The sequence below is a fragment of the Rhodococcus sp. 3258 genome, assembly GCF_031456475.1.
GTDB classification, from domain to species: Bacteria; Actinomycetota; Actinomycetes; order Mycobacteriales; family Mycobacteriaceae; genus Rhodococcoides; species Rhodococcoides fascians.
The window spans coordinates 800,609-857,640 of record NZ_JAVDUT010000001.1 but is presented as its reverse complement, the minus strand read 5'-3'; the positions used below and the strand labels follow the sequence as shown (position 1 = coordinate 857,640).

55 protein-coding genes (2 of these 55 running past the window's edge) are annotated in these 57,032 nt (G+C 65.3%); 39 read left to right on the top strand and 16 right to left on the bottom strand.

Annotated features, from left to right (window positions below):
- The 6 genes from panD to J2X62_RS03965 all read left to right on the top strand — a co-directional run.
- Positions 1–234: the 3' portion of an aspartate 1-decarboxylase gene (gene panD / locus J2X62_RS03990; RefSeq protein ID WP_032374025.1), read on the top strand. The gene continues 183 nt to the left of window position 1, outside the view; only the last 234 of its 417 coding nucleotides appear in the window; the start codon falls outside the window, past its left edge; the stop codon is at positions 232–234.
- Entirely contained in the window at positions 231–1,526 is a 1,296-nt protein-coding gene (locus J2X62_RS03985; RefSeq protein ID WP_310177707.1) for a SidA/IucD/PvdA family monooxygenase, read from the top strand. Before panD ends, J2X62_RS03985 begins: the two co-directional genes overlap by 4 nt.
- An 11-nt stretch (positions 1,527–1,537) precedes the next feature.
- Positions 1,538–2,596, top strand: a complete 1,059-nt coding sequence (locus J2X62_RS03980) for an iron chelate uptake ABC transporter family permease subunit (RefSeq protein WP_310179323.1) — start codon at positions 1,538–1,540, stop codon at positions 2,594–2,596.
- Entirely contained in the window at positions 2,593–3,654 is a 1,062-nt protein-coding gene (locus tag J2X62_RS03975; protein WP_371829095.1) for a FecCD family ABC transporter permease, read from the top strand. The genes J2X62_RS03980 and J2X62_RS03975 overlap by 4 nt, the downstream gene beginning before the upstream one ends.
- A complete protein-coding gene (locus J2X62_RS03970) occupies positions 3,651–4,460 on the top strand; it encodes an ABC transporter ATP-binding protein (protein ID WP_027495821.1) in 810 nt (269 codons plus the stop codon). Before J2X62_RS03975 ends, J2X62_RS03970 begins: the two co-directional genes overlap by 4 nt.
- A 79-nt stretch (positions 4,461–4,539) precedes the next feature.
- Positions 4,540–5,433 carry a siderophore-interacting protein gene (locus J2X62_RS03965; RefSeq protein ID WP_032367547.1) on the top strand — a complete coding sequence of 298 codons (894 nt, stop codon included), beginning with the start codon at positions 4,540–4,542 and terminating at the stop codon, positions 5,431–5,433.
- Here the strand turns inward: J2X62_RS03965 and J2X62_RS03960 are convergent.
- Positions 5,430–6,623 carry an FAD-dependent monooxygenase gene (locus J2X62_RS03960; RefSeq protein WP_094644430.1) on the bottom strand — a complete coding sequence of 398 codons (1,194 nt, stop codon included), beginning with the start codon at positions 6,621–6,623 and terminating at the stop codon, positions 5,430–5,432. The genes J2X62_RS03965 and J2X62_RS03960 overlap by 4 nt on opposite strands.
- A gap of 115 nt (positions 6,624–6,738) precedes the next feature.
- Between J2X62_RS03960 and J2X62_RS03955 the strand changes: the two genes are divergently transcribed.
- Genes J2X62_RS03955 through J2X62_RS03945 form a run of 3 tightly spaced genes read left to right on the top strand, consistent with a single transcriptional unit; the run spans position 6,739 to position 10,403 of the window.
- Positions 6,739–7,779 carry an iron ABC transporter substrate-binding protein gene (locus J2X62_RS03955; RefSeq protein ID WP_310177703.1) on the top strand — a complete coding sequence of 347 codons (1,041 nt, stop codon included), beginning with the start codon at positions 6,739–6,741 and terminating at the stop codon, positions 7,777–7,779.
- Between the two features lie 9 nt (positions 7,780–7,788).
- On the top strand, positions 7,789–9,351 hold the full coding sequence (locus J2X62_RS03950; protein WP_283548487.1) for an iron ABC transporter permease: 1,563 nt from the start codon (positions 7,789–7,791) through the stop codon (positions 9,349–9,351).
- A gap of 2 nt (positions 9,352–9,353) precedes the next feature.
- Positions 9,354–10,403, top strand: a complete 1,050-nt coding sequence (locus J2X62_RS03945) for an ABC transporter ATP-binding protein (protein ID WP_256983390.1) — start codon at positions 9,354–9,356, stop codon at positions 10,401–10,403.
- Positions 10,404–10,454: 51 nt separating this feature from the next.
- Here the strand turns inward: J2X62_RS03945 and J2X62_RS03940 are convergent, their stop codons facing one another.
- A complete protein-coding gene (locus J2X62_RS03940) occupies positions 10,455–11,858 on the bottom strand; it encodes an MDR family MFS transporter (RefSeq protein WP_310177699.1) in 1,404 nt (467 codons plus the stop codon).
- A gap of 63 nt (positions 11,859–11,921) precedes the next feature.
- Between J2X62_RS03940 and J2X62_RS03935 the strand changes: the two genes are divergently transcribed.
- Entirely contained in the window at positions 11,922–12,806 is an 885-nt protein-coding gene (locus J2X62_RS03935) for a phosphoribosylaminoimidazolesuccinocarboxamide synthase (protein WP_094621728.1), read from the top strand.
- Positions 12,803–14,932 (top strand): S9 family peptidase, encoded by a 2,130-nt coding sequence (locus J2X62_RS03930; RefSeq protein ID WP_032367550.1) that lies wholly within the window; start codon positions 12,803–12,805, stop codon positions 14,930–14,932. Before J2X62_RS03935 ends, J2X62_RS03930 begins: the two co-directional genes overlap by 4 nt.
- Before the next feature lie 40 nt (positions 14,933–14,972).
- On the opposite strand, the gene J2X62_RS03925 is transcribed toward J2X62_RS03930, so the two are convergent.
- Both J2X62_RS03925 and J2X62_RS03920 read right to left on the bottom strand, forming a co-directional pair.
- On the bottom strand, positions 14,973–15,647 hold the full coding sequence (locus J2X62_RS03925) for a response regulator (protein WP_032374017.1): 675 nt from the start codon (positions 15,645–15,647) through the stop codon (positions 14,973–14,975).
- On the bottom strand, positions 15,644–17,137 hold the full coding sequence (locus tag J2X62_RS03920; RefSeq protein WP_310179320.1) for a sensor histidine kinase: 1,494 nt from the start codon (positions 17,135–17,137) through the stop codon (positions 15,644–15,646). The genes J2X62_RS03925 and J2X62_RS03920 overlap by 4 nt, the downstream gene beginning before the upstream one ends.
- Positions 17,138–17,370: 233 nt before the next feature.
- Here J2X62_RS03920 and J2X62_RS03915 point away from each other — a divergent pair, with 233 nt between their 5' ends.
- The 5 genes from J2X62_RS03915 (at position 17,371) to J2X62_RS03895 (ending at position 21,964) form a co-directional block, all read left to right on the top strand.
- On the top strand, positions 17,371–18,771 hold the full coding sequence (locus J2X62_RS03915; RefSeq protein WP_032367551.1) for a cation:dicarboxylate symporter family transporter: 1,401 nt from the start codon (positions 17,371–17,373) through the stop codon (positions 18,769–18,771).
- Positions 18,772–18,902: 131 nt separating this feature from the next.
- Positions 18,903–19,412 (top strand): glutathione peroxidase, encoded by a 510-nt coding sequence (locus J2X62_RS03910; RefSeq protein WP_027495833.1) that lies wholly within the window; start codon positions 18,903–18,905, stop codon positions 19,410–19,412.
- 55 nt (positions 19,413–19,467) lie between these two features.
- Positions 19,468–20,169 carry a DUF2334 domain-containing protein gene (locus J2X62_RS03905; protein WP_032367942.1) on the top strand — a complete coding sequence of 234 codons (702 nt, stop codon included), beginning with the start codon at positions 19,468–19,470 and terminating at the stop codon, positions 20,167–20,169.
- 182 nt (positions 20,170–20,351) lie between these two features.
- The gene (gene thiM / locus J2X62_RS03900; RefSeq protein WP_310177685.1) at positions 20,352–21,155 is read left to right on the top strand and encodes a hydroxyethylthiazole kinase; all 804 of its coding nucleotides are present in this window, start codon (positions 20,352–20,354) and stop codon (positions 21,153–21,155) included.
- A 182-nt stretch (positions 21,156–21,337) separates the two neighbouring features.
- Positions 21,338–21,964 (top strand): LppP/LprE family lipoprotein, encoded by a 627-nt coding sequence (locus tag J2X62_RS03895; RefSeq protein ID WP_032371341.1) that lies wholly within the window; start codon positions 21,338–21,340, stop codon positions 21,962–21,964.
- Here J2X62_RS03895 and J2X62_RS03890 read toward each other — a convergent pair.
- Positions 21,961–22,599, bottom strand: coding sequence for an MBL fold metallo-hydrolase (locus J2X62_RS03890; RefSeq protein WP_032367483.1), 639 nt, complete (start codon positions 22,597–22,599; stop codon positions 21,961–21,963). The genes J2X62_RS03895 and J2X62_RS03890 overlap by 4 nt on opposite strands.
- Before the next feature lie 100 nt (positions 22,600–22,699).
- Between J2X62_RS03890 and purS the strand changes: the two genes are divergently transcribed.
- From purS to J2X62_RS03865, 5 genes are read left to right on the top strand one after another with little or no spacing between them, the layout of a single operon-like run.
- Positions 22,700–22,936, top strand: coding sequence for a phosphoribosylformylglycinamidine synthase subunit PurS (gene purS, locus J2X62_RS03885; RefSeq protein ID WP_032371340.1), 237 nt, complete (start codon positions 22,700–22,702; stop codon positions 22,934–22,936).
- Entirely contained in the window at positions 22,933–23,610 is a 678-nt protein-coding gene (purQ, locus tag J2X62_RS03880) for a phosphoribosylformylglycinamidine synthase subunit PurQ (RefSeq protein ID WP_027495839.1), read from the top strand. The genes purS and purQ overlap by 4 nt, the downstream gene beginning before the upstream one ends.
- A gap of 34 nt (positions 23,611–23,644) precedes the next feature.
- Entirely contained in the window at positions 23,645–23,995 is a 351-nt protein-coding gene (locus J2X62_RS03875; protein WP_032371339.1) for a VOC family protein, read from the top strand.
- Between the two features lie 7 nt (positions 23,996–24,002).
- Entirely contained in the window at positions 24,003–24,167 is a 165-nt protein-coding gene (locus J2X62_RS03870) for a hypothetical protein (protein ID WP_196250494.1), read from the top strand.
- 27 nt (positions 24,168–24,194) lie between these two features.
- Positions 24,195–24,356 (top strand): hypothetical protein, encoded by a 162-nt coding sequence (locus J2X62_RS03865; protein ID WP_155289028.1) that lies wholly within the window; start codon positions 24,195–24,197, stop codon positions 24,354–24,356.
- Between the two features lie 25 nt (positions 24,357–24,381).
- Here the strand turns inward: J2X62_RS03865 and J2X62_RS03860 are convergent, their stop codons facing one another.
- A complete protein-coding gene (locus J2X62_RS03860) occupies positions 24,382–25,272 on the bottom strand; it encodes a hypothetical protein (protein ID WP_179274332.1) in 891 nt (296 codons plus the stop codon).
- Positions 25,273–25,327: 55 nt separating this feature from the next.
- Between J2X62_RS03860 and J2X62_RS03855 the strand changes: the two genes are divergently transcribed.
- Positions 25,328–26,602: a M18 family aminopeptidase gene (locus J2X62_RS03855; RefSeq protein WP_032367507.1), complete on the top strand. Its 1,275-nt coding sequence runs from the start codon at positions 25,328–25,330 to the stop codon at positions 26,600–26,602.
- A gap of 164 nt (positions 26,603–26,766) precedes the next feature.
- Here J2X62_RS03855 and J2X62_RS03850 read toward each other — a convergent pair whose 3' ends face one another.
- Complete coding sequence (locus tag J2X62_RS03850) at positions 26,767–27,531, bottom strand: nucleoside phosphorylase (RefSeq protein WP_230073663.1); 765 nt, start codon at positions 27,529–27,531, stop codon at positions 26,767–26,769.
- Positions 27,532–27,634: 103 nt separating this feature from the next.
- Between J2X62_RS03850 and purL the strand changes: the two genes are divergently transcribed.
- From purL to purM, 10 genes are all read left to right on the top strand, one after another.
- Positions 27,635–29,926 carry a phosphoribosylformylglycinamidine synthase subunit PurL gene (gene purL / locus J2X62_RS03845; protein ID WP_032367486.1) on the top strand — a complete coding sequence of 764 codons (2,292 nt, stop codon included), beginning with the start codon at positions 27,635–27,637 and terminating at the stop codon, positions 29,924–29,926.
- A 131-nt stretch (positions 29,927–30,057) separates the two neighbouring features.
- Positions 30,058–31,734 (top strand): alpha/beta-hydrolase family protein, encoded by a 1,677-nt coding sequence (locus J2X62_RS03840; RefSeq protein ID WP_230073742.1) that lies wholly within the window; start codon positions 30,058–30,060, stop codon positions 31,732–31,734.
- Between the two features lie 41 nt (positions 31,735–31,775).
- A complete protein-coding gene (locus tag J2X62_RS03835) occupies positions 31,776–32,357 on the top strand; it encodes a CPBP family intramembrane glutamic endopeptidase (protein ID WP_371832703.1) in 582 nt (193 codons plus the stop codon).
- 6 nt (positions 32,358–32,363) lie between these two features.
- The gene (locus J2X62_RS03830; protein WP_027495845.1) at positions 32,364–32,750 is read left to right on the top strand and encodes a sterol carrier family protein; all 387 of its coding nucleotides are present in this window, start codon (positions 32,364–32,366) and stop codon (positions 32,748–32,750) included.
- A gap of 124 nt (positions 32,751–32,874) precedes the next feature.
- Entirely contained in the window at positions 32,875–34,437 is a 1,563-nt protein-coding gene (gene purF / locus J2X62_RS03825; protein WP_032367510.1) for an amidophosphoribosyltransferase, read from the top strand.
- Positions 34,438–34,576: 139 nt separating this feature from the next.
- Positions 34,577–36,220, top strand: a complete 1,644-nt coding sequence (locus J2X62_RS03820) for an ABC transporter substrate-binding protein (protein ID WP_045842145.1) — start codon at positions 34,577–34,579, stop codon at positions 36,218–36,220.
- Positions 36,221–36,316: 96 nt separating this feature from the next.
- A complete protein-coding gene (locus tag J2X62_RS03815) occupies positions 36,317–37,312 on the top strand; it encodes an ABC transporter permease (protein ID WP_310179312.1) in 996 nt (331 codons plus the stop codon).
- Positions 37,312–38,280, top strand: coding sequence for an ABC transporter permease (locus J2X62_RS03810; protein WP_032367489.1), 969 nt, complete (start codon positions 37,312–37,314; stop codon positions 38,278–38,280). The genes J2X62_RS03815 and J2X62_RS03810 overlap by 1 nt, the downstream gene beginning before the upstream one ends.
- A complete protein-coding gene (locus J2X62_RS03805; protein WP_310177662.1) occupies positions 38,277–39,914 on the top strand; it encodes an ABC transporter ATP-binding protein in 1,638 nt (545 codons plus the stop codon). Before J2X62_RS03810 ends, J2X62_RS03805 begins: the two co-directional genes overlap by 4 nt.
- A gap of 92 nt (positions 39,915–40,006) precedes the next feature.
- Positions 40,007–41,107 carry a phosphoribosylformylglycinamidine cyclo-ligase gene (gene purM, locus J2X62_RS03800; protein ID WP_027495851.1) on the top strand — a complete coding sequence of 367 codons (1,101 nt, stop codon included), beginning with the start codon at positions 40,007–40,009 and terminating at the stop codon, positions 41,105–41,107.
- A gap of 74 nt (positions 41,108–41,181) precedes the next feature.
- Here the strand turns inward: purM and J2X62_RS03795 are convergent, their stop codons facing one another.
- The 3 genes from J2X62_RS03795 to J2X62_RS03785 form a co-directional block, all read right to left on the bottom strand.
- Positions 41,182–41,379 carry a DUF3073 domain-containing protein gene (locus J2X62_RS03795; RefSeq protein ID WP_072692062.1) on the bottom strand — a complete coding sequence of 66 codons (198 nt, stop codon included), beginning with the start codon at positions 41,377–41,379 and terminating at the stop codon, positions 41,182–41,184.
- A 248-nt stretch (positions 41,380–41,627) separates the two neighbouring features.
- Positions 41,628–42,266 carry an MOSC domain-containing protein gene (locus J2X62_RS03790; RefSeq protein ID WP_310177660.1) on the bottom strand — a complete coding sequence of 213 codons (639 nt, stop codon included), beginning with the start codon at positions 42,264–42,266 and terminating at the stop codon, positions 41,628–41,630.
- Entirely contained in the window at positions 42,263–43,384 is a 1,122-nt protein-coding gene (locus J2X62_RS03785; protein ID WP_310177658.1) for a folate-binding protein YgfZ, read from the bottom strand. Before J2X62_RS03785 ends, J2X62_RS03790 begins: the two co-directional genes overlap by 4 nt.
- Positions 43,385–43,429: 45 nt before the next feature.
- Here J2X62_RS03785 and J2X62_RS03780 point away from each other — a divergent pair, with 45 nt between their 5' ends.
- From J2X62_RS03780 to J2X62_RS03760, 5 genes are all read left to right on the top strand, one after another.
- The gene (locus tag J2X62_RS03780) at positions 43,430–44,296 is read left to right on the top strand and encodes an aminodeoxychorismate lyase (protein ID WP_222080787.1); all 867 of its coding nucleotides are present in this window, start codon (positions 43,430–43,432) and stop codon (positions 44,294–44,296) included.
- Positions 44,297–44,427: 131 nt separating this feature from the next.
- On the top strand, positions 44,428–45,912 hold the full coding sequence (locus J2X62_RS03775) for a cytochrome ubiquinol oxidase subunit I (protein ID WP_310177655.1): 1,485 nt from the start codon (positions 44,428–44,430) through the stop codon (positions 45,910–45,912).
- 9 nt (positions 45,913–45,921) lie between these two features.
- Positions 45,922–46,959, top strand: a complete 1,038-nt coding sequence (gene cydB, locus J2X62_RS03770) for a cytochrome d ubiquinol oxidase subunit II (RefSeq protein WP_048320528.1) — start codon at positions 45,922–45,924, stop codon at positions 46,957–46,959.
- Positions 46,956–48,656, top strand: a complete 1,701-nt coding sequence (gene cydD, locus J2X62_RS03765; protein ID WP_310177652.1) for a thiol reductant ABC exporter subunit CydD — start codon at positions 46,956–46,958, stop codon at positions 48,654–48,656. The genes cydB and cydD overlap by 4 nt, the downstream gene beginning before the upstream one ends.
- Positions 48,649–50,250 carry an ATP-binding cassette domain-containing protein gene (locus J2X62_RS03760; protein WP_310177650.1) on the top strand — a complete coding sequence of 534 codons (1,602 nt, stop codon included), beginning with the start codon at positions 48,649–48,651 and terminating at the stop codon, positions 50,248–50,250. Before cydD ends, J2X62_RS03760 begins: the two co-directional genes overlap by 8 nt.
- 193 nt (positions 50,251–50,443) lie before the next feature.
- On the opposite strand, the gene J2X62_RS03755 is transcribed toward J2X62_RS03760, so the two are convergent.
- Positions 50,444–51,109, bottom strand: coding sequence for an FABP family protein (locus J2X62_RS03755; RefSeq protein ID WP_027495859.1), 666 nt, complete (start codon positions 51,107–51,109; stop codon positions 50,444–50,446).
- A 376-nt stretch (positions 51,110–51,485) separates the two neighbouring features.
- Between J2X62_RS03755 and J2X62_RS03750 the strand changes: the two genes are divergently transcribed.
- Complete coding sequence (locus J2X62_RS03750; RefSeq protein WP_222057284.1) at positions 51,486–53,030, top strand: cutinase family protein; 1,545 nt, start codon at positions 51,486–51,488, stop codon at positions 53,028–53,030.
- 67 nt (positions 53,031–53,097) lie between these two features.
- Here the strand turns inward: J2X62_RS03750 and J2X62_RS03745 are convergent, their stop codons facing one another.
- The 5 genes from J2X62_RS03745 to J2X62_RS03725 all read right to left on the bottom strand — a co-directional run bounded on the left by J2X62_RS03745 (position 53,098) and on the right by J2X62_RS03725 (position 56,204).
- Positions 53,098–53,403: a DUF1416 domain-containing protein gene (locus J2X62_RS03745; protein ID WP_008719402.1), complete on the bottom strand. Its 306-nt coding sequence runs from the start codon at positions 53,401–53,403 to the stop codon at positions 53,098–53,100.
- A gap of 1 nt (position 53,404) precedes the next feature.
- A complete protein-coding gene (locus J2X62_RS03740) occupies positions 53,405–54,241 on the bottom strand; it encodes a sulfurtransferase (protein WP_094718465.1) in 837 nt (278 codons plus the stop codon).
- Between the two features lie 42 nt (positions 54,242–54,283).
- Positions 54,284–54,760 (bottom strand): DUF4395 domain-containing protein, encoded by a 477-nt coding sequence (locus tag J2X62_RS03735; RefSeq protein ID WP_057473683.1) that lies wholly within the window; start codon positions 54,758–54,760, stop codon positions 54,284–54,286.
- Between the two features lie 254 nt (positions 54,761–55,014).
- Positions 55,015–55,428: a thioredoxin family protein gene (locus tag J2X62_RS03730; protein ID WP_032388884.1), complete on the bottom strand. Its 414-nt coding sequence runs from the start codon at positions 55,426–55,428 to the stop codon at positions 55,015–55,017.
- Positions 55,425–56,204 (bottom strand): LmeA family phospholipid-binding protein, encoded by a 780-nt coding sequence (locus J2X62_RS03725; protein ID WP_027495865.1) that lies wholly within the window; start codon positions 56,202–56,204, stop codon positions 55,425–55,427. The genes J2X62_RS03730 and J2X62_RS03725 overlap by 4 nt, the downstream gene beginning before the upstream one ends.
- 130 nt (positions 56,205–56,334) lie before the next feature.
- Between J2X62_RS03725 and J2X62_RS03720 the strand changes: the two genes are divergently transcribed.
- Positions 56,335–57,032 carry the 5' portion of a response regulator transcription factor gene (locus J2X62_RS03720; protein WP_027495866.1) on the top strand. Its footprint extends 61 nt past the window's final position, so only the first 698 of its 759 coding nucleotides appear in the window; it begins with the start codon at positions 56,335–56,337; its stop codon lies off the right edge, out of view.

Below are 57,032 nucleotides of genomic sequence, written 5' to 3'. Positions count from 1 at the left end.
GGCCATCCGGGATCCGGCGTGATCGGAATCAACGGTGCCGCGGCCCATCTGGTGTCTCCGGGTGATCTGGTGATCATCATGTCGTTCCGTCAGGTCGAGAACGCCGAGCTGTCCACACACAGTCCCTCTGTGGTGCACGTCGACTCGGACAACAGCATCGTTGCCCTCGGAGTGGACCCTGCCGAACCGGTCCCCGGTGCGCTCGATCAGATGTCGGGGGCGAGCATCCGATGAGCCCGAGCGACGACTACAGCGGCGACCTCGACGGCGAATACGACATCGTCGGGGTCGGCTTCGGGCCCTCCAACCTCGGCTTGGCCATCGCGATCGAGGAACACAATCGACAGTGCGCGCCGGCCGAGCGACTGACGTCGTGCTTCCTCGAGTCGAAGGACGAGTTCGCCTGGCACCCCGGAATGTTGCTGCCGGGAACCACGATGCAGATCTCCTTCCTCAAAGACCTTGCCACCCAGCGCAATGCGAGCAGCGAGTACACGTTTCTGTCGTATCTCGCCGAACGGGGCCGGCTCAACCACTTCATCAATCTGCAGACGTTCTTCCCCAGCCGGCTCGAGTTCCACGACTACCTGTCCTGGGCTGCAGGCAAAGTCGACGCCGCGGTGCACTACGGCACGCGGGCGTCCGCGGTCGTCGACACCGGTGACGGTTACGGCGTCCGCACCGAGGGGCGACGCACCGGGACCGTCCGCGGCCGCAACATCGTGCTCGCCGGCGGCCTGACCGCGGCCCTGCCGGACGGAGTCAGCGCGTCGGCGCGGCAATTCCACAATCACGACCTGCTCGGCCACCTCGACCGGCTGCCGTCGCGCACTCACCGCACGTTCGTCGTCGTCGGTGCCGGGCAGAGCGCAGCCGAAGTGGTCGACTACCTGCATTCGACCTATCCGGACGCGTCCGTGCATGCGGTACTGCGCAAGTACGGGTACAGCCCGGCCGACGATAGCCCCTACGCCAACCGCATCTTCGATCCGACCGCCGTCGACGACTTCTACTCGTCCTCGCATTCCCTGCGCGATCAGCTGCTGCACTATCACCGCGGAACCAACTACTCCGCCGTCGACCTGCCCCTGATCGAGGAGCTGTACGCGCGCGAGTACGCCGAGCGGGTCAGCGGACAGCGCCGGCTGTTCGTGCACGGAGCCTCCCGACTGGCCGATGTCACGGAGGAGGCGTCGGGCGTGCGGGCATCGGTGGAACACGGGCCGACAGGACTGGCCGAGGACGTGCTGTGCGACGCTGTCGTCTATGCCACCGGCTTCACGTCACTCGATCTGCCCGACATCCTCGGGCCGTTGTTCGACGCCGTCGAATTCGATGCGCACGGTCCGCGCGTGACGCGGGACTACCGGCTCGTCACGCGTGGATCGACAGTGGGTTCGATCTACCTGCAGGGCGGCACCGAGCACACCCACGGTTTGACGTCCTCTCTGCTGTCCAACATCGCTGTGCGCAGCGGTGAGATCGTCAAGTCCGCGGTGGGTGCGAGGGTGCGTTCGGTGGTGTGAAACGGCGGGGTATCACTGCGGGCGACGAGCCGGAACAGAGCGATGTTCCGGCTCTCGTCGGTGGTCTGGCCCGAACCGATGCCGGCAGGACCGCCGGTCTGATTCTCGTCGTCGCCGTCCTCGCGATTCTGTGCCTGGTGAGTATCGCTGTGGGAGCCGAGAACATCGCTGTCGGTGACGTCTGGCACGCACTGTGGTCTTCGAACGGTTCCACCGACGCCGTGATCGTCCGTGAGCTCCGAGTTCCGCGGACCGTGCTCGGTGTGCTCGTCGGTACCGCGCTCGGCGTCGCGGGCGCGCTGATCCAGGCGATGACGCGCAACCCGTTGGCCGACCCGGGCATTCTGGGCGTCAATGCCGGAGCGGCACTCTTCGTCGCCTTCGCAGTCGGGGTGTTGGGCGTGACCGACGTTCGCTTCTATGTGTGGTTCGCGTTCGTCGGTGCCGTTCTCGCCACCGTCGCGGTGTACGCGCTGGGTTCGGTGGGACGAGCGGGTGCCACTCCGATTCGCTTGACGCTCTCCGGTATTGCCCTCGGTGCGGTGCTCGGCGGCGTCACCTCCGGGATGCTGCTGCTGGACCCGGACGCCTTCGCCAGGATGCGGTTCTGGGGCGCAGGCTCGTTGGCGGGTCGAGGCCTCGACATCGCGGCGGCGACCGGCCCGTTCGTCGTACTCGGACTGTGTCTTGCGGCGCTCGTCGCGCGTCCGCTCAATGCGATCGCACTGGGCGACGAGCTGGCCCGGTCGTTGGGAGCCAATGCGCTTCGGACGCGGACCGTCGGGGTCGTTGCGGTGACCCTGTTGGCCGGAGCAGCGACTGCGGCGGCGGGACCGGTCGGGTTCGTGGGGCTGATGGTGCCGCACATGGTGCGCTGGTTCGTCGGGCCGGACCAGCGTTGGATTCTGATCCACACCGTGTTCGCGGCACCGGCGCTGCTGTTGTTCGCCGACGTCGTCGGCCGAATCGTCATCGAGCCGGGGGAGTTGCAGGTCGGTATCGTCACCGCCTTCGTCGGGGCTCCCGTTCTGATCCTGTTGGTCCGCCGGAAGAGGGCGAGCGGGCTGTGATCCGGGCACCGCGCGCCGGGAACATCGACTTCGGCAGAAGGGTGTGGATCGTTCGCACAGTGCTGGGCGCACGAATCGACGTTCGTACGGTCCTCGTCTGCGCGGCCCTGCTGTTGCTGACAGCGGTTGTCGCCGTCCTCGCGATCGGCACCGGCGATTACCACGTTCCACCGGGCCAGGTGCTCGCGGCGGTGTTCGGCGACGCCCCGCGCATCACCGAGATCGTCGTCATGCAGTCGCGGTTCCCCCGGGTTGCCCTGGCATTCCTGTTCGGAGCTGCCCTGGGGGTGTCGGGTGCGATCTTTCAGTCGTTGACGCGAAATCCGTTGGGCAGCCCGGACATCATCGGCTTCTCGACCGGCGCGTACACCGGCGCTCTCGTCGTCATCCTGACGCTCGGCGGCGGTTACTATCGGACCGGAGCGGGCGCGCTCGTCGGGGGACTGGTGGCCGCCGCCGTGGTGTACGTGCTCGCCTACAAGCGCGGCGTGCAGGGCTTTCGATTGATCATCGTCGGTATCGCGGTCAGTGCCGTCCTGGCGTCCGTCAATACCTGGCTCGTGGTGAAAGCCGATGTCTCCGAGGCAATCGCAGCCGCCGTCTGGGGCGCGGGCACACTCAACGGGTTGGGGTGGCCGCAGGTGGTTCCCGTTCTCGTGGCCCTGGCTGTCGTCACCCCCGTGGCGGCGGCGCTGTCGACACGGCTACCGGTACTCGAGATGGGTGACGACGCGGCGAGAGCGCTCGGAATCCGCGTCGAGCCGACGCGTCTGATGCTGGTGATTCTCGGGGTCGCCCTCACGGCACTGGTCACGGCCGCAGCGGGGCCCATTTCGTTCGTTGCGCTCGCGGCACCGCAGTTGGCTCGGCGACTCACCGGTACCTCGTCGGTGGCGATGGTGCCGGCGGCGTGCATGGGCGCTCTGCTCCTGATCGTCAGTGACGTTGCAGCGCAACGAGTGTTCGCACCCACTCAGCTTCCGGTCGGCGTGGTGACGGTCTGTGTGGGCGGCGCGTACTTCGTCTGGTTGTTGGCACGAGAAGGGCGGAAGCAATGACGACGAGGCCACGCCTGTACGCGGACGGCATCACCGTTGGATACGACAAACGAATCATCAGCGAGAAGTTGACCGTCGACATTCCCGACGGCAAGTTCACCGTGATCGTCGGGCCGAACGCCTGCGGTAAATCGACACTGTTGCGCGCGTTGTCGCGGCTGCTGAAGCCGACCGGCGGCACGGTATTGCTCGACGGCAAGTCCATCTCGTCGTACCCGGCGAAGGAGGTCGCCCGCCGACTCGGGCTCCTGCCGCAAACCTCCATCGCGCCGGACGGCATCTCGGTGGCCGATCTCGTTGCGCGAGGCCGCTATCCGCATCAGAAGTTGATTCGGCAATGGTCCGTCGCGGACGAGGCCGCGGTGGTGGAGGCCATGACTGCGACCGGAGTGACGTCGCTGTCGGCCCGTCCGGTCGACGAGCTGTCCGGTGGACAGCGGCAAAGAGTTTGGGTGGCAATGGTTCTCGCGCAACAGACACCGCTGTTGCTCTTGGACGAGCCGACGACCTTTCTCGACATCGCGCACCAGATCGAACTTCTCGACCTGCTGGCCACGTTGAATCGGGACAACGGCAACACCCTCGTCGCGGTGTTGCACGATCTCAACCACGCATGTCGATACGCCGACCACATCATCGCGATGAAGGACGGCGCGGTGGTCACCGAGGGCCCACCGGCGGAGATCGTCACCGCCGACTTGGTGGAGGCGGTGTTCGGACTGCAGTGCCGCATCATCGACGATCCCGAATCGCACACTCCGTTGGTGATACCCAAGGTGGCCGCTGGCAGGCTAGGCAAGGCTTAGTTTAGAATCGAACAGAATTGCCGCCGAGTTAGCCTGAGGGTTCTCGCACAGTCGGACGAGAGATGTATCGAGGACGAAGATGACCGATCAGCAGCGTGGTTTCCACTACGCCGACGTCGTTGCGGTGGAGCAGCTCACCGTGCACATGGTGCGCGTCACCTTCGGCGGCGAGCACGTCGCCGGTTACCGCACGCTCGGGGCACCCGACGAGTGCGTCGGGGTCTACTTTCCGCGTGAAGGCGAGTCGGCACCGCCGCCGATGACCGAGGTCGACGGCCTGTGGTGGTTCCACGGCCTCGAGAACGCGCCGGAGGGCCGGAACTACACGATCCGACGCGTCGATCCCGACCGCGGCCAGTTGACCATCGACTTCTTCGCACACGAGGGTGGCGTCGCGGCCACCTGGGCCCAGCAGGCCGCCCCCGGTCAGACGGTGCTCTTCACCCGTCCGCGGTCGTGGTACTCACCGCCCGCCGACGTCGATTGGCTGCTGCTGGTGGCCGATATGACCGGAGTTCCAGCACTGGGTCGACTGGTCGAACAGTTGCCCGCAGGCACCCGCGCACACGCGATTGTCGAGGTACTCGAACGCGGTGACATCCAGACGTTCGAGACAGCCGCCGACGTGACATTCGATTGGCGTATCGGATCCGGAAACGGAGACAGCGCCAGCGTGCTCGACGACGCGGTGCTCGCCTACCCGCTACCCGAGGGGCGCGGCTACGTGTGGTTCGCCGCAGAGGCGTCGTCCTCGCGTCGGGTACGCAAGTACTTCCGCAAGGACTTGGGTTACGACAACAAGTATTTCGACATCATCGGCTACTGGCGCGCTGACTCGGAGAAGTGGCTCGAAAAGTACAAGCAGTACCAGGAGGAGGCGCTCGCGGTGTACAACGGCGTCATCGAATCCGGCCGCACCGAGCAGGAAGCCAGCGAGGCGTTCGACGCGCTGCTCGAGCGGGTCGGGCTCTAACGCCGAAATTCGTAGTCGGGCAATTCCAGCGTCGCCGCGTCGGGACCGAGGAATCTGCTCGTGACCGCCTGGACCGGCTTCGATCCGGCCAGGCGCAGCACGGTGCGAAAAGCAGCTACTCCCACAGTCGTTTTCGGATGCGCGACGCGAGGCACGCCGGGCGGAAGCTTCTGAGCCTGATTCACGAACGGACGCATGCGCGCCTCGAAGGCCTCGAACCCGGTGCGATGATCGCGCGCTCGGGCGAGTTCCCCGGCGAGCACGTAGGCCCCGGTGACCGACAACGTGGTGCCCATCCCGCTCAATGGTGTTGCGCACCAGGCGGCGTCGCCGAGCATGCCGATTCTCCCGTTCGACCAGCGCGGAGCCTTCACCTGCGCGAGGTAGTCGACGTAGAGTTCCGAGTCCGGACCGAGCGAGTCGAGAATTCGGGGCACTTCCCAACCGGCGTCGGCGAACTTCGCTCGCAAGGCGGCAACCACCTGTTCGGTGGACGCGCCCTCGTACCCGCCATCGTCGGACACCCAGGACAGGCTGAAACGCGTCGTGCCGAGGTTGTCCGGGCGCAGATTGGCGACCCTGGATCCGGCGGCGTTGTACCACCGCCACCAGCCGTCGTCACTCGGTCTCTTCGGCAAAACCCCGTAGGCGGTGTACAGGCCGACCGGCGTGGTCTCCGCCTCGGCAGGAAACGCCAGTTCTCTGCTACTGGAACGGATTCCGTCGGCGAACAGGACGAGGTCGAACCTTTCCGCTGCGTTCGACGCGAACGTGACATCGACGCCGTCGGCATCCTGAGCCACGTCGACGACGCGATCGCCGTACCGGTACTCGGTTCGCGGACCGGCTGATTCGACGAGAATCCGCGCGAACTCGCCGCGCAGAATCTCCATCTCCGCCGTCGGCCCGTCGTGTGATCCGTCTCCGGCCGGAAAGGCCGCGATGGTGGCGTCGGAATCGTCGACGAATCTGGTGCCCTTCTCGGTGGTGCCGTTGGCCAGCAGGGTCTGCTCCAGGCCCATGCGCCGCAGCACCTCGCGTCCACTACCGCGGACGTCGATGTTCTGGCCGCCCAGACGCAGCTGCGGACTGCGCTCGACGACGACGACGTCGTATCCCGCTCTGTCGAGCCAGTAGGCGACGGTGGGGCCGGCGATGCTGGCACCGGTGACGAGCACGCGTTCGGTCATCGGGCGGGAATGCCCGGGCTGCCGGTCGTTCAATCCGGGGGGAAAGTAGCTGAGCCTCACCTTGGTGGTGTACTTTCTCGAATTGTCCGTTTGACCCGTTTTCGTCAGGAGAACCGTGTTCACCGTTCGCCGTCTGGCGCTGCTCTCGTGCAGTGCAACCCTTGCCCTCGGTTTGGTCGCCTGCAGCTCTTCGGACTCCGGTGACACCACCTCCACCTCAGAGTCCGCCACCGCAGAGTCCGCCCTGGTGGTGTACTCCGGCCGCGGCGAAGAACTCGTCGACCCCCTGATCGAACGCATCGGCGGCGGCATCGAGGTCGATTACTCGGGCAACACCAACGCCCAGGCCGCGAAGATCCTCGAAGAGGGCGACGCGACGCCGGCCGACGTCTTCTACGGCCAGGATGCAGGTGCACTGGGGGCCCTCGACGAAGCAGGGGCGCTCGCACCGCTGCCCGAGGACATCCTCGCGCTCGTCCCCGAGCAGTACCGCGGCACCGACGGCACCTGGGTCGCCACGTCCGCACGGGCCCGCGTGCTGGCCTACAACTCCGATTCGGTACAGGCAGCAGACCTGCCCACCGGTATCGACGGACTGCTCGACCCACGCTGGCGCGGACAGATCGGCTACGCACCGACCAACGCGTCGTTCCAGGCGTTCGTCACCGCGCTGCGCGTGCAGCGCGGCGAGGAGGGTGCTCGCACCTGGCTCGAAGGATTCGTCGCCAACGAGCCGGTCGCGTTCGAGGGCAACGGTCCGCTGCTGACCGCCGTCAACGACGGGCAGGTCGCCACGGGACTGCTCAACCACTACTACTGGTACCCGTTCAAGGACGAGAACGGTGCCGACGCTCCCGTCGAGCTGCACTACTTCGAGCCCGGCGACCCCGGCGCATTGATCAACGTCGCCGGTGCCGGTGTGCTGGCGGCGTCGGACAACCAGGAAGCGGCATTCGATTTCGTGCGTGAGCTGCTCTCGACCGAATCGCAGACTTACTTCGCGAACGAGACCGCCGAATACCCCGTCATCGACGGCGTCACGTCCGACTACGACCTGCCGCCGCTGTCGGACCTGGGTTCGACCGACCTCGACCTGGGCCGGCTCTCGGCCCTCGAAGCCACGCAAACCCTGCTCACCGACGTCGGAATCATCTAGTCGGTGTTCGTGTCCGCACTCCAGCCGCTTCGGCGGCGCCACTTCGGCGGTCGTCCCGTTCTCGGGACGACCGCGTTGTGCGTGGGAGCGCTGACGCTGACACCCTTGGTGTACCTGTTCGTTCGAGCGTTCGACGGCGGAACCGAGAAGGTACTGCGGCTGCTCCTGCGGCAACGCACCCTCGACCTCGTTGTCCGGACGGCCACGCTCGCGCTCACCGTGGTGGTCGCCTCCGTCGTGGTGGGCACGCTGCTCGCCTGGTTGACCGTCCGAACCGATCTACCGGGTCGACGCATCTTCTCGATGATCCTCGCGGCACCGCTGGCCATCCCGTCGTACGTGTCCGGGTATCTGTGGATCGCTGAATTTCCCTCCCTTGCAGGATTTTCCGGTGCTGCGCTGGTGCTCACGTTGTCGTGCTTCCCGCTGGTGATGTTGCCGGTGTCCGCGGCGTTCGCCACCGCGGACCCGTCGTTGGCCGAGGTCTCGCGAACCCTCGGTCGAGGCGCTGTACGCACCGCGCTGACCGTCGAGTGCCGTCGCGTCGTTCCGGCTGCGGCAGCAGGCGCGTTGTTGGTGGCGCTGTACACCATCAGTGACTTCGGGGCGGTGGCACTGATGCGGTACGACGCCTTCACTCTGGGCATCTACAGCGCCTACCGCGGCGGGCTCGATCGCACCGCGGCCGCTGTTCTCGGGTTGGTCCTCGTGGTGGGCGCGTTGGTGTTGACCCTCCTCGAACGGCGTGCTCGACGCGGGGCCACGGCGCGCGTGGGATCGGGTACCGACCGGATGGCCGAGCCTGTGGTTCTTGGCCGGTGGCGCGTGCCTGCTCTGGCCGTTATCGTTGCAGCCCTCGGTGTTTCGGTGCTGGTACCGATTCTGGCCCTGGCGCGATGGCTCAGTCGATCGCTGCGCTTCACCGTCGACTGGGCGGACGTGCTGGCTGTCAGCGCCAAGACAGTTCAGTACTCGGCGACTGCTGCTCTGGTGGTAGCCGTGCTTGCGTTGCCGGTGGCGTTGTTCGCGGCCCGGTCCACGTCCCGCAGTGCGCGCACCGCCGAGTTGTCCACGTACATTGCGCACGGTCTCCCGGGTATCACCGTGGGACTGGCGACGGTGTTTCTCGGAATCAGATTTCTGCCGTCGTTCTATCAGACCGCGGTGCTGCTGGTGCTGGCGTACGTGGTGCTGTTCCTGCCGTTGGCCGTCGGCAGCACCCGATCGGTCGTCGACGCCACTCCGGTTGTGCTCGAGGATGTTTCACGGACCCTCGGTGCCGGGCGAGTGCGCACCGACCTGCGGGTGACGATTCCTGTCGCCGCGCCCGGCATCGCGGCCGGAGCCGCCCTGGTGTTCCTGACCGTCGCCAAGGAATTACCGGCGACGTTGATGCTGCGTCCCCGCGGTGTGGACACGCTCGCGACCACGCTGTGGTCCACCACCGAGGCATTCCGCTACGGCGAGGCAGCCCCTTACGCCCTCGCGTTGATCCTGATCTCTGTGGTCCCGACGATCGTCCTGACTCGGGCGCTGCGGCGTACGACGCGAAAGCGAGTGACACTGTCATGAGCATGGTGATGTCCGATCTCGTTGCCTCGTACGGCAGTACGACGGTGCTGCACGGAATCGATCTCGACCTCGGCGACGGTGAGATGCTCGCCGTTCTCGGACCCTCAGGCTGCGGCAAGACGACTCTGCTGCGATCGATCGCAGGCCTGCACCGTATCGACGCGGGCCGCATCACCGCCGACGGGCGCGACCTCTCCGTCGCCGGGCGTGTTCAGGTGCCACCGGAGAAGCGGGGAGTAGGCCTGATGCCGCAGGAAGGTGGACTGTTTCCACATCTGACGGTGCGCCGAAACATCGAATTCGGTTTGCGCACAGGGTTCGTGCGGCCGTACCTGTCGGGCCGAGCCGAACGGGCCCGACGCGTCGACGAGATGCTCGAGCTCGTCGGACTGCCCGACGCCGGTGCGGTTCGACCCAGCGAACTCTCGGGCGGGCAGCAGCAGCGGATCGCGTTGGCGCGCGCGTTGGCCCCGGCTCCGTCGGTGGTGTTGATGGACGAGCCGTTCGCTGCTCTCGATGCAGGTCTGCGGACCTCGATTCGGCAGGACGTGCGAGAGTTGTTGCTCACCAGCAAGACCGCGTCGATTCTCGTCACCCACGATCGGGCCGAGGCTCTGGGCACCGCGGATCGGGTTGCGGTTCTGCTGGGCGGGCGCTGTGCGCAGGTCGATACGCCGCGTGCACTGTACGAGCGGCCCACCACGCCGGCTGTGGCGAGCTTCGTCGGCGACGCCTATTACGTCGACGCTGCCGCGCGCGACGGTTGGGTCGACACCGTTCTCGGTCGTCTCGAATCCACCACCAGGGCAACGGGTATGGGGCAGGTCTTGCTCCGGCCCGAACAGTTGGTGGTCTCGGAGCGCGAGGACGGCGAATTTCTCGTCGAACACGAAGTGTTCACCGGCCCCGAATGCTCGGTCACTGTGCGACACCGCGATACCGGGCTCCGGCTGCGCGTCGTCGCTCGGGCCTGCGACCGATTCGCTCCCGGTACAGCCGTGAAGGTCTCGGTGACCTCACCGGTGCACTGGTTTCCGCGTTCGGTGCGTTGATGCCGTGACGCAGGGTTCCGGTCGCGGTACGCGGCGGGACCAGTGGGCGAGTTATCGGGCCGTGCGCCTGGGCATGAACACCGCAGCGACAGTCATCAGGACGGCGGCGACCAGCACTCCGATGAAGACCAGATGGATGGCGTCGGACAGTTGTTCGGGTTCTGGATCTCCGGACACACGGGCGTTGACGATGGCACCGAACACCGCGACGCCGACGGCGCTACCGAGTGAACGGGCGAACATGTTGGTGGAGGTGACGACGCCGCGTTCGGGCCACTCGACGCTCGACTGTGCGGCGATCAAGGTGGGGCTCGCGATCAACCCCATGCCGAGGCCGATGACGAAGCACATCGCCGCGACGTGCCAGATCTGCGAATCGGCGTCGAGCAGAGTCGTCAGTGCCGTACCCACGATCCCGATCGAACCGCCGACCACTGCCGTCGTGCGGAAGCCGAAGCGCAGGTACACCCGCCCGGACTGGGATGCCGCGATCGGCCAGCCGAGGGTCAGCGTGGACAGCGAGAAGCCGGCGATGATGGCTCCGGTGCCGAACACGCCCTGTACGAAGGTCGGGACGTAGGACGTCAGTCCCAGGATCAATGCGCCGACGAGCAACGAGATGAAGCTGCTGACCACAAGCACCCGCCGGGTGAACACCCACAGCGGCAGGATCGGCTCCTCGGCGCGGGACTCGACCCATGCGAACACCGCCAGCAGTAGGAAGCCCACGACGAAGATCGCGATGCTGATCGGCGAACCCCAGGCCCAGGACTGGCCGCCTTCGAGCAGGCCGAGGAGCACCATCGTCGCGCCGACGGTGAGCAGAGCGGCACCGAGGTAATCGATCTTCGGCTTGGCGCGTTCGACAGCGCCTTCCTCGAACTTGCGCAGCAACATGAACGCCGCCACCGCGCACAGCGGAATGTTGATGAAAAAGATCCACCGCCACGACAGGTACTCGGAGAAGACGCCACCGAGGGCGGGGCCGAGCACCGAAGAGATCGCCCACACGCTGGCCAGGTAGCCCTGCACCTTGGCGCGCTCGGGCAGCGTGTAGATGTCGCCCGCGATGGTGATGGACATCGGCTGGACGGCACCCGCGCCGAGTCCCTGAATCGCGCGGAAAGCAATCAGAGCAGGCATGCTCCACGCCAGGCCGCACAGAATCGAGCCCAGGCAGAACACCGCGATGCCGAACACCATGATCTTCTTGCGCCCGAACAGATCGGACAATTTGCCGTAGAGCGGCACCGAGACAGCCTGTGCCAGCAGGTAGATCGAGAACAACCACGGGAACTGCGCAAACCCGCCGAGGTCGCCGACGATGGTGAGCACCGCAGTGGCGATGATCGTCGCGTCCAGCGCAACCAGCGACGAGCTGAGCATCAGCGCGATCAGGATGGGACCGCGTTCGGAGCGGAATCCGATGTCCGGGGTCGATTCGGTCGTTGCCATTGCTACTCATTGTGATCCCTGCCCGCCGACGTGGCGGCACCGGCCCAGATAGTGTTGAGCCTCGTGCGACCATCACTGAGTAGCTACGAGCATCTGGCCGGCGGCAAGGTCCGCGATCTGTACACGATCGACGACGCGCATCTGCTGCTCGTCGCGAGCGATCGAATCTCGGCCTACGACCACATCCTCGACACCCCGATCCCGGACAAGGGACGTGTGTTGACGGCGATGAGCGTGTTCTTCTTCGAGGAGCTCGGCGGCGTCAATCACCTGGCCGGTGATCCGCTCGACGAACGCATCCCCGCCGAACTGATCGGCCGCGCCCTGGTGGTGAAGAAGCTGAACATGGTGCCGATCGAGTGCGTTGCTCGCGGCTATCTCACCGGATCCGGGTTGGCGGATTACAACGCGACCGGTGCCGTGTGCGGCGTCGAACTGCCGCCCGGCCTGATCGAATCGAGCAAACTCGACGAGGTCATCTTCACTCCTGCCGCCAAGGCCGAACTGGGCGAGCACGACGAGAACATCACGTTCGACCAGGCCGTCGAACTGGTTGGTGCCGAGCTGGCCTTCAAACTCCGCGAAGACACCATCGAGATCTATTCGCGTGCAGCCAACTTCGCTCTGGAACGCGGAATCATTCTCGCGGACACCAAGTTCGAGTTCGGGACCGATGCCGACGGCAACCTCGTTCTCGCCGACGAGGTGCTCACCCCCGATTCCTCGCGCTACTGGCCTGCCGATTCGTACGAAGAGGGTCGCGTTCAGCCCAGTTTCGACAAGCAGTTCGTTCGCGACTGGCTGACCGGCGAATCCGGCTGGGACCGAGCGTCCGACACCCCACCGCCACCGTTGCCCGACGACGTCGTCGCCGCAACGCGCAGCCGCTACATCGAGGCCTACGAGCGCATCTCGGGCCTGAACTTCGACGATTGGGTCACGCCATGACGATCACCCCTCCCATTGCCAAGAAGGTGCCGCAGGGGCGCACCCATCACGGCGACACGTTCATCGACAACTACGAGTGGTTGCGCGCCAAGGAAGACCCCGAGGTGATCGCCTACCTCGAAGCCGAGAACGCGTACACCGAGCAGCAGACGGCCGGACTGGAAGCACTCCGCGGCAAGATCTTCGACGAGATCAAATCGCGCACCCAGGAGACCGACCTGTCCGTGCCGACGCGCATGGGCCAGTGGTGGTATTACTCGCGCACCGTCGAGGGTAAGTCGTACGGCCTCCAATGCCGTTGCCCCGTCGACTCTCCCGACGACTGGACACCGCCGACGCTGTCTTCCGACGTGGACGTGCCGGGGGAGCAGATCCTGCTCGACGCCAACGTCGAGGCGGAGGGTCACGACTTCTTCTCGCTCGGGGCATTCTCGATCAGCCTCGACGGCACGTTGCTGGCGTATTCCACCGACACCGAGGGCGACGAGCGGTACACGCTGCGTTTCAAGAACCTCGAGACCGGTGAACTGCTCGCCGACACCATCGAGAACGTCGCGCCGGGTGCCACCTGGACCGCCGACGCCACGCATGTCTTTTACCTGACGGTCGACGAGTCCTGGCGTCCCGACACCGTCTGGCGGCACACCCTCGGTAAGGCCGAGGACGTCAAGGTCTTCCACGAGCCCGACGAGAGCTACTGGGTCGGATTCGGTTCCACCCGTAGCGAGAAGTACCTGATGATCTGGGTCGGCTCGAAGATCACCTCCGAGTGCCTCGTCCTCGAATCCACCGATCCCGAGGGCGAATTCCGCGTCGTGCTGCCGCGCACGGACGGCATCGAGTACAGCATCGAACACGCCGTCGTGGCCGGTGAGGATCGCTTCCTGATCACCCACAACGGCTCGGTCAACGGCTGGGGCACCGAGGGGGAGAAGGCCGAGAACTTCCTGCTCGCCGAGGCCCCGGTCAGCGATCCACTCGATCAGCGCATTCTGGTTCCGCATCAGAGCGACGTCCGAGTCGAGGACATCGACGCCTTCGCCGGCCACCTGATCTTCACCTACCGCCGAGAAGCGTTGACCCGCATGGCAATCTGGCCGCTGACCGACGAGGGATACGGCGAATACCGCGAGCTCGAGTTCGACGAGGAGCTCTATTCGGTCGGAGCCGGCTCGAACCCGGAGTGGGACCAGCCCCTGCTGAGGATGGTCTACACCTCCTTCATCACGCCCGGTCAGGTCTACGACCTGGATATCGCGAGCGGGGAATTGCTGCTCCGCAAATCGCAGCCGGTTCTCGGTGAGTTCGACGCCGGCGACTATGTGCAGCACCGAGAGTGGGCGACCGCGCCGGACGGAACACAGATTCCGCTGTCGGTCATCGCTCGCAAGGACGTCCCCGAGGGGCCTGCTCCCACGCTGCTGTACGGCTACGGATCGTACGAGGCATCGATGGACCCGTCGTTCTCGGTAGCGCGTCTGTCCCTGCTCGACCGCGGCATCGTCTTCGTCGTCGCACACGTGCGCGGCGGCGGTGAGATGGGTAGGCACTGGTACGACCAGGGCAAGACACTGCAGAAGAAGAACACGTTCACCGACTTCATCGCTGCCGCACAGCATCTGATCGACACCGGCCGTACCTCACCGAAGCATCTGGTCGCCGACGGCGGCAGCGCAGGTGGTCTGCTGATGGGTGCGGTGGCCAACCTCGCACCCGAGCTGTTCAACGGCATCCTGGCCAACGTTCCGTTCGTCGACCCACTCACCTCCATCCTCGACCCGTCGCTGCCGTTGACGGTGATCGAATGGGACGAGTGGGGAAACCCGTTGGCGGACAAGGAGGTGTACGACTACATGAAGTCGTACAGCCCCTACGAGAACGTCGAGGCCAAGGACTACCCGTCGATCCTCGCGATCACGTCCATCAACGACACCCGCGTCCTGTACGTCGAACCGGCCAAATGGGTTGCGGCCCTGCGTGCCACGAAGACCGGGGACTCGGACCTGCTGCTCAAGACCGAAATGAGCGCCGGACACGGCGGAGTCAGCGGACGCTACGAGAAATGGAAAGAAGCGGCTTTCGAGTACGCGTGGATCGTGAGTGCGGCTGGCGCCGCAGTGGAGTGATCAAGCGCCCCAGGGGGCACTCAACCACACCACTGGCGCGTCAGCGCCACACATAGCGGACCTGCGGTCGCCCGGCTTTGCCGTATTCGGTGTGCCGGGTGACCAGGCCGTCGTCGGCCAGTCGTTCGAGGTAGCGCCAGGCCGTCACCCGGGATACGCCGACAACCTTGGCCGCCTCGGAGGCGTTGAGGCCGTCGACGGATTCCTTGACGCTGGCGGTGATGCCGTCCATCGTCTGTGGGGCAATGCCTTTGGGGGTGGAGACGCGTTCGTCGGCCGTGCGCAGGTGTGCCATCGCACGGTCGATGTCTCGCTGACTGGACGCGTTCTCGCCGGCGGGTAATGCATCGTGGAATTCGCGATAGCGCTCGAGCTTGTCTCGGAACGCAGCGAACGTGAACGGTTTGAGCAGATACAGCACGATGCCGTGCGCCACTGCCGAACGCACCACCGACAGATCACGTTCGGAGGTGATGGCAATGACGTCGGGGCTCGGACGCAGACCGCCGAGCGCCGCGGCGACGTCGATGCCACTGGCGTCGGGCAGGCCGATGTCCAGCAACACCAGATCGACGGGTTCGGTGCTGGCGAATCGCATGGCCGCAGCGCCGGTGTGCGCGACGCCGGCCACGTCGAAACCGGGCGTCCGCTCGACGTACGTCTTGTGGGCCTCGGCGATGAGCGGTTCGTCGTCGACGATCAGTACGCGGATCACGACGTCGCCCCCGGAATGGTCGCAACCAACACCGACCCGTACGTCACTTCCGAGGTCAACGTGCCACCGTGCCGCGTGATCACCTGCGTCACCAACGCGAGGCCGAGTCCGCGAGATCCGGATTTGGTCGAATATCCGCGCAGGAGAGCAGCTTTCAAGGTTTCCGGTGGCATGCCGGGACCACTGTCGGCCACCCGGACGACGAGTTCACCGTCGGCGTCGCGGACCGTCACTTCGACCCACGGCTGGTCGGATTCTTTCGAGGCATCGATCGCATTGTCTATCAGATTGCCGACCAGCGTCACCAATTCGCGAGCAGTCAGAACCCCTTCGTGTTCCATCGCCGTGTCGTCGGTGATCGTCAGCTCGACGCCCTGTTCGGCAGCCTGGCTGACCTTGCCGAGCAACAGCGCCGCGAGCGCAGGCTCGCCGACCGCGTTCATCAACCGGTCGATGAGCGTCTGGGAGAGTTCGAGATCGGCCGTCGCGAATTCGACGGCTTCTTCGGGCCGACCGAGCTCGACCATCGTGATGACCGTGTGCAATCGATTCGCCGCCTCGTGCGCCTGCGAGCGCAGTGACTCCGCGAAACTGCGCACCGAATCCAATTCGCCCATCAACGAACGCAACTCGGTCTGATCGCGAATCGTCAGGACGTTACCCAGGCGTTTGCCCTCCCACATGACCGGATCCTGGTTGACGACGAGTACACGATCTTTCGTCAGGTGCAGCTCACCGCGGACGATCCCGGTGTCCATCTGTTGCATCGACTCCGGCAACGACGTCAGCGACACCGGCCCGTCCGGTAGGTCGAGAAGGCGTCGGGCCTCGTCGTTGACCAACTCCGCCTCGTCGCTGCGTCCGAACACCAACAGGCCCTCGCCGATGGAATGCAGAACGGCGTCGTGATGCTCGTACATCGTCCGCAATTCGGCCGGAGCCATTCCCAATGTCTGACGCCGTAGCCGGCGGCTGAGCAGCGTCGAACCGGCCGCAGCGACGACGAAGGCCGCGAGCACGACGGCGAGGATCAACGGCAGGCCTTGCAGGAACTGATCGCTGATCTTCTGGCGGGTGACTCCAGCGGACACGAGACCGACGATCTCGCCGTCGGTATCGGTGACGGGTGTGACCGCCCTGATGGACGGGCCGAGAGAGCCCACGTACGTCTCGGTGAACGTCTCACCGAGCAGTGCGCGATCGATGTTGCCGCTGAACGGTTTACCGATCAGGTCGACGGTGGTGTGCGTGAAGCGGGTGCGATCGGGAGCCATGACGACGATGAAGTCGACCCCGGTGACCTGCCTGATCTTCTCCGTTTCCGGCTGCAGACGAGACGTCGGGTCTTCGGATTCGATGGCCAGCGGCGTCGACGGTTCGTTGGCGATACTCACCGCGATCGCCGTCACCTCACGTCGGGTGGCGTCGTCGCTGTTGGACCTCTCGTTGAGGATCGTCAGTATCCCGCCGGCGAGAACGACGACGGCCATGACGACCAGTTGCAGGACCAATACCTGCCCCGCCACGCTCAGCGGCCGCTTCGAGGACAACACATTCCTTTCAGACAAGAAACATCGATGTGAACAGAATGAACGTATAGGTGACTCCAGTCACTGGGTGCAGCAACATCATCTCTCAGCAGGGGTGACCCACCTCACTCCACTCCGGCGATCACGAAGCCACCAGCCACATTCACGCACCACCGGAACACTAAGGAACGTCCATGACTATCAGCACCGACGCTGAGCGGAACGACAATCCGTCGTCCGAGCCGAAGAAGAAGCGCGACAGAACGCACTGGCTCTACATCGCGGTGATCATCGCCGTCATCGCCGGCATCATCGTCGGGTTGGTGGCCAAGGATTTCGCGTCCGACCTGTCGATCCTCGGCACGCTCTTCGTCAGCCTGATCAAGATGATGATCAGCCCGGTCATCTTCTGCACCATCGTCCTCGGCATCGGGTCGGTACGCGCCGCAGCCAGCGTCGGCCGAGTCGGCGGCCTGGCGCTCGCTTACTTCATCGGCATGTCGACCATCGCCCTCGGTATCGGCATGGTTGTCGGCAACCTCATCAAGCCCGGTGACGGACTGAACATCACGCCGAACGACGCCGGACTCAAGCTCGCCGACACCGCCCACGAGGCCGGCGGGACGATGGACTTCATCGCAGGCATCATTCCGACATCGCTGCTTTCGTCGCTGACGGCCGGTTCTGTTCTGCAGACGCTGTTCGTCGCCATCCTCGTCGGTTTCGCACTGCAGGCCATGGGCAAGCAGGGTGAAGGCATCCTCAAGGGCATCGGCGCAGTACAGAAGCTCGTCTTCCGCATCCTGACGATGATCCTGTGGCTCGCCCCGATCGGTGCCTTCGGTGCCATCGCCGGTGTCGTCGGCAAGACCGGCTTCGACGCAGTGATTCAGCTCGGCACTCTGATGCTGGCCTTCTACATCACCTGCTTCATCTTCGTCTTCTTCTTCCTCGGCCTGATTCTCAAGTTCGTCTCCGGCTTCTCGATCTTCAAGCTGGTCAAGTACCTGGCCCGGGAGTACCTGCTCATCGTTGCCACGTCGTCCTCCGAATCGGCCCTGCCGCGTCTGATCGCCAAGATGGAGCACGTCGGAGTCGAGCGCACCACCGTCGGCATCGTCGTCCCCACCGGTTACTCGTTCAACCTCGACGGCACCGCGATCTACCTGACCATGGCCTCGATCTTCATCGCCGACGCCATGAACATGCCGCTCTCCATCGGGGAGCAGTTCTCGCTGCTGCTGTTCATGATCATCGCCTCCAAGGGCGCAGCCGGAGTGTCCGGAGCAGGCCTGGCGACTCTCGCCGGCGGCCTGTCGAGCCACCGCCCGGAACTGCTCGACGGTGTTCAGCTCATCGTCGGAATCGACCGCTTCATGTCCGAAGCCCGCGCCGTCACCAACTTCTCGGGTAACGCCGTTGCCACCTTGCTGGTCGGCACCTGGACCAAGACGATCGATAAGGATCGGGTCAACACGGTGCTCGACGGCAACCTGCCGTTCGACGAGGAGACCATGGTCGACGACCACCTCCCCGAGGACGAGCGACCCGCCGACAAGCAGGTCATCATCGAAAAGAACGCCGCCAAGGCATAAGAACCTGCCGGGCGACGCGCATCCCCCCGTCGCCCGGTTCGGAAGAACGCAAGTACGGCCCTGCCACCAGCGGGGTCGTACTTGCTTTTGTGCGTCGGTTCCATTCTGTCGGTACTCACAGGTAAGTTCGGGTGATGACTGAAGTTCAGAACATCGGCATCAACACGCTGGGTGGTGCGCCCACCTCGCTCGACGAGTACGCCGGACGGGCCGTCCTCGTGGTCAATGTCGCATCCAAGTGCGGACTGACCCCGCAGTACGAAAAGCTGGAGAAGCTCGCCAACGAGTACTCCGCCAGTGGCCTGTCGGTCGTCGGGGTGCCGTGTAACCAGTTCGGTGGCCAAGAGCCCGGCACCGCCGAAGAAATCGAAACTTTCTGCTCCACCACGTACGGCGTCACGTTCGCGATGACCGAGAAGGTCGACGTCAACGGTGACAACCGGCACCCCCTCTACGCCGAACTGACCAAGACCGAGGACGCCGACGGCACCGCCGGAGACGTTCAGTGGAACTTCGAGAAGTTCCTGATCTCCCCGGATGGCGTCGTCACCAACCGGTTCCGCCCGCGCACCGAGCCGGACGCACCCGAGGTGCTCGCCGCGATCGACAAGATCCTGCCGAAGGAAACGATCGCCGTTTAGCTTCTGTCTGCATCGACGTCGAGCCTCGTTCACGCTGGTGTGCGAGGCTCGAGTCATGTCTGGACGCCTGATCGTGTCGGTGAGCGGAATCAAGAACGACACCTACGAGCACGCCGCCGAGTTCGCGCGAGAACTCGACGGACGGGGCGTCCCGCTGTCGCTGCTCGTCGCACCGCGGCTGAAAGACAAATACCGGCTCGCAGCCGACGTGCCCACCCAGGAATGGCTGCGGACGCGACGCGACGGAGGCGACGCCATCGTTCTGCACGGCTACGACCAGGCCGCGACGAAGCGTCGACGCTCCGAATTCTCTGCACTGCCGCGTCACGAAGCTCGACTGCGCTTGATGGCCGCCGACCGCGTCATGGAACAGACCGGCCTGCGTACCCGAGTGTTCGCCGCTCCGCGCTGGATCGCCTCACCCGGAGCCATCGAGGCGCTCCCGGATGCAGGATTCCGAATGATCGCCTCACTCAACGGTATTCACGACCTCGACCGCGACGGCACCATCCGCGCCCGGGTCTGGGGAATCGGCGAAGGCTTCAAGGCCGAACCCTGGTGGTTCAAAGCACTCGTACTCGGGGCCGGTCGCACCGCCCGACGCGGGGGAGTGGTGCGCCTGGCCATCAGCGCCAAGCAACTCGGACGCCCCGCGCCGCGACAGGCAATCCTCGATGCCATCGACCTCTCCCTGCACCACAACGCCGCAGCCGGAGTCTACGAATGGATCCCGCGCACCAAAACTCGCGTGGCCTGACTCCTCGCTGCCTCACCCCGCCCCGCCCCAACCCCCGCCCCGCCCCCGGCTTGCTCTGTACCTCCAATTGGGATCAATGTGGCTTTCAGTCACTCAGATTGCAAGAATGGCGCATTGATCCGAAGGGGGTGGGGTGGTCCATTGACGCGAACGGGGTGGGAGCGGTCGTAGACTCGACAGCGATGAATGCCTCGAGTGTGACCCTGGACGACATCGTTGCCGCGCATCGACTGCTGCGTGATCGCAATCCGCTGGTGCAGTGTCTGACCAATACGGTGTCGGTGCAATTCGTCGCCAACGCCCTGCTCGCGGCAGGTGCGGCCCCGGCAATGGTCGACAACCCGGAGGAGGCGGCCGGCTTCGCCGAGATCGCCGACGCGGTGCTGATCAATCTCGGAACTCCGACGGCCGCGCAGGTGGAAAGTTCGCGTCTGGCATCGGCTGCCGCGCGAACAGCGGGGAAGCCGTGGGTACTCGATCCGGTGGGAGCGGGCGGGCTGCCGTGGCGAACCCAGGTCGCGGTGGAACTACTTGCCAATCGGCCCAACGTGATTCGCGCAAATGCTTCCGAGGTGATGGGACTCGCGGGCGCTGAGGGTGGATCGAGAGGCGTGGATTCGTCTGCGCACGTGGCGGACTCCGTCGACGCGGCGCGTTCTCTCCTCGACCGCGCCGAGGTCGTAGCGGCCTCGGGTGAGGTCGACCACATCTTCGCGCAAGGTTCGACGGTGAAGATCGGCGGCGGAAGCGCACTGCTGCAACGAGTTACGGCCACCGGATGCGCATTGGGTGCGCTGACGGCGGCGTACTGTTCCGTTTCTCCGTCTGCGTTGATCGGTGCCGCCGCCGCGCACGCGCACGTGGCGGTCGCGTCGGAGATTGCGGCTCGCTCGACGTCGCGTCCGGGTACCTTCGCTGCTGCATTCTTGGACGGACTCGACGCGGTGGACGAGTCGGCACTGCGGGAATTGGTTCGGCTCGACTGACGAGTGCAACTGGCGCTCCACTCTGTGGCGGCTTCCGCTGAAATACCGCGGACCGGGCGGGGAGTGGAGCAACAATCGCCTGCGCCGTGAATGTAACGACCCCTTGATCGAAATGTGATGTAACGGAACGCGTTTGCGAGTGGACATACCTGGCGTCGGGCAAATCGAACCAGGTGGTCTTCATGAAACGACTTCTGCTCCTCGCAGTCGGTGCAACAGCTCTCGTCGCGTGCGGCGGATCGGAGCAAGGAACGCCGTCGGCAGCACCGTCCTCGGCCGTTCCGACGACCACAGCGACGAGCTCGGTGACGGTGACACCCGACCCGGCCACCGTCACCGAGGGAGCGCAGCCGCAGCGAACGCCACCCGAGGAGGCCAGCGACCTGGTTCCCATGGGTCCGTCGGGAGCCGAGCCGCTGTGCCTGGATCTGACGTGGGGGCCGGTACCGCAGGCGGTGGACTCGCTGCCGCTCGTGTTCGCAGATTCACCGTGGGTCGCCACCGACATGGGCGATCCCTGTGCGTCGTTCACCTGGGTCGAAGCGCTCCCGTCCGGGGCAACGGTGAGCTCGCCGACACATCTGCTTTTCTTTCACGACGCCGAGTACCTCGGCACTGCGACGCTGGAGCCGTACGGGTTCACGTCGGTGGCGGCGCAATCCTCCGACACGATCACAGTGAACTACCGCTGGCCACTCGCCGATGACGCCAATGCGAACCCGACCGGCGGACCGGCGACGATCGACTACCAGTGGGACGGAACGCAAGTGACCATGATCGGCACCCTCCCGCCCGAGGTCACCGGCTAGATCGAGACGGACGATTCCTCGGGGAGTTCGCGGATTTCGGCGTCGGACATCTCCTTGAAGCGTCCGTAGTAGATGCCCCTCGCCTGTTCCGCGACGACGGCCTGGTGAATGGGGAACGCCATCCTCGGTGCCACCGCACGGAGGAATTCGACCGTCTCGGACAGCTTCGACCACGGCGCTGCCGCGGGCAATGCCAGTACCTCGACCTGTTGCTCGGGAACGAACAACGAGTCACCCGGATGGAACAGTTGCCCCGGGTTCTCCGGAGTACCGAGCAGATAACCGGTGTTGTCGATCTCCGGCAGTTCCGGATGGATGACGGCGTGCGTGCCGCCGACTCCGGTGACGGTGATGCCGCCCACGGAGAAGTCCTTGCCCGCCGGGGCCGCGATCCATTTTCCTCCGAGCTGGCCTGCCGTCATGGGATCGGCGTGCAGCTCGGCGCGGGGATTGGCGTCGAGAAGCGCGGGAAGTCGCTGCAGATCAACATGATCCGGGTGCTGGTGGGTGACCAGGATGGCGTCGAGTCCGGTGATGCCCTCGAATCCGTGAGAGAACGTGCCGGGATCGAACAGCACCGTGGTGCCATTGAGTTCGACCAGAACGCAGGAATGTCCGAAGTGTGTCAGCCGCATGCACCCCACAGTAAGCGCGGTTTCACTCCGCTGGCCAGGGCTGCGTAGACTCCCACCTGCCGGTAACTGTCTTGCTGTACGTATTTCAAGGAGCGCTTTCGTGGCCCGAGTCGTAGTCGATGTCATGCCCAAGGCCGAGATTCTCGATCCGCAGGGTCAGGCCATCGCAGGTGCGCTGGGCCGGCTGGGAATCTCCGGTGTGTCCGATGTGCGTCAGGGCAAGCGCTTCGAGCTGGAGATCGACGATTCCGTCGACGACGCCGAACTCGAGAAGATTGCCGAATCGCTGCTCGCCAACACGGTGATCGAGGACTGGAAAGTGACCCGCATCTCATGAGCGCCCGCGTAGGAGTCATCACGTTCCCCGGAACTCTCGACGACGTCGACGCATCCCGCGCCGTGACTCTCGCCGGCGGCGAAGCCGTCAGCCTGTGGCACGCCGACGCCGATCTGAAGAACGTCGACGCCATCGTCGTCCCCGGCGGATTCTCGTACGGCGACTATCTGCGAGCCGGTGCGATCGCCCGCTTCGCTCCCGTGATGGAGTCCGTCGTCAAGGCGGCAGAGGGCGGGATGCCGATCCTGGGTATCTGCAACGGTTTTCAGGTGTTGTGCGAGGTCGGACTGCTTCCCGGAGCGTTGACGCGCAACGAGGGCCTGCATTTCGTGTGCCGCGACCAGTGGTTGAAGGTCGAGAATGCCGGCACGGCATGGTCGTCGCGATATGAGCAGGATGCCGAGATCCTGATTCCGGTCAAGAACGCCGAGGGCCGATTCCAGGCATCGCAGAGCGTGCTCGACGAGCTCGAAGGTGAAGGCCGGGTCGTGTTCCGCTACAGCGGGAGCAACCCCAACGGGTCGCAGCGCGGTATTGCCGGAATCTCGTCGGCGAACGGTCGGATCGTCGGCCTGATGCCCCACCCCGAGCACGCCACCGAGCCGTTGACCGGCCCGAGCGACGACGGGCTCGGCATCTTCTACTCGGCACTGGACGCGATCGTCAACGCCTGATTTTCGTGTCGGTGGGTGGGTCTAATCTTCCGCCATGACACTGACCCTGGGCATGATCACGTTCGATTCCCCCGGCCCAGGCCCGCTCGCTCGCTGGTGGGCCTCACAGGTCGACGGATCGGTCGTCGAGGAGAACGACGGCTGGTTCTACGTCGTCGCACTCGCTTCGGCCCCGTATCGACTGGCCTTCCAGAAGGTCGACGACCCGACGCCGGGTAAGAATCGCGTCCACCTCGACATGACCGCCGAGAACCTCGACGACGAGGTCTCTCGGCTGGTCGAGTCGGGTGCGACCGAGATCCAGCAGCACACCATGGGTGACTTTCGCTGGGTGACGCTGAGCGATCCCGACGACAACGTGTTCTGCGTATCCGGGGCGCACTGAGCAGCGGATGCCCGCCCAATCGTGGGTCACCCTCGTCGTCGGCGTTCTGGCCGTCGTCGGGGTCGCTCTCATCGCCAGCACCGAACGCAAGGTGCTGCTTGCCGTTGCGGGCCGGTCTGCACGTCGCGCACTGGCGCAACCGCGCGAAACCGCGCGAAACCGAGGACACTGACGGCGAGAGCGAGCAGGAGGACCCGCGATGACCACCACCGACGAACGCAACATCAAAGCACCACGGCCAACGGTCGCCGCTGCCGCTGCCCGCGCGTACATCACCATGGCCGAACGCGATTATCAACCCGTACCCGACTGGATTCGCGACGCTGCAGCGGGACGACCGACCACTCCGCCGCCTGAATAGCGGGTCTGTCGGCACGTGTTCGCAGTCAGGCCGCGCGTGCGCGTAGTTCGGTCAACGCTGAGGTGAAGATACCCTTAGGCCCGTGCGTCACGTCGCAATACTCGCCGTCTCGCCAGAAGAACACCGAGCGCGACAGTGGGCTCGGTGTATCGCGAGAGAACACGTCGGCCAGCTCGGCGAGTGCGGTGGCTGCCGCGACTGCGTCGTCGGCGTCGCGGGGCCGATGAAAGGCGAATTCGTACGCGTTGGGGACGGCGAAGAGTACGCCGTACAGGCATTCGCCCAGATGCGACGAAATCAGCGTGGTCATATCGGCGATCTTCGACGCGAGATAGATCGAATCGCCGTCGAGCACCTCGATGCAGACCCCCTCGCGTTCGAGCAACTGCGCTCCCTCGAACTCGATCGCCGCAGTGTTCTTGCGACCCGCAGCCCACGCAGCGTCGATGTCGCGCCCCTCGAAGTGACTGTCGGACAACGTCAGAGCTCGATTCGGAGACGACAGATTCAACACCCGCCTCGGCGCATCGGGTGCCGCGAGCAGGGGAACCGAATAACTGTACGAACCCATCGATTCCAACACGCACGGCGCGACGACGCGTTCACGGAGTTTCGAATGGAACTCGTCGTCGGACAGGCCTGCGATGAACGCCGGAGCGGACTCGCGCATCGCCTCGATCATGACCTGGACATGGCCGCCGATGATGCTGTCCCACGCCGACCGGGGCGCACCCGAGCAGCGGGCGAACACGTTGTCGAGCGGGAAGCGTGCACCCGACTCCGCGCCGAGCGTGGTCGCATCCTCACGGTGCACCACCATTCCGCGGGTACGAAATGCTTCGATCGTTTTCATTCGTACGATGGCGAGTGTGGTTGCGTGAGCGACGTGTTGGTTCGGTGTCGGCTCGATCTTCATGTTTCTCCCCCGGTCGGTGTGTGCTCTCGGGGTGTTCGACGCGGCGGCTGACACAATGGTTCCCATGTCGTCCTCTGCCTCTGCTGCCGGTCTCTGCAACTTCGTCGACGTCTCGCCGTCCCCGTTCCATGTGTGTCGGACGGTGTCGGTGCAGCTCGAGGACGCCGGATTCGTGCGTCTGGACGAGACCGATGCCTGGCCGACGGAAGCGGGCCGCTACTACCTGATCCGCGGCGGCTCACTCGTTGCCTGGAGCACCGAGCGTGAGGGCCCCTTCCGCATCGTCGGCGGACACACCGACAGCCCCAATCTCCGGGTGAAACAGCATCCTGATCTGGAGTCGGCGGGTTGGCAGATGGTCGGGCTGGAGCCGTACGGCGGTGCCTGGCTCAACTCCTGGCTCGATCGCGACCTGGGTATCTCCGGCCGGCTCAGCGTGCGTGACGGCAACACCGCCCGCGAGGTACTCGTCAAGGTTGACGAGCCGATCCTCCGAGTTCCGCAGCTCGCGATTCACCTGTCCGAGGACCGCAAAGGTGTCACGCTCGATCCGCAGCGACACGTCAATGCCATTTGGGGAGTGGGTAATTCGCCACGGTCCTTCGTCTCCTACGTCGCCGAGCGAGAAGGCGTCGATCCCGGTTCGGTACTGGGCTGGGAACTGATGACACACGACCTGGCACCCAGCGCGGTGGTAGGAGTCGAATCCGAGTTGGTCAGTGCGCCGCGTCTGGACAATCAGGGCACCTGTTACGCCGGAACGCAGGCTTTGCTTGCGGCAGTGGAGAATCCGACCGACGTCACTCCCGTGTTGGCTTTGTTCGACCACGAGGAAGTCGGCAGTATGTCCGACCGTGGCGCGTTCTCGGACCTGCTCAACACCGTGCTCGAACGCATCGTGCTCGGGCGCGGCGGCGGTCGTGAGGAATTTTTGCGCACGATGGCCGGATCCATCTGTGCCTCGGGCGATATGGCGCACGCGACGCATCCGAACTACCCGGATCGTCACGAGCCTGCACATCGCATCGAACTCGGCGGCGGACCGGTACTCAAGGTCAACCAAAACCTGCGCTACGCAACCGATTCCGCCGGTGCCGGTGCATTCGCACTGGCCTGCGAGCAAGCCGACGTACCGTTGCAGCGCTACGTTCATCGCGCGGATCTACCGTGCGGATCGACCATCGGACCGATCACCGCGTCGCGCACCGGGTTGTCGACGGTCGACGTCGGCGCAGCGCAACTCGCCATGCACTCGTCCCGAGAGTTGATGGGAGCCGGCGACGTGAAGGCATACGCCGACGCGTTGGCGGCTTTCCTCGCCCCTGCCTGAGCCAGATCGGCGTCGCAAACGCGCGCGCAATTGTCAGGTGCGCGCGGATTCGTGCCCGATTCCGGGGCTGTTTCGCTCGCGTTCGGCAAACGCGCTCGCGTTTGCGAAATCCGGGGGGTGAACCAGCGACCCTGAAGCGAACCCCCGACCAGCGACCCGAGGACCTAGAGCGGATCGAGTTGCAGGCAGGCGTCGGCAGCGAGCCAGAACAACTGTTCGCGCACCGTTGTTGCCTTGGTCCAGCCGCGGTGATCCCAGTCGGCGGCCAGGGAGTCTCCCGCGTACAGCAGTTGCGCGAATCGGACTCCACGGAATCGGGCGACTGCGCAGAAGGCCGACGCTTCCATGTCGACCGTTCGGCAGCCTTCCTCGACGCGGCGCGAGACTCGGCCGCGGGTTTCGCGGTAGAGCGCGTCGGTGGTCCAGGAGCGGCCGGTGACGAAGTCGATGCCGGCGTCGGTCAGTACCGACTGCAGTACGGCGACACCTACGGGATCGGCGTCGACCACTCGACCGGGTGGCAGGTAGTGGAACGAGGTGCCCTCGTCGCGCAGGGCGCTGTCGACGACCATGACGTGTCCCATGCCCAGGTCGTCGGACAGCGCCCCGGCACCGCCGACGGCGACGAACTGCGTGCAGCCCATGGCGATGGCTTCTTCGAGGAACAGGGCGGCCAGTGGCGCGCCGACGCCGGGATGGAAGACGGCAAGTTTCTGTCCGTCTCGTTCGATCTCGTAGACGGGGTGTTCGCCGTGCTCGGAGCGCATGATCGACACCACTCGGGCGTCGCCTTTCGCGCAGATGCTCTCGATCACCTCGGCGAAGAAACAGACGACGGCTTTCGGCGGTACGTCGACTCCCTTGGCCACCATCGACGGGTCGATGACGCCCGTTTCGTCCAGATCGTCCTCGGTCAGTGCAATGTCCATCAGGTGATGTTCGCACGAGGCCGATACGTCCGATGCCGTACATGTCGGCGGCACCTTATAGACTCTCCCTGGCATTTCGCTCCATCGAAGGGACCTATTCCTCGTGTCCGCTAGCTCTGTACCCACAGACACTGTCTCGAACGCCGTCGCCACCCCCGACGTTGCGCAGCCGTACAAGGAACTCGGACTCAAGGACGACGAATACGTCCGCATCAAGGAAATCCTCGGTCGTCGGCCCACGGACGCCGAATTGGCGATGTACTCCGTCATGTGGAGCGAGCACTGCTCGTACAAGTCCTCGAAGGTGCATCTGAAGTACTTCGGCGAGACCACCACCGACGAGATGCGCAAGCCGATGCTCGCCGGTATCGGCGAGAACGCGGGCGTCGTCGACGTCGGCGACGGCTGGGCCGTCACGTTCAAGGTCGAGAGCCACAATCACCCGTCGTACGTCGAGCCCTACCAGGGTGCGGCGACGGGCGTCGGCGGCATCGTCCGCGACATCATGGCCATGGGCGCGCGCCCGATCGCCGTCATGGACCAGCTGCGATTCGGTGCTGCCGATGCACCCGATACGCGCCGTGTCCTGAGCGGCATCGTCGCAGGCGTCGGTGGGTACGGAAACTCCCTCGGCCTACCGAACATCGGCGGCGAGACGGTGTTCGACGCCTCCTACGCCGGTAACCCTCTGCTCAACGCCCTGTGTGCCGGCGTCATGCGGGTCGAGGACATGCATCTCGCTTTCGCGTCGGGCCTGGGCAACAAGATCATTCTGTTCGGTGCACGAACGGGTCTCGACGGCATCGGCGGTGTGTCCGTGCTCGCGTCGGAGACGTTCGACGGCGACGAGACCGGTGGGGGCCGCAAGAAGCTTCCTGCGGTTCAGGTGGGCGATCCGTTCACCGAGAAGGTGCTCATCGAAGCCTGCCTCGAGTTGTACTCGAACAAGCTCGTCGTCGGCATCCAGGACCTCGGTGGTGCCGGGTTGTCCTGCGCCACATCGGAACTCGCGTCCGCCGGCAGTGGTGGCATGCACATCGAGCTCGACAAGGTGCCGATGCGCGCCACCGGCATGACTCCGGCCGAGGTGCTCTCGAGCGAATCCCAGGAGCGCATGTGCGCCGTGGTGACCCCCGAGAACGTCGACGCATTCATGGCCGTCTGCAAGAAGTGGGACGTCCTGGCCACGGTCATCGGTGAGGTCACCGACGGCGAGCACCTCCAGATCACCTGGCACGGCGATACCGTCGTCGATGTACCGCCGAAAACCGTTGCGCACGAAGGCCCGGTGTACAACCGTCCGGTGCAGCGTCCGGATACCCAGGACGCGTTGATCGCGAACAGCACGGCGTCGCTGAAGCGTCCGGAAACCGCGGACGAGCTGAAGGCCACTCTGCTGAAGATGATCGGCTCGCCGCAGCTGTGCAGCCGTCGATTCATCACCGAGCAGTACGACCGCTACGTCCGCGGCAACACCGTGCTGGCAGAGAACGCCGATGCAGGCGTGATCCGCATCGACGAGAAGACCGGTCGCGGAATCGCTTTGGCCACCGACGCGTCGGGCCGCTACACCGCACTCGACCCGTACCAGGGCGCGCAGCTGGCTCTGGCCGAGGCGTTCCGCAACGTCGCGGTCACCGGCGCCACTCCCAAGGCCGTCACCAATTGCCTGAACTTCGGTTCGCCGGAGGACCCGGGTGTCATGTGGCAGTTCCAGCAGGCCGTACGCGGTTTGGCGGACGGGTGTGTCACCCTCGGCATCCCGGTCACCGGCGGCAACGTCAGCTTCTACAACCAGACCGGCGCGGAGCCGATCCTGCCGACCCCCGTGGTCGGAGTGCTGGGCGTCATCGACGACGTCCATCGCCGCATCCCGACGGGGCTCGGCCTCGAGCCCGGCGAGACGCTCATCCTGCTGGGGGAGACCCACGACGAGTTCGACGGGTCCATCTGGGCGCAGGTCGAGCACGATCACCTCGGCGGCGTTCCGCCGAAGGTCGATCTCGCTCGGGAGCAGTTGTTGGCAGACATCCTGCTCGCATCCTCCCGCGACGGCCTGGTCTCGGCTGCACACGACCTGTCCGAGGGCGGTCTCGCTCAGGCCGTCGTCGAGGCAGCCTTGGCCGGCGAAACCGGTTGCCGCATCATCGTTCCCGAAGGCGCAGACCCGTTCGTGACCTTGTTCTCCGAATCCTCCGGCCGGGTGCTGGTCGCCGTGCCGCGCACCGAGGAGACCCGGTTCACCGGCATGTGCACCGCACGCGGACTTCCGTGGGCGCGAGTGGGCGTCGTCGACGAGGGCTCGGATTCGATCGAGGTCCAGGGGCAGTTCTCCGTGCCGATGACGGAACTGCGGGAGACGTTCGAGAGCACTCTTCCCAGACTCTTCGGCTGACCGAGGTGGGGGGACAGGTATCGGAGCGTCGAAGGGGGACCGAGCCCACACTCGAGCAGGATCAGCATCATCGGTATCACTTTCCGACGGTGGAGTTCTCGGCTCCGTCGCCGGAGAAGCATCCGTTCGTCATGTGGTCGTGGGGCCTGCTGCGTCTGGACTTCACCGGAATCGCGTTCAGCGCGTTGTTCTTCTGCTGGTCACTGACGCCGTCGCTGCTGCCTCGTGGATGGCTGTTCCAAGGCATCATCGGCGGCATCAACTCGGCTATCGGGTACGCCTTCGGGGTGGCCGTGGGATGGGCGGTGACGCGATGGTGGCTGTCCTCGCGCTCGTGGTGGCCGTTGCCGCGCAAGGTCGAACTCGCAGTCAAGGTGGTCGTACTCGTCGTCGCCGTCGCTGCGTCGATGATCATGCTGGCGGTCTCGGCGCAGTGGCAGCGTGAACTCGCCGCGCTCATGGACGCGGAGGGGACCACCACGACGGGGTACCTCCGCACCGGAGCGTTGAGCATTGCCATTGCCGCACTGCTCATCTCGATCTCGCGGGTGCTACGCGACGTCGTCCGATTGCTCGCCCGTCAGATCAATCGCATCGTCAAGATGCCACGCGAAGTGGCCAACGCACTCGGCGTGATCGTCCTGGTGGTTCTGGTCGTCGCCCTGGTTCAGGGTGTGCTGCTGCGTGCGGTCTCCGAGGTGACCAACTCGGTGTTCAGTCTGCAGAACAACGAAACGCGAGAGGGCACAGAACAACCCGTCGCCGACGAGAGGTCGGGTAGCCCGAACTCGTTGGCACCGTGGGACACACTCGGATTCGAGGGCCGCAACTTCGTCTCCAGCGGCCTGCGAGCCGACGAGATGGAACGGGCCACCGGACGTCCGAGCCTCGAACCCATTCGGGCCTACGCCGGACTGGAAACCGCGGAGACTCAGGACGAACGACTCGACATCGTCGTCGCCGAACTCGAACGCACCGGCGCGTTCCAGCGCAAAGCGCTCATCGTCGTGCCGACCACCGGCACCGGCTGGGTCAACCCCACCGCCGTCGAGGCCGAGGAGCTGATGTTCGACGGCGATGTCGCCACCGTCGCCTCTCAGTACTCGTATCTGCCGAGTTGGATCTCGTTCATCGCCGAGGGCGACAAAGCCGCCCAGGCAGGCAAGGCGCTGATCGACAAAGTGCACGACCGCTGGCTGCAGGAGCCCGAGGCCACCCGCCCCAAGTTCTACGTCTACGGCGAAAGTCTGGGGACGAAGTCCGGTGAAGGCGCGTTCGACGGGTTGGCGGACATCCGCGCCACCACCGACGGCGTCCTGTGGGTGGGTCCGCCGAACGACAACCGCATCTGGAGTCAGTTCGTCAGCAGGCGTGATCCGGGCAGCCCCGAGGTTCGGCCGGTGTACTCCGAGGGCCTGACGGTTCGCTTCGCCGACAATTCGTCGGGCATCCCGCCGGAGGATCAGCCCTGGTACGCCCCGCGCATCCTGTACGTCCAGCATGCGTCGGATCCGGTGGTCTGGTGGTCACCGGACCTGCTGTTCGAGCGTCCGGACTGGCTGTCCGAGCCGCCGGGGCCGGACCGACTGCCGAGCATGCGTTGGTTCCCGGTGGTGACGTTCTGGCAGGTGGCAGCGGACCTGACCAATGCCGCGGGCGTCCCCGACGGCCACGGTCACAACTACGGAACCCTCGTGCTCGACGGCTGGGTGGCCGTCGCCGCCCCCGAAGGCTGGACCGACCGCGACACCGAACGAGTGCGCGGCGTCATGGAGCAATTCGCCGGACGTGACGGTCCCGAGAAGTGAGAACCGCTCTGGCAACCGGAGTGGAGCCTGCGGAACGACCCATTCTGACCGGACTCGTGACAACGGCGTGGAGCACGTACGTGCTGCCTGCGGCCGGGCTCGGAGCCCGCGGGCGGGCAGTGGCCAACGCGTCGTTCGCCGTCGCTGTGGCTGCGGTGTCGGGATCGAATGCCGAACGGCTGGGCCTGCGGAACGCCGCATCCGGGCTGAAATGGGGAGCGGCTGCGGCAGCGATACCCGTCCTGGGGTCTGCGGTGGTGGCCGCCGTACCCGCACTGCGTCGACGCGTCCGTCCGTCCGAGGACGATCTCGCCGAATGGGTGCTGTTCCGAATTCCGGTGGGGACGGTGCTGACCGAGGAGTTGCTCTTCCGCGGTGTGCTCGACGCGGCATCGCCTGCCCTGTCGCCGGCTTTCTTCGGACTGTGGCACATTCGTCCCGCCCGCGCCGCCGGGGATTCGGTGGCCGGGACCGTCGCCGCGACGACCGTCGCCGGGGTGGTGTTCTCGTGGCTGCGGGCACGCAGCGGCAGTGTGCTCGCCCCTGCTGCGCTGCACTACGCACTCAACGCGAGCGGTGCCGTGTTGGCGCATCTCGCGGCGACCGAACGTGAGAGGAGCTGATCAGAGATGCCACCGCACAAGGAGGTCGGTCCCGCCGAGGTTCGCGAGGCCGTTCTGGCCGTCGCCGACTGGATCCGAGGTGAGGCCGAGAAGCCGCCACGCGCGCAGATCGCCGCCGCCGTGCGCACCACGGCCAGAACTCTCGGTCAGAACGCACCGGGGTCGTCGGTGGAGGTGCGGGTGCCGCCGTTCGTCGCGGTGCAGTGCATCGTCGGGCCCCGGCACACCAGAGGAACCCCGCCGAACGTCGTCGAAACCGATGCTCTGACATGGCTTCAGGTGGCCACCGGGACCCGAGATTTCGCCGAGGCGCTCGGCGACGGCTCGATCGATGCGTCCGGCAGTCGGGCCGTCGAGGTGGGTCGGTGGTTGCCGTTGCTGACCATCACCTGACCGCCGGAATTCAGTGGCCGTTCGATCGGCGGGAATCTCCTGGACACACGATGCGTTGAGTCAGCCCGTGTGCCCGTAGACTGGGCACGGCCCCCCGCCCCGGACCCCCTAGGGAGCAATGCCCGTGACGAACGCCGATTTGTCGGTCGACAGTCCGAATCTTCTGGTAGGCAAACCCATCGACGAGCCGGAGAACGAGCCGCGCGAAGAGTGTGGAGTGTTCGGTGTGTGGGCACCGGGCGAGGACGTGGCCAAGCTCTCGTACTACGGCCTCTACGCACTGCAGCACCGTGGTCAGGAAGCCGCAGGCATCGCGGTGTCCGACGGCTCCCAGGTGCTCGTGTTCAAGGATCTCGGCCTGGTCAGTCAGGTGTTCGACGAGCAGACGCTCGGCGCGATGCCCGGGCACGTCGCCATCGGCCATTGCCGGTACTCCACCAGTGGGTCGGTGACGTGGGAGAACGCGCAGCCGATCTTCCGAACCACCACTGCCGGTACCGGTATCGCACTCGGGCACAACGGCAATCTGGTGAACTTCGCCGAACTCGCCACCAAGGCTCGCGATGCGGGCCTGATCAGCGATCGATTGCAGGGCAACGGGACGTCGGATTCCGATGTCGTGACGGCACTGCTGGCGCACAAGGCGGCCGACTGCACCATCGAGCAGGCGGCCATGGAATTGCTGCCGCTGCTCAAAGGCGCGTTCTGCCTGACCTTCATGGACGAGCACACCCTCTACGCCGCGCGTGATCCGCACGGCGTTCGGCCGCTGTGCCTCGGACGCCTCGATCGCGGCTGGGTCGTCGCCAGCGAGACCGCAGCACTCGACATCGTCGGTGCGGCGTTCGTCCGCGACATCGAGCCCGGCGAACTGTTGGCGATCGACGCCGACGGCGTTCGGTCCTCGCGTTTCGCTGCCCCCGAGCCCAAGGGCTGCGTGTTCGAGTACGTCTATCTCGCACGGCCCGACAGCGTCATCGGCGGTCGCTCGGTGCACTCGACTCGGGTGGAAATCGGACGTCGTCTCGCCAAGGAGCACCCGGCCGAGGGTGATCTGGTCATCCCGGTGCCCGAGAGCGGAACTCCGGCAGCCGTGGGCTTCGCCCAGGGCTCTGGAATCCCGTACGGCCAGGGGCTCATGAAGAACGCGTACGTGGGCCGCACGTTCATTCAACCGTCGCAGACCATTCGGCAGCTCGGTATCCGGCTCAAGCTCAACCCTCTCAAAGAGGTCATTCGCGGCAAAAGGCTCGTGGTGGTGGATGATTCGATCGTTCGCGGCAACACGCAGCGGGCGCTGATCAGGATGCTGCGCGAGGCCGGTGCCCTCGAGATCCACGTCCGTATCGCGTCCCCGCCGGTGCGGTGGCCCTGTTTCTACGGCATCGACTTCGCTTCTCCCGCAGAGCTGATCGCCAACGGCGTCGATTCCGAGGACGGAATCCTCGAAGGCGTCCGGCAGGCCATCGGTGCCGACTCGTTGGGCTACATCTCCATCGACGGCATGATCGCGGCGTCGGAGCAGCCCGAATCGCGCTTGTGTGCAGCATGTTTCACCGGGAAGTACCCCATCGATCTGCCCGCGGACAATGCACTAGGCAAGCACGTGCTCGAGGGTCTGTTGGCGTCGGCCGCTGGGCAACCGGTGGACAACGACGCGAATGTGAGCGCTCTCAGCCGTCCTTGACCTGGTCTTTTCCGTTAGGGAACAGCAGGGTTTTCTCAATGCCACATATTGGAAACAGTCCATCGGTACTGTCCCGAGTTACATAGGACACACCGATTGGATAGAGGCTCAGATGACCCTGTCGCCCGACGACGGACGCATGCAGCGCTACAGCGCCGCATCACGAACGGCTGTGCGTAAGCATGGCAAGAAGACCGCCGCAGTGGCCGCACTGTCGGTACTCGCACTGACCGCCGCAGCGTGCGGCTCGGGACGCACCGACGCCGGTGGATCCGGCGACGGCGGCGGCGGTGAGACCATCACGGTCGGCACCACGGACCAGGTCACCTCGCTCGACCCGGCCGGCTCGTACGACAACGGATCGTTCATGGTGATGAACCAGACGTATCCCTTCTTGATGAACTTCGCTCCCGGTAGCTCCGAGCTCGAGCCCGATGCGGCCGAGAGCTGCGATTTCGCGGAGCCGACCGTCTACAAGTGCACGCTCAAGGACGACCTGAAGTTCGCCAACGGCAATCCGCTGACGAGCGAGAGCGTCAAGTTCTCGTTCGACCGCATCGTCGCGATCAACGATCCGAACGGGCCGGCGTCGCTGCTGACCAATCTCGACAGCATCGCGACACCGGACGAGAAGACCGTCGAGTTCACCCTCAAAGCGGCCAACGATCAGACGTTCCCGCAGATCCTCGCGACACCCGCGGGCCCGATCGTCGACCAGACGGTGTTCCCGGCCGACAAGGTGCTCGACGACGACGCAGTGGTTGCGGGAAAGCCGTTCGCCGGCCCGTACTCCATCTCCAGCTATGGCAAGAACTCACTCGTCAGCTTCGTGGCCAACGGGGACTACAACGGCATTCTCGGCACCCCGAAGACGTCGTCGGTCAACGTGAAGTACTACACCAGCTCCGACAACCTCAAGCTCGATGTGCAGAACAAGGCCATCGATGTGGCATGGCGTTCCCTCACCCCGACCGACGTCGAATCGCTGGGAGCCGTCGACGGCCTGACGGTGCACGAGGGCCCCGGCGGCGAGTCCCGCTACATGGTCTTCAACATGAACACGATGCCCGGCAACACCCCCGAGCAGAAGTTGGCCGTGCGCAAGGCGATTGCTGCCTCGGTCGATCGCCAGGCGCTCTCCGACGGCGTCTACAAGGGCACCTACACCCCGCTGTACTCCGTGGTGCCGACCGGTCTGGAAGGTTCCAACAAGGCCTTCTCCGACGTCTACGGTGAGACACCGAACAAAGACGAGGCTGCCGGATTCCTTTCCGCTGCAGGCGTCGCCACTCCGATCCAACTCAACCTGCAGTACAACCCGGATCACTACGGCTCGAGCTCGAGCGAGGAGTACGCCGCGATCAAGAGTCAGCTCGACGCGACGGGCTTGTTCAATGTGAACCTGCAGTCCACCGAGTGGAGCACCTACACCAAGGAACGTGTCGCCGACGCGTACCCGGTGTACCAGCTCGGCTGGTTCCCGGACTACCCCGATGCAGACAACTACCTGACGCCGTTCTTCGGACCGGACAACTTCCTCCAGTCGCATTTCGAGAACCCGGAGATCACGTCACTGCTCGACCTCGAGCGCACGACGGCCGACGAGAACGCACGGATGCAGATCATCGGACAGATTCAGACCGAGCTCGCGACCAACTACCTGCCGACCCTTCCGCTGTTGGAGGGCAAGCAGATCGCCGTCGCCACCGATGAGATCAGCGGTGTGGACGAGACCCTCGACGCCTCGTTCAAGTTCCGCTTCGTCACTCTCGCCAAGAGCTGACCGGTGCCCGCTACCGCACAGACGCCGGTAGGGGAGAAGAAAGCGCAGCAGGCGAGCGCGCCGTCACGATACGGCGCGCTCGCCCGCTATCTCGGGATCAGGTTTCTGTTGATCATCCCGACTGCCTGGATTCTCGTCACCGTCGTCTTCTTTCTCATGCGTGTGATCGGTGACCCGATCACCGCCGCCCTCGGCGGTCGACTACCCGCCGAACAGATCGCCCAGCGCAAGGCCGAGGCCGGATACGACCGGCCGATCCTGACGCAGTACTGGGAGTACCTGACCGGATTGTTGCGCGGCGACTTCGGCCGCTCCGCCACCGACAATCGCGCGATCAGTGACGTCCTGCTCGTCAACGGTGCTGCCACACTGGAATTGGCGTTCTGGGCGCTGCTCGTCGCGTTCGCGGTCGGCATCCCGCTCGGGTTCTACGCCGCCACCCATCGCGACCGGTTCGGTGACGCGTCGCTGCGAATCTTCGCGATCCTGGCGTACGCGGCCCCGGTATTCTTCGTCGGCATGCTGCTCAAGCTGCTGTTCGCCGTCAAGCTCGGCTGGCTGCCGGTCGCCGGGCGGGCCAGTACCAATGTGGAACTGGCACTGCAGAACGTCTCCCCGAAGACGAACATTCTGATCATCGACTCGTTCCTGTACGGCGACACCGGTTACACCGTCGACGTGCTCGAGCACGCGGTTCTGCCCGCTCTTGCGCTCGGCCTGCTGACGGCCGGTGTGTTCCTGCGATTGGTGCGAGTCAACCTGATTCAGACGTTGCAGGCGTCGTTCGTCGACGCCGCCCGCGCGCGCGGGTTGAGCGAGGGCACGGTGACGAGGCGACATGCGTTCCGCAACGCCATGATTCCCATCGTCACCGTCATCGGACTGCAGATCGCCGTCCTCCTCGGCGGTGCCGTACTCACCGAGACGACCTTCGAGTGGCAAGGACTGGGCTACGAACTCGCCCGTTATCTGCAGGCCCGCGATTTCGTTGCCGTGCAAGGCATCGTGACGTTCCTGGCCGTGGTGGTCGCCGTCGTCAGCTTCGTCACCGACGCGATCGTCGCCCTCATCGACCCGAGAGTGAGGTTCTGATGAGCACCGAAGTCGTGCTGTCCGACGTTCCTCCCACCCGTCCGCACCGCAGAGGGTTCCCCGGCGTCGCGTTCGTGAAGTCCACCTCGGGATTGCAGCGGGTCACGCTCATCGTCGGGTTGGCGCTGATGGTGGGGTTCGTGATCGCGGCGCTGTTCGCGCCGATTCTCGCGCCGTACGGTTTCTCGCAGACCAGTGACGCCGGTGCGGATTTCGCCCGCCAAGCCGCGCCGTCCGCGGATCACTGGTTCGGTACCTCGGTTCGCGGTGAGGACGTGTTCTCGCGGGTGATCTACGGTGCCAGAACCGCATTGATGGTCATCGCCTCGTCGCTGGTGCTGTCCCTGATCATCGGCGTTCCCCTCGGTCTGGCCTCGGGTTACATCGGCCGCTGGTTCGACCGGGTGCTCGTGCTGTTCATGGACGCGATGTACGCATTCCCGTCTCTGCTTCTCGCGGTGGTCATCTCGATCGTCGTGGCAGGCGGTCAGTCGTCGAGTTTCGGCGGTATCGCCTCCGCGGCCATCGCCATCACGGCGATCTTCGTGCCTCAGTACTTCCGGGTGGTCCGCAACGCGACGGTCGCCGTCAAGACCGAACCGTACGTCGACGCCGCGCGGGTGACCGGAGCCGGCACGCCGCGAATTCTGTTCCGGCACATACTCGCCAACGTGGTGCAGACACTGCCGGTCATCATCACGCTCAACGGAGCCGAGGCCATCCTCACCCTCGCCGGGCTCGGCTTCCTCGGGTTCGGGATCGAGCCCACCTCCGCCTCGGAGTGGGGATACGACATCAACAAGGCCCTACCGGACATCTCCAACGGCATCTGGTGGACGTCGGTGTTCCCGGGCCTGGGCATCGTGCTGGTGGTCCTCGGTCTGACCATGGTCGGTGAAAGTGCAAGCGAGACACTCAATCCGCTGCTGCGCACCCGCAAGAAGTTCAAGAAGGCGGTGAAGGTATGACATCGAGTGTCGTGACTCCACGCGAGTCCGCATTGTCGGTGCAGTCGTTGTCCGTTTCGTTCGTCACCGATGCCGGCGAAGTCGATGCCGTCACCGAGGTCTCGTTCGAGGTCTATCCCGGTGAAGTTCTCGCTGTGGTGGGGGAGTCGGGGTCGGGTAAGTCCGTCAGTGTCCGCTCCGCCATCGGGCTGCTGCCCGATACCGCGCGAGTCGACGGGCACGTGGTTCTCGGCGGGCAGGACGTCACCACGCTGAACTACAAGGCGTGGGCGAGGCTGCGGGGCAACAAGATCTCGATGGTGTTCCAGGAGCCGGGCAGTGCCCTCGATCCGCTGTTCACCATCGGGTATCAGATCGTCGAGGCGCTGCGCGCGCACACCCGCGCAGACGGTAAACGGATGGGCAGTAAGGATGCCAAGGCGCGGGCCATCGAGTTGTTGACGATGGTGGGGTTGCCGAACCCCGAGCAGCGCTTCTCGTACTACCCACACGAGCTCTCCGGTGGCCAGAAGCAACGCGTCATGATCGCGATCGCCATCTCTTGTGAGGCGAAAGTCATCATCGCCGACGAGCCGACCACCGCCCTCGACGTCACTGTGCAGGCCGAGATCCTCGAACTGCTCCGCGATCTCAAGGATCGGTTGGGCTGCGCCATCGTGCTGATCACCCACAGCATGGGCGTCGTGTCCGATCTGGCGGACCGCGTCGTCGTCATGCAGAACGGCCGCGTCGTCGAGGAAGCGCCGGTGGCACAGCTGTTCGACGCCCCCGAAGACGAGTACACCAAAAAGCTGCTGGCCGCGGTGCCGACCCTTGCTGCAGTGGAGTCGGACAAGACCGTCGACACGTCGGGCGAGCCGGTACTCGAGGTCTCGCAGCTGGTGGTGCAGTTCTCCGGTGGGGTCGGCTCCTCGGCATTCCGAGCGGTCGACGACGTCTCGCTGACCATCCACCGCGGCGAAACCCTCGGTCTGGTGGGCGAATCGGGCTCGGGTAAGTCGACGATCGGCAGGTGCGTTGCAGCGCTCCAGAAGCCGACCAGCGGCAGCGTGACGGTGATGGGACAGAACATTGCCGGGGTGAGCGAGCGCAAGCTCAAGCCCTTGCGCAAGCGATTCGGCTTCGTCTTCCAGGACCCGTCGGCGTCGCTGAATCCGCGGCTCACCGTCGGACAGTGCATCGCCGAGCCGATGATCGTGCACAAGTACGGCTCCAAGGATGCGATCGCGGCCAGGACCACCGAGCTGCTCGACGCCGTGCAACTACCGTCCGGCACCGACAAGCGTTACCCGCACGAGCTGTCCGGTGGGCAACGGCAACGCGTCAGCCTGGCGCGGGCACTGGTGCTGGGACCGGATCTGGTGGTCGCGGACGAGCCGACCAGTGCACTCGACGTCTCGGTCCAGGCGGCCGTGCTCGACCTGTTCGAGGCGCTGCAGCAGGAGTTCGGTTTCGCCTGCCTGTTCATCAGCCACGATCTGGCGGTGGTCGATCGCGTCGCACATCGAGTGGTGGTGCTGCGGGGCGGCCAGGTCGTCGAGCAGGGCACGCCGTGGAAGATTCTGCGCTCGCCGGAGGAGGAGTACACGAAGAAGCTGTTGGCCGCCATCCCGGGCAAGCGGCTGCACACGTGAATTCTTCCCGCCAGCGGGCACTCCGGTACCGTTAGGGCGCTATCTGCGCCGCTACGGGCGCTGACATGAACGAGTACACAGGCTGGAGCCGAATGACCGAGGAATCCCAACCCACGAGCGCAACTCACTCGGGCGGTGCCTCCTACGCGGCGGCCGGGGTCGATATCGCCGCAGGAGACCGAGCAGTTCAACTGTTCGCGCCACTCGCCAAGAAGGCCAGCAGGCCCGAGGTCATGGGCGGTCTCGGTGGTTTCGCCGGTCTGTTCGCGCTCAAGGGCGACTACCGCGAGCCGGTCCTGGCTGCCTCGACCGACGGAGTCGGCACCAAGGTCGCCGTCGCCCAGGCCCTCGGCAAGCACGACACCCTGGGCCTCGACCTCGTGGCCATGGTCGTCGACGATCTGGTCGTGTGCGGAGCCGAGCCGCTGTTCCTGCAGGACTACATCGCCGTCGGTCGTGTCGTACCCGAGCAGGTCGCGGAACTGGTCAAGGGCATCGCCGAAGGCTGCATCATCGCCGGCTGTGCGTTGCTCGGCGGCGAGACGGCCGAACACCCGGGGCTGATGGCCGACGGTGACTACGACCTTTCTGCCACCGGCATCGGCGTCGTGGAGGCGGACTCGATCCTCGGACCCGAGCGCGTGCGTCCCGGCGACGTCGTCATCGGCATGGGATCGTCCGGTCTGCATTCCAACGGCTACTCGCTCGCTCGCAAGGTGCTGCTCGAGATCAACCACATGGATCTCGGCGGACACGTCGAGGAGTTCGGCCGCACACTCGGCGAGGAACTGCTCGAGCCGACGAAGATCTACGCCAAGGACTGCCTCGCACTCGCGGCCGAGACCGACGTGCGCACGTTCTGCCACGTGACGGGCGGCGGACTCGCCAACAACCTCTCCCGCGTCATGCCCGAGGGTCTCGTGGCCGAACTCGATCGGACCACGTGGAGCCCGGCCCCGATCTTCTCCCTCATCGCGCAGCGCGGACGCGTCGAGCGGGCCGAGATGGAGCAGACGTTCAACATGGGTGTCGGCATGGTCGCGATCGTCGCCCCCGAGGACGTCGATCGCGCTCTGGCGGTACTGACCGCACGGCACATCGACTGCTGGACTCTCGGCACGGTCAAGAAGGCTGCAGGCAAGGACGTCGCCGACGAGCGCGCGCTGCTGCTGGGGAACCACCCGAGGTTCTGACCGGCCGGTCACACGACGAACAAGTGAGGGGGAGCCGCGGTGCGGCTCCCCCTCAGTCGTTCAGTGCACAGTTTCTAGCGTCGCCAGTCCTCGTACTCGTCTTCCTCGACTCGGGAATGCACATCCGAGTCAGAGTGGATGCCGCCACGATGGGAGTTGGACGAACCACCGGAGAGCTCTCTTTGCAGACTCTCCAAGTCCGTTGTCGGCGAGCTGTACTTGAGCTCACGAGCGACCTTTGTCTGCTTTGCCTTAGCCCTGCCTCGGCCCATGGCGGTGCCCCCTCGCGGACTTGCGGGGCGGCCTGGGGAAATTTGGCGGCCCCGTTAGAGTTGGTATTTCTTCCTGGCACACACTCTAGCGCGCGAATCGCCGCGATGCGCATACGGCACCACGTGTCGATGCCGGGCCCCGCGGCGCGACACGCCCGGGGCAGGGGTCCGCGCTGCCTGTACCTGCGCATATCCGTGCTCAGGCGAACTATCTTCGCGCTACGACACGAAAACAGTAGTGCTGCGCGTCATGGCCTCCGCGACGTTTTCAGCGCCGCCGCCGCGTCGCGGTACACCTTCGGTGCCAATCCGGGCTCGTCCAGAAGAGTCTGCATCGCCGCGGCGTCCCGCCCCTCGAAGAGCATCCGCACCGTCACCGCGTGCCGAGGAACCGATTCGACCGTCACCGAATCACCGGCGGCGAAGACCCCGGGCTCGAGCACTCGGAAGTAAGCGCCCACATCTCCCTGGGCCGTGAATCGGCGAACCCACCCCGGCTCGCCCATCCACCGCGCGAACGTGCCGCAGGGCTTGCGTGCGATGGTTGCCTCCAGTGTCACCGTGCCGATGCGCCACCGCGTCCCGATCACCGCGTCGGTCACCGGGACGCCGCTGGTCCGCAGATTCTCGCCGAACCGTCCTGGCTCGACGGGCGCACCCAGCTGATCGGCCCAGTACCGGGCTTCTGCTTCGTCGTAGGCGTACACGGCTTGATCGAGACCACCGTGGAATTTGGAGTCGGAACAGTGGTCTCCGCCGATGCCGAGCTCGTGCACATCCACCGGGCCGAGCACGGGCCGCTTGTCGATGCCGCTGTCGACGACGCCGCGCCGCCCGAACGGGACGTCGGCATGCACCACGCAGACCGCCGAGACGGTCCCGGTCACCGGCCGCGAAGGCGATCGACGGCCGCGCGGCCGGCCTGCACGTCGTCGTACGAGGGGATGGAGTCGGGGTCGATCGACGCCGCACACGGACCCGCCTCCAGGGCGGTGTCCACCGGAATCGTTCTCTTGACCAGCGCGAGGGCAACGGGCCCGAGCTCGAAGTGGTCGACAACGGTCCCCAGACGCCCCACCGCGCGGCCACCGGCGGTGACGGGGTCGCCGGTCACGGGCCGTCCGTCGGCGGAACCGTCGAGATGCAGGAGTACCAGGTGACGCGGCGGTCGACCGAGGTTGTGCACCCGCGAGACGGTCTCCTGCCCGCGATAGCAGCCCTTCTCCAGATGAACCGCGCCGAACTCGGCTGCACTGCCGATCCATCGGACCTCGTGCGGAATGGTCTTCTCGTCGGTGTCCACGCCCACCCGCGGTCGCACCGATTCCACCCGCAACGCCTCGTACGCCCACGTTCCGGCCGGGGCAGCACCGGCGTCGCGGAGGCGAAGGAACCAGTCGCCCAGGCCTGCTCGGGGGACGACGACGTCGTACGAGTTCGGACCCGGCCAGGGCATCCGTCGGACGAAGCCGCCGCCGTCCACTGCCGACGCGCCGTAGATCTCGCTGGGAACCGGGAGGCCTGCCTTGTCGAGGATCGACGCCGCGTCGGATCCGAGGACGGAGAGAACGACGAGTTCGTCGGCCTCTCTGGGTTCGGCCTTGGCCCAGAAGACCATCTTCTTCAGGAACGACAGCAGATCCGGTCCCTGTGCGTGTTCGGTGTCGATGTAGGTGATCCCGCCCAGATCGGTCTGAACGAAGTGATGCTCGATGCGGCCGTTGACGTCCAGGCTCAGGTTTTCGGCCGAGCTGCCGTCGGGCAGATCCGACACGAGTTGGCTCGAGATCGTGTTCAGCCAGCTCGAGCGCTCGTCGCCGCTGATGGCAAGCACGAATCGGTGGGATCGATCGATGACGGCGGCTGCGCTGACGGCACTGCGTTGTTCGCCGAACGGATTGCCGTAGTGCCAGGCGACGCCGGCATCGACGCTGTCGTCGGGAGAGGGCACTGCGCCGGGGAGAGTGAGAAGAGGACTCGGGGTGATCGTCACAGGATCGGACACCACTCCATAGTAGGAGCACCCGGCCACAGCCTTTAGGGTGGCGGCATGTCGGAGTCGGTAGTGGTGACGTTGGACGGCCGAGTGCACGACGCGGATCGGCCGTTGCTGTTCGCCGACGATCTGGCTGCCGTGCGTGGTGACGGCGCGTTCGAGACGCTGCTGGTGCGTCACGGCTCGGCCTGCGGCGTCGAGCTGCACCTGGCGCGTCTGGCCGTGTCGGCGGCGGCCCTGGATCTTCCCGTCCCCGATCCGGATGCCTGGCGCGCGGTGATCGAGCAGTCGGTCGGCCTGTGGACGGAGAAGTCCACGGACGAGGGCGTTCTGCGGTTGGTGCTGAGTCGTGGTCGTGAGGGCGGCGGCGATCCGACGGCGTTCGTGACGCTGGGGCCACTGCCGGGTCGAGTGCGCAACGCCCGGGAGAACGGGGTGTCGGTGATGACGCTCGATCGGGGCTACTCGGTCGATTTCTCCGCCGGTGCGCCGTGGCAGCTGGCAGGCGCGAAGACGTTGTCGTACGCGACCAACATGGCCGCGCTGCGCCACGCTGCCCGCCAGGGCGTGGACGACGTGATCTACCTCAGCAGCGAGGGCAGAGTGCTCGAGGGACCCCGTTCGACGGTGGTGGTGGCCCTCGGTAAGACTCTCGTCACACCGTCGGTCGAGCAGGGCATCCTGGCGGGCACCACAGTTGCCGCCCTGTTCTCGGTGGCCGAGGCGGCCGGCTGGACGTGCGAGCACGGACATCTGTATCCAGCGGATCTCATTGCAGCGGACGGTGTTTGGCTCGTTTCGAGCGTCACGCTGGCGGCGCGGGTGACATCGATGAACGGCGTCGTTCTGGGGCGGCCCAGCCGCGCGGACGAGGTGCCCGAGATGGTCGATCTCGCAGTGGAGACCGTCCGGATGCTCTGAGGGCCCAATGGCCCTGTCGAAAGACTCTTCCCTACTACTACTCGTAGTAGTACATTCGAATCAGTCGCGGGCCAATGCCCTGACCTGCGGTGTTGCCCGTCACAGCTCGGGTGGAAGAGTTCGGAGTATCGATGGACGCGTTGGATGTCTCGCGGTGGCAGTTCGGTATCACCACCGTTTATCACTTCATTCTCGTACCCCTCACCATCGGCCTCGCGCCGATGGTGGCGGCCATGCAGACCATGTGGGTGATCACCGGCAAGGATTCCTGGTATCGACTGACCAAGTTCTTCGGCAAGCTGTTCCTCATCAACTTCGCACTAGGCGTCGCAACGGGAATCGTGCAGGAGTTCCAGTTCGGGATGAACTGGAGCGAATACTCACGATTCGTCGGTGACGTGTTCGGTGCGCCCCTCGCACTCGAAGGGCTGGTCGCGTTCTTCCTCGAGTCCACGTTCCTCGGTCTGTGGATCTTCGGATGGAGCAGACTACCCAAACTCGTTCACCTGGCGACCATTTGGCTCGTCGCCATCGGCGTCAACGCCTCGGCCTTCTTCATCATCGCGGCCAACTCCTGGATGCAGCATCCCGTCGGCGCGATCTACAACGAAGAAACCGGCCGCGCCGAGCTGACCGACATCTGGGCGCTGCTCACCAACAACACTGCGCTGGCAGCATTTCCACACGCGGTCGCAGGCGCATTCCTCACCGCCGCCACATTCGTCGCAGGCATCTCCGGATGGTGGATGGTCCGCGAGGCTCGCAAGAAAAAGGCCGAGAACGAGATAGCTGCGGTCCCAGCCACCGACTCGCGCCAGATGTTCCGATCGGCAGCGCGCATGTCGTTCATCGTCATGATCGTTGCGGGTGGGGCGCTCGCCATCACCGGAGACATTCAGGGCAAGCTCATGTTCGAGCAGCAGCCGATGAAGATGGCCTCCGCAGAATCGTTGTGCAACACCGAAACCGGAGCCAGCTTCTCGCTCCTGACCGTGGGTACCCACAACAACTGCGAATCCGTGGTGCACCTCATCGCGATCCCCGGCCTCACCTCGTTCCTGGCGGAGAACGACTTCGGTGCCACCGTGCAGGGCGTCAACCAACTACAGGATCAGTACGAGCAGCAGTTCGGACCGGGCAACTACAAGCCCAACCTGTTCGTCACCTACTGGGCGTTCCGGATGATGATCGGTCTGGCCGCAGGCTCCGCCCTGCTCGCTGTCGCGGGACTGTGGGTCACCCGAGGTGGCCGGATTCCCGACCAGAAGTGGTTCTCGTGGCTGTCGCTGCTGGCCATTCCGACGCCGTTCCTGGCCAACAGTGCCGGCTGGATCTTCACCGAAATGGGGCGTCAGCCATGGGTTGTCGCGCCCAACCTCTCGGGAGTCGATCAGATCCGGCTCACCGTCGACCAGGGCGTCTCCGACCATCCCGTCGGCCTCGTCGTCGCCTCGCTTGTGACGTTCACACTGCTGTACGCCGCTCTCGGAGGTGTCTGGTTCTACCTGCTTCGGCGCTACGTCATCGAAGGACCTCTCGACCACGACGCGCACCCGCACGTCGACCCACCGGAATCGGAAGACGATGAGCCCAAGCAGCTCTCGTTCGCGTACTAGGGGATAGCAATGTCACTGCCCGAATTCTGGTTTCTCATCATCGCTTTCTTCTTCGTCGGCTACTTCGTGCTCGAAGGCTTCGACTTCGGCGTCGGCATGCTCATGCCCATTCTGGGTAGGCACCCCGACCCCGTGACGGGAGAGAAGCGTCGTCGCGCAGTTCTCAACACCATCGGCCCGGTCTGGGACGGCAACGAAGTCTGGCTCATCACGGCAGGCGGTGCCCTGTTCGCGGCGTTTCCCGAGTGGTACGCCACGTTGTTCTCGGGCTTCTACCTGCCGTTGCTGTTGATCCTGGTGGCGCTCATCCTGCGCATCTGCGCCATCGAATGGCGCGGCAAGATCGACGACCCGGTGTGGCGTCGACGCTGCGACATCGGCATCGGCATCGGCTCGTGGGTTCCGGCTGTGCTGTGGGGCGTCGCGTTCGCCAACATCGTCCGCGGAGTCGCGATCGACGAGAACAAGAAGGTCACCGCAGGGTTCTTCGACCTCCTCAACCCGTACGCACTGCTCGGCGGAGTAACGATGGCCGTGGTGTTCGCACTGCACGGTGCCGTGTTCATCGCGCTCAAGACCTCCGGCGACGTCCACGAGGACTCGGTGAAAATGGCAGCGTGGCTGTCGGTTCCGGCAGTGCTCGTCGGTGGTGCCTTCGCGCTGTGGACCCAACTCGCATACGGGAAAACCTGGACGTGGGTACTCTTCGCGGTGGCAGCAGTGGCCCTGTTGCTCGTCGTCGCGCTGACGGCGAAAGTGCGCGAGGGCTGGGCCTTCGTCTTCACCTGCATTGCCATCGTCGCCGTCGTCGTGCTGCTGTTCGCGTCCCTGTTCCCCAACGTGATGCCGTCCAGCACCGACGCCGCCTTCGATCTCACCATCGCCAACGCGTCGTCCAGCCCGTACACGTTGACGGTGATGACGTGGGCTGCGGCCTTCGCCGCACCCGTCGTCCTCGGCTACCAGGCGTGGACGTACTGGGTTTTCCGGCAACGTATTTCGAGCGCCCAGATCCCCGACTCGATCGGGCTGTCGGTGAAGTCGTGACCGCACCCACCACTTCGCGGACACGGCCGAAGGGCCCGGTCGATCCGCGACTGTGGAAGTACTCGCGCTCCGCCCGTGGGTACGTGCTCGTGACGGTCGCGCTGTCGACCGTGGTCACCCTGTGCATCATCGTGAGTGCACTGGCGATCGGACGCGTGCTGGCCGGCGTCATCACCGACCCGTCGGCCAGATCGTTGTCCGCATGGACGACGGAACTGGTCGTCCTGGCCGGTGCAACAGTGGTTCGGGTGCTCGCGACCGGAGCCCAGTCTCGTTACGCACACCGGTCGGCGTCGCGGGTCGTCGCCGAGCTGGAGATCGAAGTACTCACGACGGCAACGCGTTTCGAGCCTCGCGAGCTCGACGCCGAGCGCGAGGAACTGGCCGTCGTCGTGACCCGCGCCATCGGCGGACTACGGGCGTACCTGACCGGCTATCTGCCGGCGCTGGTGCTGGCCGTCATCGTCACCCCGTTGGTCCTGATCGTCATCCTCACACAGGATCTGACATCGGCCGCCATCATCGCCGTGACCCTGCCGCTCATCCCCGTCTTCATGATCCTGATCGGCTTGCTGACCAAGGGCCGGGCGGCCGCCACGCTCACCACGATGACCAGGTTGTCTGCACAACTGCTCGATCTGTTGGCAGGCCTGCCGACTCTGCGCGCGCTCGGGCGCGAGCACGGGCCGGCCGCTCGCGTTCGTGCATTGGGCGACGCCCATCGTCGAACGACCATGCGCGCACTGAAGATTGCGTTCCTGTCGTCGATGGTGCTCGAGTTGCTCGCGACGCTGTGTGTAGCGCTGGTTGCCGTCGGCATCGGGCTGCGTCTGGTGTTCGGCGAGATGACACTCGAAGCCGGCATCATCGCGCTCGTCCTCGCGCCCGAGGTGTATTTTCCACTGCGTGCCGTCGGCACCCAGTTTCATGCGGCCGAGGACGGCGTCGAGGCAGCCGATCGTGCATTCCGGGTGTTGGACCGGCGAACGGCGCGGCCGACCGGTGGCCGCACCGTCGACGCGACAGCGGTCGACATCGAGCTGGACGGGCTCGGCGTTGCAAGTCGGGACGGAGCGGCACCAGCGGAGCTGAGTGCGTTGTGCCGGGCAGGCACCGTCACGGTCCTGACCGGACCGAACGGCGCAGGCAAAACGACTGCGCTGCACGCGATCCTGGGCCTGACTCCGCCGTCGACCGGCGCGGTGAGTGTTGGGGGAGTGCCGATCGCCGAACTCGATCTCGAACAGTGGTGGGCGCAGGTGGCCTGGCTCCCGCAGCGGCCGGTGTTGGTGCCGGGCACGCTCTACGACAACGTGACCCTGCACGGAATCCCCGACTCGGCTGCACTGGAACTCGCTTGCCGCGCAGCCGGATTCGACGCGGTGCTTCGAGAACACCCTGAGGGCTGGGACACCCGCGTCGGGCAGGGTGGGGTGGGGCTGTCGCTCGGCGAGCTACAGCGCCTCGCACTGACGCGTACCTTCGTGTCCGATGCTCCGGTGATGCTGTTGGACGAGCCGACGGCACACCTGGATGCGCTGAGTGAAGGGACTGTGCTGCAGGCGGTTCGAGATGCCGCCGACCGCGGCGTCACCGTGGTGATGGTCGGTCATCGGCGTTCGGTGCTGCATGCCGCCGACCGCATCGTCGAGGTGCGTAGCGACTCGACCACGAAGCGGGAGTTCGAGCATGTCTGATCTGCGACGAGCACTGGCGCTGTTCGAGCTGTCTCCGCGCAGAGTCGTACTGGCCGTGTTGGCCGGAGTGGCGACATTGGGCAGTGCACTCGCCCTGGCGGCGCTGTCGGCGTGGTTGATCACCCGGGCGTGGCAGATGCCACCGGTGCTGGACCTCTCGGTTGCCGTCGTAGCCGTTCGGGCACTGGGTATCTCGCGCGGGGTGTTTCGGTATCTCGAACGCTTGACCACCCATGATATGGCGCTGCGCGGAACGACGGCGGCCCGCACGAGAATCTACGAGAGATTGGCGAACGGGAACGGCGCGGTCGCACTGCGACGGGGTGACGTTCTGGCGCGCACCGGTGCGGACGTGGACGTTCTCGGTGACGTCGTCATCCGGGCCGTCGTTCCCATCTGTGTGAGCGTGCTGATGATGCTCGCGGCCGTGGGCCTGCTCGCGGGAATCGCACCTGCCGCCGCATCGATTCTGGCGGTGGCATTGCTGATCGCCGGCGTGGGTGCACCGATACTCGCGGCCCGGTCGGCGAGGATCGCCGAGGAAGCCGGTGCCGAAGCCGACGTGCGCTTCGCCGAGACAGCCGTCCGCGCACTCGACCATGCGGCGGAACTGCGAGTCGCCCGTCGTCTGGACGCGACACTCGCCGAAGCCGAGGGCGCAGCACACGACTCGGTGAAAGCGCGAGATCGCGCGGCGCGTCCGTCGGCGCTCGCGGATGCCGCGCAGCCCTTGGCGATCGGAGCGTCGGTGATCGGGTCGTTGCTGATCGGCATCGGGCTGTACGGCCCGGACGGAGGCACGGCGGGCGGCATGACGCCGATGGCGCTCGCGATCATCGTGTTGGTTCCGCTGGCTGCGTTCGAGGCGACCGCAGCTCTGCCCGCAGCGGCAATTGCACTGATGCGCGGCCGAATCGCGGCCACCCGAATCATGACCATGCTCGACGCGGCTCCGACCCATGTGAGTGGAAACTCGACCCCTGCTACGAACTTTCGCGCACATGCGCGGAGCGCAATCATCGGGCCCAGCGGATCGGGAAAGACGACGATGCTGCGCGCACTCGCCGTCGAATTCGGCTCGGATGCAGCGCTGTTCGCCGAAGACGCGCACCTGTTCGATACCTCGATTCTGGAGAACCTGCGAGTGGTGCGGGGCGACGTGGACGAAGACCAGGCAACGCAGGCATTGCGACGAGTGGGTCTCGGACCGTGGCTCGACGCGTTGCCCCAGGGCGTTCACACGACACTGATCGGTGGGGCGCAGGCGGTCTCGGGTGGCGAGCGTCGTCGACTCCTTCTCGCACGCGCACTGCTGAGCACCGCGCCCGTCGTGCTGTTGGACGAGCCGACCGAACATCTCGACAGAATCTCCGGCGAACGGATTCTGCGCGAGCTGCTCACCACCGACGACGGGCTGTTCGGTGCCGAGCGAACGGTGGTCGTCGTCACTCACCAATTGCCCGAGAACACCGACGCCGACCAGGTGATCGACCTCGGAGACCGGACTGCGAAAAAACCCTTTGCCGACTCCCGATCGCGGGCGTACGTTGGGAGTACACGAGAGAGGAGGTGGTCTGAAGTTGATGAACTCTAGGACGCGTGAGGTGGCTGTCAGCTAGCCGCAATCGCTGACGGATTCACTGCGAAGACCGCGCGAGCGGCAGGCGAATCCCAGGCAGCTACCCGGCCCCCGAGCCCCCGACCTGTCCGGTCGGGACCTGACATCAGGTATGGCTCGGGGGCCGTTCGCATGCGAGCGGCCCCCGAGATCCGAAAAAGATTCTGCGTCAGCCGATGTAGCGGGTGAGGCGGGCCGACAGACGCGGTGCGAGCGGGCCGTCGGCGACGACACGTTCCTCGACGTACGCCAGATCCCCGCCCTCGACGATTCCGTACAGGCGGCGAGCTCCGCCCACCAGTGCGCCCGAGGTGCTGCGGATGACGACGTCGGTGGCAAGTTCCCAGGACGACTGGGTCAGGGCGTGACCGTAATACAGTTCGACGACGCCGGTGCTGTGCGTCAGCAGCAGCTCGACGACTTCTTCGTCCTTGGACCCTTTGACTCCGTCGCCGCCGCTGATGCGCCAGAACCCGGTCTCCCGAAGGTCGGGGTGCGCGTAATTGCCGTCGGAATCGAGTCTCCAGGAGCGCGATTCCCAGCTGAGGTAGCTGCCGCCGTCATGGGAGACGACGATCTGCTGACCGAAGGGATAGTCGGTGTCCGTCTCCGGATCGTGCCCCTCGCCCTGACCGCGCCACACGCCGACGAGTGGCAGCAGCGCCAGCATCGACGGGTGCAGATCGGGGCCGAGCCGCAGGTTTGCGGTGTCGTCCGGATGGGGGATGTCGGGCAGCACCGGGATGTTGCGCGCCGACGCCTCGGCGAACTTCTGCTCGGCAGCCGAAATGGCTTGGTCACCGCTGGTGATAGGGGTGCCCAGTCCGTCGTCGATGCTGTCGGGGTTGCCCGCGCCCGGTTCCGTCACGACTCGTCGTTGACCAGTCGATAGACGACATAGAGCGAGAACGCGATGATGGCTACTGCCGCAAGCGCCAGCAATACCTCGAAGAAGATGACCACGGAACCGAGTTTAACCCGCGGCGAGACCGGTCGATGACAACGGTCCGTTTCTGCGCTGTGGCATTGGTGACACACCACCATTTTTGCGGCCCTCAGTGCCCTGGATCACTCGTAGTGATGGCGAAACCGACGCGAGCAGGTACCTTCTTCCCGGGGGCGTCGGGCTCTCGACTTCGACAGCGCCGACGAATTCACTATCTGTGTCGAAAAGGCTGTTGTCTTGTAAGGCTGGGGAGGTCTCTGCAGAAATGCTGCGTCGTAAGCGTGTACTGACATCGTCGTTCGGTTCCGTATTGGTTCGGTCGGCGGTTGTCACAGTGGCGTTGGCCCTTGCAGCTCCCGCTGCTGCGCTGGCCGCGCCCGACTCGGGATCGTCCGATTCGGGTTCGGCAGAGTCGGGTTCGGCCGACTTCGGTTCGTCTCAGGGCCCGAATATCGATCCGAACAACTACGCGCAGGACTGCCCGGACGTACTGCTGTTGGCGGTGTCCGGAGCCACCGACTCGGACTCCGATCGCAATCCGCTCAACGAAGAAGCGCAGACGATCGCGTCGAACTGGGTCGGCAACGTCACCGTTCCGGTCGGTGAGGCGAACGCGGACAGCCCCGGCACCGTCGGCTGGCTCTACGTCCCGTATTCCTCCACCTACGGCTTCGACGTACTCGACAACGTGCCGACCTACCAGGAGTCGATCGCCGACGGCATCGCGTCGACCAATCGGTTGATGGACGAGTACAAGACCAAGTGCGGTGAGAAGACCAAGTTCGCGCTGCTCGGGTACAGCGTCGGCGGCGAAATTCTCGATCGCGTGACGATGGAACTCGGCCACCGTGATCCCAATGCTCTCGTCACGTCCGACGACGTCGTCGGTGTCGTCATGGTGGGGTCGCCCTACCGCCCGGCCGGCGTGCCTAATTTCGGTGACGAGGTGGGCCAGTCCCTCGGCGGCTTCATGGATCAGTCGCCGCGGGACTACGGGTCGATGACGGACAAGGTCACCTGGTCGTGTCGTCCCTACGATCTCGCCTGCGACTCGCCGGACAAGATCGAACTGCTGCAGCTGGCGCTCGGTGTACTCGGTCAAATGCGGTTGACGCTGCTCAACCCGGTGCAGACCGTCTCCGACTTCGGTCGGACGGTTGCCTCCATTGCCACCCGCGCGATCATCGATATCGCCACGAACAAGTCGTGGCTCGAGTCGGACGAGACGCTCCTGCAGGTTCTCGTCAAAGTCTCCGACCGGCAGTATCAGGTGGACGACGCAAAGGCTGCAGCAGCGCTGTCGCCCGATCAACTACTTGCCGATCTCAACTGGGCCCTCGGTCCGGGTGCCGAAACGGTGAAGGCGAAGTTGCGCGCCGAGGGCGAGGGCCTGGTGGAGAACAACAAGGGCATCGTCGACGTCGTGCTCGGCCCCTACTTGGCGATCGGCTTTCTGCAGCACCTGTCCTACTGGTACAACGACCCCAACGACGGGGTCGAGTGGGAAAGCGAAAAGATGGTCGCGTGGGTGACCGATCTCGCCCGAACCGAACGCGAGAAGAAGAACGCGCCTCCCGCGGTCGACCCGGCCACCCCCGAGACCCAGGCACCCCAGACCCAGGCACCCGAGACCCAGGTGCCCGAGACGCCCGGGCCCGCCCCGGAATCCCGGGTGCTGCCGGAGCCGGGGACGCAGACTCGCGTCAGCGACCTCGGTGCCTTCCTCGAATCCCAGGGCATCCCGGTACCTCCCGGCATGTTCCCGCCGCAGTACTCCACGGTCCCCGAGCCGGCGCGAGCGGTCGGCTAGAGCAACGAAAAGAACCCCGCACCTGGTTGCCAGGTGCGGGGTTCTTCTATGTGATCGGTTCGGTGACTCAGACTCCGACGGTGACGTCGGCCGAGTGCACGCCCGCGCCCTCGGGCGTGATGACGGTGTCGCCGTTGCCCGATGCGGACAACGCCCGCAGCGTCCACTGTCCGGGGGCAGCGAAGAAGCGGAAATCGCCGGTTCCCGACGCGACGACCTCGGCGGTGAATTCGCCGGTGCCGTCGAGGAGACGGACGAATGCGCCCGCTACCGGCTCACCGTCGCCGGCGAGGACACGGCCGGTGATGACCGTTTCCTTCTCGACGTCGACGCCTGCGGGGATGGTCTGACCCTGCACGGGTGCTCCACACATATCAGTGAACCTCCAATTCGATGGGTGCTCCGACGAGGGAGCCGTATTCGACCCAGCTGCCGTCGTAGTTCTTGACGTCTTCCTTGCCGAGGAGCTCCTTGAGCACGAACCAGGTGTGGCTCGAGCGCTCACCGATGCGGCAGTAGGCGATGGTGGCCTTGCTGTCGTCGTAGCCCTTGGTCTTGTACAGCTCTTCGAGTGCCTCGTCGGACTTGAACGTGCCGTCCTCGTTGGCGGTGGTGCTCCACGGGATGTTGATCGCGGACGGGACGTGGCCACGCTGCTGAGCCTGCTCCTGCGGGAGGTGTGCCGGCGCGAGGATCTTGCCGGAGAACTCGTCGGGGGAGCGCACGTCGATCAGGTTCTTGTTGCCGATGGCGTCGATGACCTCGTCGCGGAACGCGCGGATCGACAGATCCGGGGCCTCGGCGCGGTAGTGGGTGTTCTCCCGGCTGACGACGTCCTTCGACAGCGGGCGGCCGTCGAGTTCCCACTTCTTGCGGCCGCCGTCGATCAGCTTGACGTCCTTGTGGCCGTACAGCTTGAAGTACCAGTAGGCGTAGGCGGCGAACCAGTTGTTGTTTCCGCCGTAGAGCACGACGGTGTCGTCGTTGCTGATGCCCTTGGCCGAGAGCAAGCCGGAGAACTGCTCCTGATCGAGGAAGTCGCGGCGAACCGGGTCCTGCAGGTCCTTGCGCCAGTCGAGCTTGACCGCACCTTCGATGTGTCCGCCGTCGTAGGCGCTGGCGTCTTCGTCGACCTCGACGAAGACGATCTTCGGTGCGTTCAGGTTCTGCTCGGCCCAGTCGGCAGAGACCAGGACGTCGGAGCGAGCCATGGTGTTCCTTTCGGTCTTTCTTGTCGGATCAGGGGGTAGTTGTCACGCTGCGGTGCGCGAGTTGCCGCGCAATCGAGCTGCGAGGGGGTAGATCATGCAGCCCAGGCACACTGCGAACGCTGCGTTGAGAAACGCCGCGAAGAGCGCGAAGCCTGTCGCTACGGTGCCGACGACGGGAGCGCCGAGAGCGAATCCGAGGACTCCGACGGCGGCGAACACGAAGCCCACCAGTTGGGCGAACTTCAACGGGGCCACCGGCTCACGTTCTGTGGTCGGTGAGCGCCGCGGCGCGACGAATGTCGCGTAGATCGTGCCGTACGGACTGTGCTTGGGTCCGCGGACGGCTCCGATTCCGAACACGATCGCCTGGAGCCCCAGCAGGATTGCCGCTGCGGGAACCGAGACCGTGCTCGCGAGGAGGACGACGACCAGAACTACGGTGGTGATCCACGCGGCGAAGCGCGGACCACGGACGTCGACCTGGTCGATCGTGGTGGTGTGGGTGTCGGATGTCGACATCGAGAGGTACTCCTGTGCGAGGCCGGGGCACGGCTTGTCGCCGGTGCTCGGATGTGGATTTCGATCATCGGGCCGGCGTCACGCATGGGCGTGGCGGCAGACGGAAATCAGCAGCAGCGACAGCAACAACCGCCCAGTCGGCACAGATCAACCGTGCGTCGACTGGTGAGCATGAGCTCGCGGCGGGAGAACACGAAGTGCATCCTACCCGTTACCAGGGGCGCGTCGTACCGCCCACCTGAGTAGCTCTTGCCCTACAGCGCGTCGAGAGCCTCGCGCAGAGCTGCGGCCGATGGCACTCCGGCAATTCTCGAACGCCGACGCAGTTCTCCGTCGAGGACGAAGGTCGTCGGCAGCGAGAGCACTCCGAGTTCACGGGCGAGAACAGGATGAGCATCGATGTCGAGTTCGACTTCGCGTGCGTCGGTGCGGTCGGCGAGAACCTGATGCACCACACGACGCACGGCAGCGCACGGACCACACCAGTCCGCGGAGAAGTGCAAAATCGTCGGAGTTCCCGAAGTCACGCCCGCATCGACGAGCAGCGGGAGAAGGTCGTCGGAATCGGTGGACGCGATGGTGCGTACGGCACCGGAACGACGACGCAGAATCAGTCCGACAGCAACGGCGAGAACCGCCACGACAACCAGAACTGTGATCCCTGTCACGGCTTTTCGATCTCGTTGAGGTCGATGTTCACGTTCTCTCCCGACCCTTCGACGACGATCTGCGAACCCTCCGCGTATACGTCCGTCGGCAGCAGTCCGAACGGCAGGCTCTGGCGTTCGATGGTCTTGGTGAACAGACCGAGAACGGTGGGCTTGGCGAAATCGGGAATCGTGAAGTCGGCCTGCCCCTCCGGTCCGAAGTAGAAGTCCGATGCCACGATGGCGACACTGTCACCTTCGAGCAGAAGGTCGGCCTGCACGCTGACGGTGGTCTGCAGCGGTCCCACCGGAACCGTTCCCGTCAGTACGACGCCACCGGCGGTGGTCTTGCCCGACCCGCCGGAGCCGCCCGTGCCGTCGGACTTGTCGGCCGGAGGTGCGGAAACCTGCAGGTCGACGATGCCGAGGAACCGTCCGAGATCGGTTGCCTCGATGCGGACGCGGCCGTCGAGCTCGTCCACCGGGATGTCCCGGACGTTGTTGTCGATCAGGTCGGACAGGGCGATGTGGACGCCGCGCAGGTTGGCTTCGATGGTCGTCGAGCCGACGTATTCGGTCGGGACGTCCTGGGCTCGGATCTCGATGTTCTGATAGCGGCCGTCGGCGGCCTGGGTGAGGAATGGAAAACCGTGCACGATCACCTGGGGGTCCGAGGTGAGTTCGCCGCCGTCGCGGATGGCGCGCGAGACGCGATATTCGGAGTAGGCCGCGGCCCCGAAATCGACGACGAGCGCGAGGGCCAACAGGCTGACGAGTCCGATGAGAAGTGTGCGCACCGGTCCATTGTGACCGAAGCATCGCGTACTGCCCGCTTCGACCGGTTGTACGGACAAGCTAGTCTGTGTCCTTGACGATCACTCGATTCCAGCGTCGGCTGGACCGGCCAGCGGTAAGAACGGAGACGCAGTGGAGCTCCTGTTACTGACCTCCGATCCCAATCCGGAGGGCGTACTCCCGTCTCTTGCGTTGCTGGCTCACCACATCCGGCCGGTACCGACCGAGGTGTCTTCTCTCCTCGAAGCAGGTTCTGCCGACATCGCGCTGGTGGATGCACGTACCGATCTGGCTGCTGCTCGCGGTCTGTGTCGGCTGCTCGGTAGTACCGGCTCGGCCATCCCCGTGGTCGCGGTCCTGACCGAAGGCGGCCTGGTCGCAGTCAATTCCGACTGGGGGCTCGACGACATCCTGCTGCCCGGCACAGGTCCCGCGGAACTGGACGCTCGGCTACGTCTGTTGGTCGGCCGGAGCGGCGGGGTTGCGAGTCCCGAGACGTCGGGCAAGATCACGCTCGGTGAGTTGGTCATCGACGAGGGCACGTACACCGCGCGGTTGCGCGGTCGCCCACTCGATCTGACCTACAAGGAATTCGAGTTGCTGAAGTACCTGGCTCAACATGCGGGCCGCGTCTTCACCCGCGCCCAGTTGCTGCAGGAAGTATGGGGCTACGACTTCTTCGGTGGCACTCGCACCGTCGACGTCCATGTTCGACGCCTCCGCGCCAAGCTCGGCACCGAGTACGAGTCGCTGATCGGAACGGTGCGGAACGTGGGCTACAAGGCCGTGCGTCCGTCGCGTAACTCCAAGGGCGGTACGGCTCCGGACGC

Bases quoted from the DNA above. Each gene is read 5' to 3' on its own strand.
- J2X62_RS03895 (WP_032371341.1), top strand. From the start codon at position 21,338: ATGAAACGACTTCTGCTCCTCGCAGTCGGTGCAACAGCTCTCGTCGCG.
- J2X62_RS03795 (WP_072692062.1), bottom strand. From the start codon at position 41,379: ATGGGCCGAGGCAGGGCTAAGGCAAAGCAGACAAAGGTCGCTCGTGAG.
- J2X62_RS03740 (WP_094718465.1), bottom strand. From the start codon at position 54,241: ATGGCTCGCTCCGACGTCCTGGTCTCTGCCGACTGGGCCGAGCAGAAC.
- thiM (WP_310177685.1), top strand. From the start codon at position 20,352: ATGAATGCCTCGAGTGTGACCCTGGACGACATCGTTGCCGCGCATCGA.
- J2X62_RS03960 (WP_094644430.1), bottom strand. From the start codon at position 6,623: ATGACCGAACGCGTGCTCGTCACCGGTGCCAGCATCGCCGGCCCCACC.
- J2X62_RS03840 (WP_230073742.1), top strand. From the start codon at position 30,058: ATGTGGTCGTGGGGCCTGCTGCGTCTGGACTTCACCGGAATCGCGTTC.
- J2X62_RS03850 (WP_230073663.1), bottom strand. From the start codon at position 27,531: ATGGACATTGCACTGACCGAGGACGATCTGGACGAAACGGGCGTCATC.
- J2X62_RS03865 (WP_155289028.1), top strand. From the start codon at position 24,195: ATGACCACCACCGACGAACGCAACATCAAAGCACCACGGCCAACGGTC.
- J2X62_RS03820 (WP_045842145.1), top strand. From the start codon at position 34,577: ATGCAGCGCTACAGCGCCGCATCACGAACGGCTGTGCGTAAGCATGGC.
- J2X62_RS03855 (WP_032367507.1), top strand. From the start codon at position 25,328: ATGGTTCCCATGTCGTCCTCTGCCTCTGCTGCCGGTCTCTGCAACTTC.
- J2X62_RS03940 (WP_310177699.1), bottom strand. From the start codon at position 11,858: ATGGCAACGACCGAATCGACCCCGGACATCGGATTCCGCTCCGAACGC.
- J2X62_RS03810 (WP_032367489.1), top strand. From the start codon at position 37,312: ATGAGCACCGAAGTCGTGCTGTCCGACGTTCCTCCCACCCGTCCGCAC.
- J2X62_RS03745 (WP_008719402.1), bottom strand. From the start codon at position 53,403: ATGTGTGGAGCACCCGTGCAGGGTCAGACCATCCCCGCAGGCGTCGAC.
- J2X62_RS03965 (WP_032367547.1), top strand. From the start codon at position 4,540: ATGACCGATCAGCAGCGTGGTTTCCACTACGCCGACGTCGTTGCGGTG.
- J2X62_RS03890 (WP_032367483.1), bottom strand. From the start codon at position 22,599: ATGCGGCTGACACACTTCGGACATTCCTGCGTTCTGGTCGAACTCAAT.
- J2X62_RS03805 (WP_310177662.1), top strand. From the start codon at position 38,277: ATGACATCGAGTGTCGTGACTCCACGCGAGTCCGCATTGTCGGTGCAG.
- J2X62_RS03905 (WP_032367942.1), top strand. From the start codon at position 19,468: ATGTCTGGACGCCTGATCGTGTCGGTGAGCGGAATCAAGAACGACACC.
- purM (WP_027495851.1), top strand. From the start codon at position 40,007: ATGACCGAGGAATCCCAACCCACGAGCGCAACTCACTCGGGCGGTGCC.
- J2X62_RS03775 (WP_310177655.1), top strand. From the start codon at position 44,428: ATGGACGCGTTGGATGTCTCGCGGTGGCAGTTCGGTATCACCACCGTT.
- J2X62_RS03760 (WP_310177650.1), top strand. From the start codon at position 48,649: ATGTCTGATCTGCGACGAGCACTGGCGCTGTTCGAGCTGTCTCCGCGC.
- J2X62_RS03875 (WP_032371339.1), top strand. From the start codon at position 23,645: ATGACACTGACCCTGGGCATGATCACGTTCGATTCCCCCGGCCCAGGC.
- cydB (WP_048320528.1), top strand. From the start codon at position 45,922: ATGTCACTGCCCGAATTCTGGTTTCTCATCATCGCTTTCTTCTTCGTC.
- J2X62_RS03985 (WP_310177707.1), top strand. From the start codon at position 231: ATGAGCCCGAGCGACGACTACAGCGGCGACCTCGACGGCGAATACGAC.
- J2X62_RS03930 (WP_032367550.1), top strand. From the start codon at position 12,803: ATGACGATCACCCCTCCCATTGCCAAGAAGGTGCCGCAGGGGCGCACC.
- J2X62_RS03735 (WP_057473683.1), bottom strand. From the start codon at position 54,760: ATGTCGACATCCGACACCCACACCACCACGATCGACCAGGTCGACGTC.
- purQ (WP_027495839.1), top strand. From the start codon at position 22,933: ATGAGCGCCCGCGTAGGAGTCATCACGTTCCCCGGAACTCTCGACGAC.
- J2X62_RS03945 (WP_256983390.1), top strand. From the start codon at position 9,354: ATGGTGATGTCCGATCTCGTTGCCTCGTACGGCAGTACGACGGTGCTG.
- J2X62_RS03920 (WP_310179320.1), bottom strand. From the start codon at position 17,137: ATGGCCGTCGTCGTTCTCGCCGGCGGGATACTGACGATCCTCAACGAG.
- J2X62_RS03780 (WP_222080787.1), top strand. From the start codon at position 43,430: ATGTCGGAGTCGGTAGTGGTGACGTTGGACGGCCGAGTGCACGACGCG.
- J2X62_RS03915 (WP_032367551.1), top strand. From the start codon at position 17,371: ATGACTATCAGCACCGACGCTGAGCGGAACGACAATCCGTCGTCCGAG.
- J2X62_RS03870 (WP_196250494.1), top strand. From the start codon at position 24,003: ATGCCCGCCCAATCGTGGGTCACCCTCGTCGTCGGCGTTCTGGCCGTC.
- J2X62_RS03830 (WP_027495845.1), top strand. From the start codon at position 32,364: ATGCCACCGCACAAGGAGGTCGGTCCCGCCGAGGTTCGCGAGGCCGTT.
- J2X62_RS03860 (WP_179274332.1), bottom strand. From the start codon at position 25,272: ATGAAGATCGAGCCGACACCGAACCAACACGTCGCTCACGCAACCACA.
- J2X62_RS03750 (WP_222057284.1), top strand. From the start codon at position 51,486: ATGCTGCGTCGTAAGCGTGTACTGACATCGTCGTTCGGTTCCGTATTG.
- J2X62_RS03970 (WP_027495821.1), top strand. From the start codon at position 3,651: ATGACGACGAGGCCACGCCTGTACGCGGACGGCATCACCGTTGGATAC.